A 56,781-nucleotide genomic window follows, 5' to 3' on the forward strand; every position below is an offset into this window, starting at 1 on the left:
GGTCTCCGGGTCGTCCTGCCGGGGGTGCGCGAGCCTGCGCAGCACCGCGAGGCGCCGGCCGACGGTGTCCGAGCGGGGTGAGAGCCGCTCGTGGGGCAGGGTCTCCCAGGAGGGGAACTCCGCCACGGTGTCCGGGGGCAGCAGGGTCCGCAGGGCGGCCGCCAGGTCCTCGGCCTCACGGCCGGTCGCGGTGACGGCGAGCACGGTACGCCCCGCGTCGCGGGCCAGTGCCGCCACGGCGAAGGGGCGGGCGGCGGGCGGGCCCACCAGGTCGACATGGGCCCGGTGGCCGTCGGAGGCGGCCTTCACCGCTTCGGAGAGCGCCGGGTCGGTGACGACGACGTCCAGCAGACCGTGCAGGCTCATGAAGGTTCCGTCCGGTGTGGCCAGGTGGCGTGTGTACAACGCGAAGGGCCCGACACGTGGAACGGGCCGGGGTCCCAAGCGTACGACGCCGGTGTGTCACCCGCGCGAGGGAACGCCGTTGTCCGGACAGCCGTACCGGAGCTAGCCTTAGTCCGATAGCTAGTCCGCCTTGGCCCTGTGAGGCAGTCATGGAAGCAGCCCGGCAGTACAACGTGCATGAGGCCAAGACCCACTTCTCGCGCATCCTGCAGCAGGTCGAGACGGGCGAGGAGGTCGTGATCAGCCGGGCGGGCGAACCCATCGCCAAGGTCGTGCCGCTGCACCCGAAGGTGCGACGGACTGGTCGCGGCTCGCTCCGTGGACAGATTCACATCGCCGACGACTTCGACGAGCTCCCGGACGACATCGCCGAAGCGTTCGGGATGCGCTGATGCGCCTTCTGCTCGATACGCATGTCGCCCTGTGGTGGCTCGACGACTCCCCCGAGCTTTCCGAGGAGGTGAAGGACCTGATCGACACGGAGCCCGCGGTGTTCCTCAGCGCCGCCACTCCCTGGGAAATCGCCATCAAGCAGTCTGCCGGAAAGCTCGCGGGGCCCGAGGACCTGGCCGAGCGGGTTCGCGACTGCCAGCTGACGAGCCTCGCGATCACCGCAGGACACAGCGTAAGGGCCGGCCGTCTCCCCCCGCTCCACCGTGACCCCTTCGACCGCGTGCTCGTCGCCCAGGCCCAGACCGAAGGGCTGACGATCGTCACCCGGGACAAGTGGATCCCCCAGTACGACGTGCCCGTCCTGTCCGTCTGAAGGCCGGCACAAGGCTCCGGCCCCGAGGTGCTTGGAGGAGCGCCTCGGGGCCGGATCCGTCATCCTACGTCCGCCACCATCACCCGTCCGTGGCGATCGCGTTGAGGACGTTCATCCTGCCCGCCCGGAAGGCCGGGATCAGAGCGGCGAACAGTCCGACGAAAGCCGAGGCGACGAACACGGTGAGGATCGTCGGCCACGGGATCTCCAGGACCTGGAGCCCCTCCAGGGCCAGCAGCTTCTGCGCGGAGGTGCCCCAGCCCATGCCCAGGCCGAGGCCGAGCAGGGCGCCGAACAGGGCGATGACCACGGACTCCAGCCGGATCATGCGCCGGAGCTGGCGGCGCGAGAGGCCGATGGCCCGCATCAGGCCGATCTCGCGGGTCCGCTCGACCACCGAGAGGGCCAGGGTGTTCACCACACCGAGCACCGCGACGATGATCGCCAGGGCGAGCAGGCCGTAGACGATGTTCAGCAGCTGGCCGATCTGGTCCTTCAGGTCCTGCTTGAAGTCGGCCTGGTTCTGCACCTTGTACTGCGGATACGCGGCGAGCGCGTCCTTGATCGCCGCGTAGGCGGCCTTCTCCTCGCCGTCCTTCGCCGAGGCGAACATCAGCATGTTCTGCGGCATGCGGTCCTCGGTGACGTACTTCCGCGCGGTCGCGGTGCTGAGGTAGAGCGCTCCCTGGTCGACGTTGGTGTCGTCGGAGGTGATCGCGGCGACCTTCAGCTTCGCGGTCCGCCCGGCCTTGAAGGCGACGGCGATCTCGTCGCCGACCTCAATGCCGTGCTTCGACGCGTAGTCCGTGCCGACCGACATGGCGTCTTCGCTGTACGCCTCACCGAGGTCCCCGGCGGTGGTCTCGCGCCTGAGGTCCTTCGGGTACGTCGGGTCGGCGGCGATGACGCGCTGGTCGGCGACCGAGCCGTCGGGGTTGGTGAGCTTCGCGGCCAGCATCCGGTAGTGGGTGACGTACTCGACGCCCGGGGTCTTCTCGATCGCCGCCGCGGCCTGCGGGACGATCAGCTGACCGCTCCCCGACTGGACGATGAAGTCGGTGCCCACCGACTTGTCCAGCTCCTCGGTGGCCGACGCGACCATCGACGACCCGACGACCGAGAGGCACGCCACCAGGGCGAGGCCGATCATCAGCGCGGCACCGGTCGCCCCGGTGCGACGGGGGTTGCGCAGCGCGTTGCGCTCCGCGAGCCGTCCGACGGGGCCGAACAGCCGCAGGACGACCGCTCCGAGGACGCGCACGACCACACCCGCGAGCAGCGGGCCGATCACGATGAAGCCGACGAGCGTGAGGACCACGCCCAGTCCGAGGTAGAGCGAGCCCTCGGTCGCCTCGTCCACCCGGGTCGTCGCCCAGAGACCCGCGGCGCCCGCACCGGTGAGGACCAGGCCGGCCACGCCCCTGAACCAGCCTGACCGGGTGTCCGCCGGGGTGCCCGAGTCGCGCAGGGCGGCCATCGGCGAGACCTTCCCGGCCCGCCGGGCCGGGACGTACGCGGCGAGGACGGTGACGACGATGCCGAGCGCCAGCCCGGTCACCGGGGTCGTCCAGGCGATCGTGAGGTCCCTGGTGGAGAGTTCCATCCCCATGGCACCCATGAGCTTCATGAGGCCCACGGCCAGCCCGATGCCGGCGCCCACACCCAGGACGGAGCCGACGATGCCGAGGAGCACCGCCTCGACGAGGACGGACCGGTTGACCTGCTTGCGGCTCGATCCGATGGCGCGCATCAGCCCGATCTCGCGGGTGCGCTGGGCGACCAGCATGGAGAAGGTGTTGACGATCAGGAAGATGCCGACGAGGAAGGCGATCCCGGCGAAGCCGAGCATCGCGTACTTCATGACGTCCAGGAAGGAGCCCATGGAGTCCTTGTTGGCGTCGGCGGACTCCTGCTGGGTCTGCAGCTTGTACGCGGCCGGGTCGCCGAGGGCGGCTGCGATGTCCTTCTTCAGCGCGCTGTCGCCGACGCCGGGTTCGGCGGTCACCGAGATGTGGCTGAAGACGTCGGGGGCGCCCAGCAGTTTGCTCTGCGCGGTGGCGGTGTCGAGATAGACGACGGCCGCACCGGGGTTGGTGACGGTGAACGTGGCGATGCCGGTGATCCGCGCCCTGATGTCACCGGTGACGGTGACGGTGCGCAGTTCGTCGCCGAGCTTCAGGTGGTGCTTCCGGGCGGTGTCGGCGTCGACCATGATCTCGGTCGGGCCGCGCGGGGCGTGTCCCGATGTGATCTCCATGGACCGCAGGTCGTTGTCGGTCCAGTTGCCGGCGATGGTCGGGGCGCCGGTCTCCGAGCCCATGTTGGTGTTGTGGCTGTCGACGACGGTGACGGACATGCTCATCACACCGCCCTCGGCCTTCTTCACCCCGTCCACGGCGACCACCCGCTCCACGACGGACGCGGGGAGCGCTTCGGGCCTGCCGTTCTCGGGCAGGTCGTCGGCCTCCTTCGCCGCCTTCGGGCTCACCGTGACATCGGCGGACGAGGCCGCGAACAGCTTGTCGAAGGTGGTGTTCATCGTGTCGGTGAAGACGAGCGTCCCGCAGACGAAGGCGACCGACAGCAGGACGGCGACGGCGGAGAGCGCCATCCGGCCCTTGTGCGCGAGGAAGTTGCGCCTCGAGGTCTTCCAGACGGTCATGACGTCCGCCCGCGTGCGTCGAAGTCCTTCATCCGGTCCAGGACCTGCTCGGCGGTCGGGTTCTTCATCTCGTCGACGATCGAGCCGTCGGCGAGGTAGAGGACGCGGTCCGCGTAGGAGGCCGCCACGGGGTCGTGGGTGACCATGACGATGGTCTGGCCGAGCTCGTCGACAGACCTGCGGAGGAAGGACAGCACCTCCGCCCCGGCGCGGGAGTCCAGGTTCCCGGTGGGCTCGTCACCGAAGATGATCTCGGGCTTGGCGGCGAGCGCACGGGCCACCGCGACGCGCTGCTGCTGACCTCCGGAGAGCTGCGTCGGCCGGTGCTTCAGCCGGTCGGCGAGGCCGACGGTCTCCACGACCTGCCGCAGCCAGTCGGCGTCGGGCCTGCGGCCCGCGATGTCCATCGGCAGGGTGATGTTCTCGATGGCGTTGAGCGTCGGGAGCAGGTTGAACGCCTGGAAGATGAAGCCGATGCGGTCCCGGCGAAGCTGGGTGAGCTTCTTGTCCTTGAGGCCGGTGATCTCGGTCTCGGCGAGGTGGATCCGCCCCGAGGTGACCGTGTCCAGGCCGGCCAGGCAGTGCATCAGGGTCGACTTGCCGGACCCGGAAGGGCCCATGATCGCCGTGAACTGCCCCCGGACGATGTCCACGTCGACGTGGTCGAGCGCCACGACCCGGGTCTCCCCCGACCCGTACGCCTTGACCACCTGCCGCGCCCGCGCAGCGACGGCCGTGTGCCCTCCGATGTCCCCGTGGGCGGGGGTGGTTACAGCCGTTGTCACGATTCTTCTCCTAGGTCGGTCGCTCTGTGGACGTCACTGCGCACGTTCCGAGTCTCGGGTGCGAAGGGGGTCCGGCGCGCTGGTGCACGGCACCGTTCCGACGGGGGGTTTTCCCCACCGCTCCCCCTGCGGTGGACCACATCGGCGCTGTAGGAACAAGGTAAGGACCGGGACCGCCGCCTCACGTCCTCCGGCGGGAGGAACGGCCCCTGGGCCGCAGTGGGGAGCGTCCCTTAGGGGCTGTCCGGCGGATCATGGCCGGGCCGCCGGCCGACGGCACTCCGCCGGTGAGCGTTTCGTGCGGCGCCCGGCCGCGGGGCGCCGGGCGGCGGCGTCGCGGAGTGGGGGCGTCCGGCGGCAACACCGCAGACGGGCGCCACGGAACGCTCCCGTGACACGGGCCGCGCCACCGGCCGCGAGGGGTGGCCCCAGGGGATGAGACCCGGGAACGGCGTCTCATCCCTCGGCTCGATGCTGCCCTCGGGGCAGGGCCGGTGAGACAGTGTCACCCCGTAGATAGATGCATAGGGAAGGAACCCACTGTGGGTGGCGCGGGCGGCACGGAGAGGGTCGGCGGTACGGACAGTCCGAAAGCGGAGCGCGGTCCACTCCCGCCGGAGACGGCGAAGGACACCGCCCGGGCCCGGCGGCCCGTCGCGGCGGCGCTGATGCTCGGCATGGGGCTCGCCGCCATCGACGGCACCATCGTCGCGACCGCCGTCCCTCAGATCGTGGGCGACCTCGGAGGCTTCTCCGTCTTCTCCTGGCTGTTCTCCGGCTACCTGCTCGCCGTGACCGTCACCCTGCCGGTGTACGGGAAGCTCTCCGACACCTTCGGCCGCAAGCCCGTACTCGTCGCCGGGATCATCCTCTTCCTGGCCGGCTCGGTGCTCTGCGCCGCCGCCTGGAACATGGCGGCCCTGATCGCCTTCCGCGTCGTCCAGGGCCTCGGCGGCGGCGCCCTCCAGGGCACGGTGCAGACCATCGCCGCCGACCTGTACCCGCTCAAGGAACGCCCCAAGATCCAGGCGAAGCTGTCCACGGTCTGGGCCACCTCGTCCGTGGCCGGCCCCGCGCTCGGCGGACTGCTCGCGGCGTACGCCGACTGGCGCTGGATCTTCCTGGTCAACCTGCCGATCGGCGCCGTGGCGCTCTGGCTGGTGGCCCGTCACCTCCACGAGCCCGTCCGGCCACGCCCCGCCGGGCGTCCCAGAACCGACTGGGCGGGCGCCCTCGCCGTCTTCGCGACCGGGGCGCTCCTGCTGACCGCACTCGTCCAGGGCGGTGTCGCCTGGCCGTGGTTCTCCGCCCCCTCGCTCGGGCTGCTCGCGGCGACCGCCGCGCTGGCCGCCCTCACCGTGGTCATCGAACGGCGGGCCGCCGAGCCGGTCATCCCGGGCTGGGTCTGGCGCCGCCGCACCATCGCCTCGGTCAACCTCGCCCTCGGCGCCATGGGACTCCTCATGGTCGCGCCGACCGTCTTCCTGCCGACGTACGCCCAGTCGGTCCTCGGACTCGGGCCGATCGCCGCCGGGTTCGTCCTGTCGGCGATGACGCTGAGCTGGCCCGTCGCCGCAGCCCTCTCCGACCGCGTCTACAACCGCATCGGCTTCCGCCGCACCGCCATGATCGGGATGTCGGGGGCGCTGCTGGTCCTGCTCTGCTTCCAGTTGCTCCCCTTCCCCGGCGCCGCCTGGCACCCCGCGCTGCTCATGCTGCTGCTCGGAGCGACGCTCGGCCTCTTCCAGCTCCCGCTGATCGTCGGCGTCCAGTCGACGGTCGGCTGGACCGAGCGGGGCACGACGACGGCGTCGGTCCTCTTCTGCCGCCAGGTCGGCCAGAGCCTGGGCGCGGCGCTCTTCGGCGCCGTCGCCAACGGCGCCCTCGCCTCCCGGCTGGCCGACGCACCCGTGTCCGGGCTGCCCGGCGACCTGGACGCGGTCTCGCACGCCCTTCAGGACACCGCAGCCCTCTCCGCCGCGGCCACGGACTATCTGCGGAGGTCCGTCGACAGCGCGGTGGACCATGTGTTCGCGGGCGCGGCAGGGGCCGCGGCACTCGCCCTGCTGGTGCTCGTCGTCCTGGCACCGCGACGGTTCCCGGTCCTGGAGGAGCACGAGAACACCCCCAGGACCGCACAGGATGCCGCAGGTCTGGACAACTGACGGGTTACCTGGGGTAGTTCACGCATAAGCCTCCCACTTCGCCATACCCGCTAGTAACGTACGCGCTCCCGACAGCGCACCCGCGCACCTGCTCTGCAGCCCCCTCCGGGCCCGAGCCACGCAGGGAGCACCGCCATGCCCCACGACGCTCAGCCACCCCGGCACCACCCCGGAACTGCCCGGCACCCCCACCGGCCCGCACCACCCCCGTACCCCCGCGACTACCTCATGCCCTGGCAGAGTTCGCCGCCCGCGCAACCCCGCCACCCCACCCCCGCACCGGCATACACCCCCACACCCGGGCACCACGGCGACCTGCGCAGGCTGCGCACCGCCTACCGCCTGCTGCGCCGCGTCTCGACCCTCACCGCCCTCGGCTACTTCGTCGCCTTCCTCCTGCTGTCCGGCTACGCCCCCACCCTGATGACCAGCCCCGTCGGGGACGGCGGACTGACGACAGGTCTCCTCCTAGGCCTGTGCCAACTCCCCGTCACCCTCGCGGCGGTCGCCGTGTACGAGTGGACCGCCCGCCGGACCGTCGACCCGCTCAGTGCCGGGCTCCGCGCACGCGCCGGCCACCCTCACACCGCGAGCACCGCACCGGCCGGCGACGGCGGGACGAGGACGGGCCGGTGAACGCCTTCGACGAGTCCGCCAACACCATGTCCCTCACCGCGTTCATCGCCGTCGCCAGCATCACCCTGCTGCTCTGCGTGATGACCGGACCCGACCGCGACGACCTCGACACCTTCTACACCGGCTACCGCGCGCTCTCCCCCTTGCGCAACGGACTCGCCGTCGCCGGCGACTACCTCTCCGCCGCCACCGTCCTCGGCACCACCGGAGTCATCGCCCTCACCGGCCACGACGGCCTCGTACTCGCCCTCAGCACGACCCTCTCCCTGGTCCTGCTGATGTTCCTGCTCGCCGAACCCCTGCGCAACGCAGGGCGGTTCACCATGGGCGACATGCTCACCCGCCGAGCCCCCGGCCGGGCCGCGCGGATCGCCTCCTGCGCCGTCACCCTCGCCGCCCTGCTGCCACTGATGGTCGTCCAGCTCGCCGGCAGCGGCAGCCTCCTCTCCTTCGTCCTCGGATTCGACGGCTCCGGCTTCCGCACCGGTGCCGTCATCACCCTCGGCGCCGTCATGACCGGCTACGCCGCCATCGGCGGGATGAAGGGCACCGCGCTCATCCAGATCATCAAGACCGTCGTACTGCTCGGCGCGGGACTCCTCATCTCCGTACGCGTCCTCGACCGCTTCGACTGGGACCCCGGCGCCCTCCTCCGGGCCGCCGAGGCCGGCAGCGGGGCGGGCGCCGCCTATCTGCACTCCGGACTCCAGTTCGGCGGCAGCGACCTCGACATGATCAGCTCGGAGCTGACCGTCGTGCTGGGCGCCGCCTGCCTTCCCCACATCACCATGCGGCTGACCGGAGCCCGCAGCGCCCGGGCCGTCCGCCGCTCGCTGTCCTGGGCCGTCGCCTGCGTCGTCTGCCTCTGCCTGTTCCTCGCCGTGATCGGCTTCGGAGCGGCCGCCCTCGTCGGACACGACCGCATCACCGCCGCCCAGGCCCAGGGCAACAGCGCGATCCTCCAGGTCACCGGCGCGGTCGCGGGGAGCGGCACGACCGGCGCACTCGTCGTCACCACCATGACCACCGCCATCTTCCTGACCCTGCTCGCCTCCGTCGCCGGAATGATCCTGGCCTGCGGGAACTCCCTGGCCCACGACCTCTTCGCCCACGGACTGCGCGGAGCCCGCCCGGTCGGCCCACGCACCGAGACCGCGACGGCGCGGGGCGCCGCCGTCGCCGTCGGCGCACTCGCCGTCACCCTCGCCGTCCTCGCCCGCCACTGGAACGTCCAGGCCCTGGTGACCCTGTCCTTCTGCATCGGCGCGTCCGCCATCGCACCGGCCCTCGTCTACAGCATGTTCTGGCGCCGCTACACCCCCACCGGGCTGCTCTGCACCCTCATCGGCGGCACCCTCTGCGTCCTCGTCCTCATCACCGGGACCACCCTCGTCTCCGGCTCCCCCGGATCCCTCTTCCCCCGGAACGACTTCACCTGGTTCCCCCTCACCACCACCGGCCTCGTCTCCGTCCCGTTCGGCTTCCTGGCCGGCTGGCTCGGCACCGTACGCGGCCCCGGGAACAACAGCCCACGGCAACGCAAGCGGTACGAGGCGGCCGAACCCTGGATCCTGGCCGGCGCACCGCCCGCCGGACGGCACTGACCCCGCCGTCAGTCGCCCACCGACCCCGCCACCGCACGCCCCGTCAGCGCCGCAAGCGAATTGCGCACATGCGTCATGTGCGCGTGCAGCTCCTCACGGCCCTCCTCGTGCTCCCGCAGGACCCGCTCCGTCTCACGCTCCACGCGTTCCTCGGCGGCCCTCGCCCCCGAGATCAGCTCCGCGGCCCTCTCCTCCGCGTCCGCCTGCTCACGCCGGGCGGCATCCTCCGCCTCCGCGAGATCCCGCCGCGCGGCCGCCAGCAGATCCTCACCACGCGACGCCAGCCCCGCCTCACGCTCCGCCGCCCCGGACTCCGCCGCCGCGAACTCCGCGTCCGCCGCCTTGCCCCGCTCGGCATGCTCCTGCTCCTGATGGGCCAGCACACCCGCCGTACGACGCCGCGTCTCCTCCATCTCCGACTCCGCGGCCCCCCGCGCCTCACCGGACTCCCGGCGCGCCAGCGCCACCAGAGCACCCGCCTCGTCCCGCGCCCCGGCCAGGATCTCCTCCGCGCGCGCGTCCGCGTCCGCCCGCACCGCACCGGCCCGCTCACGCGCCGCCTCACGCGCCTCGCGGCCCGCCGTGTCAGCCGCGTCCCTCAGCCCCTGCGACTCCTCCAGCGCCTCGCTCCCGACGGCCTCCGCCTCGGACTCCGCCAGCGCCAGGATCCGCTGCGCCCGCTCACCCAGCGAGCTGTACGTCTGCGGGGCGAGCGACGCCACCGCCTCACGCAGCCGCGCCGACTCCGCCTCCAGCTCCTCCGCCAGGGCCGTCAGCCGCGAGATCCGCTCCAGGGCCCCGTCCCGCTCCGCCTCCAGCGAGGACACCGCCCGGTCCACCTGCTCGGGGCGGTAACCACGCCCCCGTACGCCGACGAAACCGTGCGCGGACACCGGTCCACCACTCATCCCTGAAGCCCTCTTTCCCGCTCTCCGACTCCCCGACCATCCAGCAATACGTCAAGGATGCGGTAATTGGCCCAGAAGTCGGAATCGATCAGCTGCATTCAGGACGGAAGCGATCCGTGTCACAACGTGACACGCAAAAGGCGCCCGCCCCCACAAAGGGGACGAGCGCCACACCCATGACAGTTCAGAACCGGTCGAACCCGATCACAGCAGTCCGTCCCACATCTGCTCCAGCAGAACCGACCACCAGCTCTCCGGCGACGCCAGCGCCGCCGGATCGACCGCCGCCAACTGCGCCTGGAAGTCGACCGTCCAACGACCCGCCTGCTCCGGATTCAGCCCGTACCGCAGCCGCCACATCCGGCCCAGCAACGCCATCGACCGCACGAACTCGGGCAGCCCCGTGTTCACGAACTGCGGCGCCACCGGCTGACCACCCGGCCCGGCCTCCACCGGCACCGCCACGATGTTCGCCGTCCCGTACTGCACACAGATCGCACGGCCGAAGTCGGACCCCATCACCAGATACGAACCCGCGTCGGACGCGGGCTGGATCTGACGCTGCGCCGCGAGCTCCGCCAGTGTCGGCACCACCGGCTGCCCCGGCTGCGCCCAGAAGAACGGCCCGAAATCGGCGGGCAGCCCCGCCCACACCAGCGTCCGCGCGACCACGTCCGGAACACCCTGACGCGACACCGCACGCTGGTCGAAACGCAGCACACCCGGACCGAACGCCCCGTGCATCTCCTCCGCCAGCACCTCCGGAGGAACCTGCATGGCGGGCGGCACCTGCGGCAGCGGCGCACGCACCGGAGCGGGCCGCGCCGGACCGTCCGCCACCTGGTGGAGCTCACCCTGGTGCGTCAGCAGATGCTGCATGCCCTGCTGACGGCTCGCGTGATCCGTGCCGTAGGGCGCCACACTCGTGATCCGCACCTGCGGCCACGTCTCCCGGATCATCCGCGCGCAGTAACCGCCCGGCAGCTCACACGACTCCAGCTCCGTGTGCAGCTCGATGACCTGCTGCGGCGGCACGTTCATCGCACGCAGCTCGTGCAGCATCTGCCACTCCGGATGCGGCGTACCCGGCGCCGAACGCCGGATCAACTGCTGCTCGCTGCCGTCGGCCGCACGGAAACGCAGCACCGCCTGATACCCGGGACCGACCGTCGGCTGCCCGGCCGGCTGCTGCGGATACCCGTACGCACCGGGCGGGGGCGGCGGGGTGTGCGGCCCCGGCGCCCCGGGAGCCCCGGGAGGCCCCGGCGGCTGCGGCACGGACGGGCCGACCTGCCCCGGACCCGCCAGCATCGTCGCCGCGTGATGGACCCCGCCACCCGGAGGCGGCGTCGAACCGGGCGGAGGCCCGGGAGGACCGGGAGGACCCGGAGGCGGCGTGGAACCGGGAGGCGGCGGCGGAGTCGCACCCGGAGCACCCGGAGCACCAGGCGGACCGGGAGGGCCCGGAGGACGCGGCCCGCTCGTGCCGCCGCCCACGCTCGCGTCGGCGAACATCGTCGCCGCGTGGTGCACCCCGCCACCCGGAGGCGGCGTCGAACCAGGAGGTCCCGGAGGACCAGGAGGTCCCGGAGGGGCCGGCGGCTGCGGCGCACCCGGAGCACCGGGCGGGCCGAGCTGGGACACCATCTGCGTCGGAATGTAGCCACCGGCCGGCCCACCGGACGCCCCCGCACCGGCCGAAGGCGCACCGGCCCCCGCAGGACGCGCGCCCGGCGTACCCGGAGCACCAGGAGGCGGCGGAGTCACGGAACCCGTACCGCGCGCACCACGCGGCGGCACGACCGCCTTGCTCGTCGAGGCGTCGGAGATGTCCGCGGCACCCGGAGGCACGGGAGCGGACGGAGGCACGGAGGCACCCGGAGGCACAGAGGCCGACGGAGACACGGGGGAAGGAGCCGTCACCCCCGGAGGCGGCGGCGCCTGCGGATCCAGCCCCGGACCCACCGCCGTCGGCGGCAGCTGGCTGCCACCCGACATCAGCGCCGTGGGCGCCTCCGCCGAAACCACCGGCGGAGGAGTCCCGTCGTCGTCCGAACCCGAGAGCGGCGGCGCGAACACCGTCGCCGGCAGCGGAACACCGCCACCTTCACCCACCCCGTTCGTATCCGTACCCGCCCAGGGAGTCCCCCCGGCCGGCACCCCGTCGTTCGCCGTCGGCTCGTGATCCGGCTCCCCACCGGCAGCCGGCCACCCGGCACCACCGGCCGGCCCCGGAACAGAAGGAACGGAATCAGAAGGAGAAGAGGACTCCCCGGCATCCGAGGACGACTCCTCCGCCCCCGCGCGCCGGTCCGGAATCCCCAGCTTGTCCGCGGCCTCCTGGAGCCACTCGGGCGGAGTCAGCAGGAACGACGTCTGATTCAGATCGATACGCTGCGGCGGCTCCGGCGCCGCCGGCGCGGACGCCGACGCACCGTAGTCCTCCTCGTAACGCCGTATCACCTCACCCACCGGAAGCCCCGGCCACAACGTGGCCTCACCGCTGTCCCGGGCGATCACCAGCCGCTGACGGCCCCCGTCCGAGACAGGCCCCTCCGCCCGGTCCTCGGCCCACACCACGAAACCCAGCTCGAACTCACGGACCCGGACCTCACGGTGCTGATACGCGGGCACATCACCGTTGATCCACTCGTCAGCACGCTCCTGCGCCTGCGCGAACGTCACCACCGCGCTCACCCCTCCACCGGGACGGCCCGCGCGAAGCCACCGTCCACCATCAGGTTCGCCACCGTCTCCAGCTCCGGCGGATTCCCCGCGAGACGCTGGAGGAACGCATCGAAATCCTCACCGCACGGCAGCAGGAGCCGTTCCACCCGCTCCTGCACACCCCAGCCGTCCTGGTCCCGCGCGTCGTCGTACGCACAGAACCACACCGACCCGGTGTCCGAACCGCGCACCTTCACCGCCAGGATCCCGCCCTGAACGAAAGCCACGCCCAGAAAATCCTTCGTGAAGTGGTCCCGCAGACACTTGTTCACGTACACCAGGTCATTCATCGCCGCCTCCTCACGCACCGTGAAGAACGGCTGGTCCACCAGCAGACCCAGCTCCGCGTCCAGCGCCGCCCCCACCGGAGCCGACCCGCCGGCCGCCTTCAGGAACGACCGGTACGCACCCGGCAGCCGATACCCCAGATCCTCCTCGACACCCAGGATCTGCTGCTCACCCACCGCCACCGAACCCTTCGGCAGGCCGAAGTGCGCGGGCCTCGTCTCCTGCAGCGGCCGCGTCCCCCGGCGGTTCTGATCCACCGGAGTCGTCGCCAGACCACCGTGATGCCGCAGCAGCGCCTTCACCTCGACCGGAACCAGCTCCATACGCCGGCCCCCCGCCACGTGATGCCACGTCCAGCCGTGCGGGGTCGCCACCGCCGGAATCGTGTCCCACAGCTCATGCCCACTCGACGCCAGCGCCGCGTTCGCCGACACGTAGTCCGTCAACCGCAACTCGTCGATCCCGAATCCCGGAGGAGGATCCGCGATCTCCGCAGCCGCACGCGCATACGGCGAAAGCACCGGATAGCCGTCCCCGTCCACGCGCACACCCCTCGGGTGACGCGACGCCCGGACCGGATCCGGGAAGTGAACGACCTGCCCGGCATAGGCCGCGTTCGGTGGCGCGGCTTGCTGCCCGAGCCGACCTGTCGTCATGGCGGTAGCCCCCTGCTGCGTCTGGTGTTCCGCACAGCCTATGCGGTGGCGCAACAACGCCCCCCCGCCCCCGCACCCCACTCACCGAACGTCACCACCGGGTGACTCACACACGACATCCCGCCCACCCGGCCGCGACACGCAGACACGTTTCACCCACCCAGCTTCCCCACCACCCTGCATATTTGGCAGGCTGTCCCCCGCAACTCGGGGGATTGCAGGGAGGGACAACAGCGCCATGCACACAGCACAAACAGTCACACCCGGAGACCCGCGACTGAGTTGGAGCACCACCGAGCCCAACCACACGCCCCACCTCCACCACCGCCGCGACGGCATCCTGCCCGCCGTGGCCGCAGCCCTGTCCGTACGCGGAGAGACACTCACCTGCACCGCGGGCAAAGGAGACCAGCCACCGGTCCTCCACCCACTCGTCCAGGACTTCCTCGACACCCTCACCAGCAACCAGCGCGAACGCTTCACCGGACGCTGCCCCGAGGCCATACTCCTGTCGCGCCAGCTCACCGCCGCCGACGAAAGCCGCTCCAAACGCGCCCAGCGCAAACCCCTCACCAACGGCGAAGCCCGCCGCGCCCTCAAACACGCCCGCCTCACCGCCCGGCGCATCCGCGAGGACGGCGACCCCCTCCACGGCAGCTACGCACCCCCCTGCCGCTCCTGCACCGAGATGCTCGCCCACTTCGGCGTACGCCCCGTCGACCTCACCAACGGTGCGGCGACCACCGCCGAGAAGGGCTGAACCCACCACCATGCGCGACCGGACCGACCTCCCCGCCCAGCAGAACCGCACCACAGCCGCCCGCTTTCCCACCGCCGTCGACACGGCGCTCCGCGACGCCGGATGGCAGCCAGGACGCTGGGACATCCGCCAGGCCGAGGAATGGGCCGACGCCCTGCGCGCCCACACCTCCCCCGGCGGTCACCAGCACGCCGTCTTCCCCGCGGCCGTCGAAGCCTGGGCCGAATTCGGCGGACTACGCATCACCCCGAGCACCCCGGGCCGCCAGATCGCCACCAGCACCCTGCTCATCGACCCGCTCAGCGGGCTCCACCTCGCCCGCACCCTCGGCGACCTCGGACGCGCACTCGAGACCGACATCGCCCCCCTCGGCGAAGAAGCCGACGGACAAGCCGTCCTCGCCATCGACAGCGAAGGCCGCGTCTACTCCATCGACCACACCGGCGACTGGTACCTCGGCTCCGACATCGACCGCGCACTCGAAGCGCTGATGACTGGCGCCCAGCCCGCACGCCTCGTCTCCGGCTGACGCCCGGCACACGCCCAGCCCCCGTCCGACGCCCGGCCCACGGCCCTCCCGGGACCGGGACCGCCCCTACGCGACCCCGGCGTCCGGCAACACCGCCGACACCCGGAAACCCCCCGCGTCCGTCGGACCCGACACGAAGACACCACCGAGCCCCAGCACCCGCTCCCGCATCCCCACCAGCCCGTTGCCACCACTGGGCAGTCCCGCGTCCGCCACCGCGCCGTCCGCCGCACCGTTCTCCACCTGCATCGCCACCTCCGCACCCCGGTACGCCAACCGCACCCGGGTCCGCGCACCCGCCGCGTGCTTGTGCACGTTCGTCAACGCCTCCTGCACCACCCGGTACGCCGTCTGCTCCACCACCGGCGCATACGGCCGCCGCTCCCCCTCCACCGACAGCTCCACCACCATCCCGGCCTCCCGGGACTGCGCCACCAGCGCCTCCACCTCGTCCAGCCGAGGCCCGTCCTCCACCGCCACAGCCGCCGCCGCGGCAGCGGCCCGCCCCACCGCAGCGAGCGGCACCCGCCCGGCCGACGGCACCACCGCCGTCTCCCCGCTCCGCAGCACCCCGAGCATCTCCCGCAGCTCCGTCAGCGCCTGCCGGCCCATGTCCCCCACCAGCGCCGCGTTACGCACCGCCTTCGCCGGATCCTTCGGGGCCACCGCCTGCAACGCCGCCGCGTGCACCACCATCAGGCTCACCCGGTGGGCGACCACGTCGTGCATCTCCCGCGCGATCCGCGTCCGCTCCTCCGTACGCGCCCACTCGGCCCGCTCCTCAGCCCGGTCCGCCAGCAGCGACAGCTCCCGCTCCAGCGAATCCGCACGCTCCCGCAGGCTCTCCATCAGCCTCCGCCGCGCCCCCACGTAGAGGCCGAACAGCACCGGGGGCGCAGTCAGCCCCAGCGACATGAACAACGCCACCAACGGGACGTACCAGACACCGGGCCCGAAGTCCGCGTGCGCGTCCACGCTCTGCCGCAACCGCACGTACGACACGACCAGCGTGCCGACCAGCGTCATCCCCGTCAGCACGACCGTGATCCGCCGCGGCACCTCGGACGCCGCCAGCGTGTACAGACCCACGATCCCCATCAGGAAGCCCATCTCGGCCGGAGTCGTCGCGATCGACACCAGCACCACCGCGATCGGCCACCGCCTGCGCAGCACCAGAACCGACCCGGCCAGCAGCCCGAACAGCACCCCGAGCGGCACCGGCAACCCGGTGTCCCCGGCGAACTCCACCCCCTCCAGCGCACACTCCAGCGCCGAGACCAGCGCCAGCCCCACATCCAGGGCGACACCACGCCGCCGCTCCCACCACCAGTAGCCGCGGGTGGTCGTTCCCGCCGCCTCCTGGTCTGCCCCCGTTGCGGTCATGGCATCCAGCGTACGGGCGGGCGCATCTCTTTTTCCGGAGACTCCATCAGCACGGAAAACAGCTGATCAAGGTGTAAACGCGGGTAATCGCACGATCCGGCGAATCAGACGCCCTTTCGACCCGGACGTCCGCATTCCGGACGAAGGTGGCCTCATGACACATGCCAGCGGCAAGTACGCGGACTTCGAGGGGCTGCGCGAGAAGGCGATCGCGCTGCGGCGGGAGGGGCTCAGCGTCCGGCAGATCAGGGATCGGCTGAAGGTCTCCAACAACGACATCCTGAACCGCCTGCTCCAGGGCGAGCCCGCCCCGGAGTGGACGAAGCGCCCCCGGGCCAAGGGCGACCTGCGCGAGAGGGCCCGGGAGCTGCGGCTCCAGGGGATGACCTACGACCGGATCCAGATGGAGCTTGGGTGCTCGAAGAGCTCGATCTCGCTGTGGGTGCGGGATCTGCCGAAGCCGGAACGCAAGCGGACGAGCGAAGATGCCTCCGCCATCGCACGGCGCGGCTGGGAGGCCACCCTCAAGCGACGCGAGGCGGAGCGCCAGGAGACGAAGCGGGCCGCGGCCGCCGAGTTCGAGACGATGACCGATCGGGAGCTGTTCGCGGTCGGGGTGGCGCTCTACTGGGCGGAAGGCTCCAAGAGCAAGCCCCACCGGCCACAGGAGAGGGTCACGTTCATCAACAGCGACCCGGACATGATCTCGATGTACCTCGCATGGCTGCGCCTCCTCGGCGTGCCATCGGAACACCTTCGCTTCCACGTCCACATCCACGAGACCGCCGACGCCACGGCCGCGGAGCGCTACTGGGCCGATCTCACGGGCGCCGCACCCTCGGCATTCGGCAAGACCACGCTCAAGAAGCACTCCCCGAAGACGAACCGGAAGAACACCGGAGAGGGTTACCGGGGTTGCCTCGTGGTCCGAGTCCTGAAAAGCGCGGACCTGTACCGTCGCATCGAGGGCTGGTGGTACGGCATAGTGTTGGGTGCCGCCCCGGCAGATCGGCGTAGTGTCTGATTTAGCCGGTATGATCCCCCATGGTGTAATCAGGCAGCACTGCAAGTTTTGGTCTTGTATGTCCAGGTTCAAATCCTGGTGGGGGAGCCGCAGCCCACGGGCCCCGACCCAACCGGTCGGGGCCCGTACTCGTTTCGGGCCTAAACGCCCCCGGTATCCTGCGGGTGTCCACCACCCGAAGCCGAAGGGCACATCCGTGAGCGTCCACCACCCGGCCGCCGTCATCGTCCTCGCAGCGGGTGAGGGCACCCGCATGAAGTCGAAGACGCCCAAGGTCCTGCACGAGATCTCCGGGCGCTCGCTCGTCGGACATGTCGTCGCCGCCTCCCACGAGCTCTCCCCCCAGCACCTCGTCGTGGTCGTCGGCCACGCGGGCGAGCAGGTCACCGCGCACCTCTCCGCCGGCGACGTCCCCGTACGCACCGCCTTCCAGGCCGAGCAGAACGGCACCGGCCACGCGGTCCGGATGGCTCTGGAGGAGCTGGGCGGCACGGTGGACGGCACGGTGATCGTCGTCTGCGGCGACACCCCGCTGCTCTCCGGCGAGACCCTCTCCGCGCTGGCCGCCACCCACGGCGCCGACGCGAACGCCGTGACGGTGCTCAGCGCCGAGGTGCCGGACTCCACCGGCTACGGCCGGATCGTCCGGGACGCGGCCACCGGGGCGGTCACCGAGATCGTCGAGCACAAGGACGCCACCGAGTCCCAGCGCGCCATCCGGGAGATCAACTCCGGGGTCTTCGCGTTCGACGGCCGGCTGCTGGGCGAGGCCCTCGGCAAGGTGCGCACGGACAACAGCCAGGGCGAGGAGTACCTCACCGACGTGCTGTCCATCCTGCGCGAGGACGGCCACCGGGTGGGCGCCTGCGTGGCGCCCGACCACCGGGAGATCCTCGGCATCAACAACCGGCTCCAGCTCTCCGAGGCCCGCCGGCTGCTGAACGAGCGGCTCCTGGAGCGGGCGATGCTGGCGGGCGTGACGGTCGTGGACCCGGCGTCGACGCTGATCGACGCGACGGTGACGTACGAGCGTGACGCGGTCGTGCACCCCGGGACGCAGCTGCTGGGCGCGACCCACCTGGCGGAGGACGCCGAGGTCGGTCCGAACTCGCGGCTGAAGGACACGGTGGTGCACGCGGGCGCGCGGGTGGACAACACGGTGTCGGACGGTGCCGAGGTCGGCCCGGGCGCGACGGTGGGGCCTTTCGCCTATCTGCGGCCGGGTACGCGGCTGGGGGCGAAGGCCAAGGCGGGTACGTACGTCGAGATGAAGAACGCAACGATCGGTGAGGGCACGAAGGTGCCGCACCTGAGCTATGTCGGGGACGCGACGATCGGTGACCACACCAACATCGGCGCCGCGAGCGTGTTCGTGAACTACGACGGGGTGGCCAAGCACCACACGACGATCGGGTCACACTGCCGGACCGGATCGGACAATATGTTTGTGGCGCCCGTCACGGTCGGGGACGGTGTCTACACCGCCGCGGGCTCGGTCATCACCAAGGACGTACCGGCCGGTTCGCTGGCCGTGGCCCGGGGCCAGCAGCGGAATATCGAGGGTTGGGTCGCCCGGAAGCGTCCCGGAAGCGCGGCCGCTCAGGCCGCTCAGGCGGCCGCGTCGGAGTCCGACGGCGAAAGCTGACCGGAAACAGGTGCGCCGCAGTCGGCGTACCGTGATAGATGCTCACCCATTTCGGCTGGCTCGTCGCACATCGGGACACATGCGCGCGGTGCCAGATACACGTCTGAGGAGACTGTGCTGTGACCGGGATCAAGACGACCGGCGAGAAGAAACTGATGCTCTTCTCCGGCCGCGCCCACCCCGAGCTGGCCGAGGAGGTCGCGCATCAACTGGGTGTCGGTCTCGTGCCGACGAAGGCCTTCGATTTCGCCAACGGTGAGATCTACGTCCGTTTCCAGGAGTCCGCTCGTGGCGCGGACTGCTTCCTGATCCAGAGCCACACGGCTCCGATCAACAAGTGGATCATGGAGCAGCTGATCATGCTGGACGCGCTGAAGCGTGCGTCCGCGCGGTCGGTGACGGTGATCGTGCCGTTCTACGGGTATGCCCGTCAGGACAAGAAGCACCGTGGCCGTGAGCCGATCTCGGCACGTCTGGTCGCGGACCTGATGAAGACGGCGGGTGCGGACCGTGTTCTCACGGTGGATCTGCACACCGACCAGATCCAGGGCTTCTTCGACGGTCCGGTGGACCACCTGTTCGCGCTGCCGATCCTGGCGGACTACGTGGGTGCGAAGGTGGACCGTTCGAAGCTGACGATCGTGTCGCCGGACGCCGGTCGTGTGCGGGTCGCCGACCGCTGGTGCGACCGTCTGGACGCGCCGCTGGCGATCGTCCACAAGCGTCGTGACAAGGACGTCCCGAACCAGGTCAGCGTGCACGAGGTCGTGGGTAACGTCGAGGGCCGGGTGTGTGTCCTGGTCGACGACATGATCGACACGGGTGGCACGATCTGTGCCGCCGCCGACGCCCTGTTCGCGCACGGCGCGGAGGACGTCATAGTGACGGCCACGCACGGGGTGCTCTCGGGTCCGGCGGCCGACCGTCTGAAGAACTCGAAGGTGAGCGAGTTCGTCTTCACGGACACGCTGCCGACGCCGGGCGAGCTGGAGATCGACAAGATCACGGTGCTGTCGATCGCGCCGACGATCGCGCGTGCGGTGCGTGAGGTGTTCGAGGACGGTTCGGTGACGAGCCTCTTCGAGGAGCAGGAGTAGTCACGCCCGCGGGCGCTGCCCGCGGGTGATCGACTTTGGGAGCGGCCTCTCCGCCGGGTAGACTCAGTGAGTTGCTCGGCGAGGGAGGCCGTTCCCGTGCGTGGTCATGGGAATCGGTGGTCCGTTATCGACGCGCTCTTCGTAGCAGGCCTGTCGTGGGCCGGGTGACCATCGTCTTTCGTCACCTTTACGAGGAGTGCAGCATGGCTGAGATCAAGCTCGACGCAACGGCCCGTACGGAGTTCGGCAAGGGCGCTGCCCGTCGTACCCGTCGCGCCAACCTGGTTCCCGGTGTGGTCTACGGCCACGGTGCCGAGCCGGTCCACATCAACCTTCCGGGTCACGACCTGCTGCTGGCGCTGCGTACGCCGAACGTCCTGATCGGTCTGGAGATCGACGGCAAGGACGCCCTGGTGATCCCGAAGGCCGTGCAGCGCAACCCGCTCAAGGGCGACATCGAGCACGTCGACCTGCTGACCGTGAAGCGCGGCGAGAAGGTCAACGTCGAGATCGCGGTGCACGCCGAGGGTGACCTGGCGCCGGGCGCCAACCTGCTCGAGTACGTGCAGAACACGCTGCTGGTCGAGGCCGAGGCCACGCACATCCCCGAGTCGGTCACGGTTTCCGTGGCGGGCCTGGACGCCGGTGACTCGATCGTCGCCAAGGACATCGAGCTGCCCAAGGGTGCTGTGCTGGCGGGCGACGAGAACGCCATCGTGCTCCAGGTCGTCGCGGCGCAGGCCGAGGAGGCTCCGGCCGACGACGCCGAGGCCGAGGGCGCCGAGGCCTGAGCCTCGCCCCACCTGCTTGACTGACGGGGTGGTGGTTCCCTTCCGGGGGTTCCACCACCCCGTTTTCCTGTTCTGTCGTCGGCTGTGTGTGCCGGCGTGTTGACCGACGATCCGTGCGTACGCACTGCGAGGAGACCGAGCTCTGATGTCCGACGCCACCGACCCCTGGCTGATCGTGGGCCTCGGTAATCCCGGCCCCGAGTACGCGGCGAACCGGCACAACGTGGGTTTCATGGTCGCCGATCTGCTGGCGGAGCGGATCGGGGGGAAGTTCAAGCGGGCGCAGAAGGCGCAGGCGCAGGTGGTGGAGGGGCGGATCGGTCCGCCCGGTCCGCTGAGTCGTCGTGTGGTGCTGGCGAAGCCGATGTCGTACATGAATCTGTCGGGGGGGCCTGTGTCGGCTCTGCGGGACTTCTACAAGGTGCCGACAGATCATGTGGTGGCGGTGCATGACGAGTTGGACGTCGATTTCGGTGTGCTGCGGCTGAAGCTCGGTGGTGGTGACAACGGGCACAACGGGCTGAAGTCGATGACGAAGGCGATGGGGGCGGATTACCACCGGGTGCGGTTCGGTATCGGCCGGCCTCCGGGTCGTATGCAGGTGGCGGATTTCGTGCTGAAGGATTTCTCGTCGGCGGAGCGCAAGGAGCTGGCGTTCCTGGTGGACCGGTCGGCGGATGCGGTGGAGTGTCTGCTGGCGGAGGGGCTGGAGCGGGCTCAGTCGGCGTACAACTCCTGACATTCCTGCTGCTTCTCAGTCGTTTTTCGGCCACAGGTTGACCGGTGGCAGTGCTCTGCCCAAGGATCGGCCCCCATGAAGCGGAGTTCCTCCCGGCGGCTGGTGGCCCATGGCCGTACGTTCGCCGCGGGCTGTGTCGTGGTGTTGCTGCTGGTCGCGGGGGTGTGGTCGTCGTGGGAGACGGCTCACCACATAGTCCTGGCCAAGGGGCGGGAGCACGGCTCGATGGTGGTGACGTCGTGCGGTGAGGACACCTGCACGGGGTCCTTCTCGCCGGACGCGGATGCGGCCGACCGTTCCTCGGTGACGGTGGAGCGGTCGGTGGCGGCGAGGAAGGGGGATCGTTTCCCCGTCGTGGTGAAGCCCGGGTCCGGGGATGTGGTGCGTACCGGGACTCCGGGCTTTCTGCATGCGTGGGTGCCGCTGGGCGGTGCGTTGGTGCTGGCCGCGCTGGTGATCGGCGGCGGTATGCGGATGACGCGGACGGCGTGGGGCACGGGGGTCGCGGGTGCGGTCCTGCTGACGGCGACGTTCGTCGCCCTCTGACAGGGCCGCACCCGCGCGGCGTTCCCGTGCGGGGTGGGCCGGTGTTCGGGTCAGCCGGTGTTGCCGGTCAGCCGGTGTTGCGGAGACCCGCGGCGACGCCGTTGACGGTCAGCAGCAGGGCGCGGGCGAGCAGCGGGTCGGGCTCCTCCCCGGCGGCCGCGGCCTGGCGCTGGCGGGCGAGCAGGGATACCTGGAGGTAGGAGATCGGGTCCAGGTAGGCGTCGCGGATGGAGAAGGTCTGCTGGAGCACCGGGTTGGTGTCGAGCAGCTTCTCGCCGCCGGTGATGCGCAGGACTTCCTGCACGGTGAGGGCGTGCTCGGCCTCGATGAGGTCGAAGACGTGCTTCAGTTCGTCGGGGACGAGGGTGTCGACGTAGTGCCGGGCGATGCGCAGGTCGGTCTTGGCGAGCGTCATCTCCACGTTGGAGAGGAAGTTGCGGAAGAAGTGCCACTGCTCGTGCATCTCGTCGAGGACGGTGTCGAGGCCGGCTTCGCGCAGTGCCTTGAGGCCGGAGCCGACGCCGAACCAGCCGGGGACGATCTGCCGGGACTGGGTCCAGCCGAAGACCCACGGGATGGCGCGGAGGCCGTCGAGCGAGACGCCGGAGCCGGGGCGGCGGGAGGGCCGTGAGCCCAGGTGCAGGTCGGCGAGCTGGTCCACCGGGGTGGAGGCGAGGAAGTACGCCGGCAGGTCGGGGTCTTCGACGAGCTTGCGGTAGGCGCCGTGGGCGGCGTCGGAGACGGTGTCCATGGCCGCGTCCCAGCGGGCGAGGGCCTCGTCGGACTGGCGGGGTGCGGTGTGCAGTGCGGAGGCCTGGAGGGTGGCCGCGACGGTCAGTTCCAGGTTCTCGCGTGCGAGCGCGGGGATGAGGTACTTGTCGGAGATGACCTCGCCCTGCTCGGTGACCTTGATCTCGCCCTCGAGGGTGCCCCAGGGCTGGGCGAGGATCGCGTCGTGGGAGGGGCCGCCGCCGCGGCCGACGGTGCCGCCGCGGCCGTGGAAGAGGCGCAGGCGTACGCCGTAGCGGTGGGCGACGTCGCGGAGGCGTCGCTGGGCGCGGTGGATCTCCCACTGGGAGGTGGTGATGCCGCCGAACTTGCTGGAGTCGGAGTAGCCGAGCATGACCTCCTGGACGTCGCCGCGGAGTGATACGAGGCGGCGGTAGGAGGGGTCGGCGAGCATCTCGTCGAGGATGACGTCGGCGGCGCGGAGTTCCTCGGTGGTCTCCAGGAGCGGGACGATGCCGATCTTGGCCCATCCGCCGTGGAGGTCGAGGAGTCCGGCTTCGCGGGCGAGGACCGCGGCGGCGAAGACGTCGTCGGCGCCCTGGCACATGGAGATGATGTAGGACTCGATGACTTCGGGGCCGAAGCGTTCGAAGGCCTGCTTGATGGTGTGGAAGACGCCGAGGGTCTTCTCGCCGGCGGCGTCGAGCGGTGCCGGGGTGGGGGCCAGGGGGCGACGGGAGCGGAGTTCCTTGGCGAGGAGCTTCTGCCGGTAGTCGCGGGGCATGTCGGCGTAGCGCCAGGATTCTTCACCGAGGCGGTCGAAGAGCTGGCCGAGGGTGTGGTGGTGGGCGTCGGCGTGTTCGCGGACGTCCATGGTCGCGAGCTGGAGGCCGAAGGCCGAGAGCGTGCGGATGGTGCGGTCCATGCGGCCGTCGGCGAAGAGGCCGCCGCGGTGTTCGCGCAGGGAGGTCTGGATGAGTGCCAGGTCGGCGATGAGCTCGGTGGTGCCGAGGTAGTCGCAGCCGGGGCGGTGGGGGGTGCCCTTGGCGAGGCGCTCTCGGGTGTTGACGAGCTTCTGCCGGATGCAGGTGGCCTTGAGCCGGTAGGGCTCCTCGGCGTTCAGCCGCTTGTAGCGGGGGCTGATCTCGGGGAGGAGTTCCAGGTCGGTCTGGAGGGAGGTGAGGAGCTCGTCGGTGGCTCCGGCGTAGCGGATGGAGTTGGAGAGCAGTCCGCGCAGGTAGTCGACGAGTTCGAGGGCGTCGGTGATGCCGTGCTCGTGCTGGAGGATGAGCACGTCCCAGGTGACGGCGGGCGTCACGTTGGGGTTGCCGTCACGGTCGCCGCCGATCCAGGTGCCGAAGGTGAGGGGGCGGGTTCCGGCGGGGAGTTCGACGCCGACGCGTTCGAGTTCCGCGGCGAGGTCCTCGAGGACGTCGCCGACGGCGTTGGCGTGGAGTTCGTCGAGGTAGTAGATGGCGTTGCGGGCTTCGTCGGCGGGCTCGGGCCGTACGACGCGGAGCTCGTCGGTCTGCCAGATCAGGTCGATGTTCTCGGCGAGCCGGAGGTCGTGGCGGCGGCGGTCGGCCTCGATGACGGGGGTGTCCAGCAGCTCGGCGATGCGGCGGAGCTTGTTGAGGACGGAGCGGCGGGCGGCTTCGGTGGGGTGTGCGGTGAAGACGGGCCGGACGTTGAGGTTCTTGACCGTCTCGCGCAGGTGCTCGGGGTCGGCGTCCTTGAGGCGGTCGGCGGTGCGGGCCAGGAGGCCGCCTTCCGCGGACCGGCGGTCGCGCATCTCGTGGGCGCGGTGGACCTGCTCGGTGACGTTGGCGAGGTGGAAGTAGGTGGAGAAGGCGCGCACGAGCTGTGCGGCGGTCTCCAGGTCGGTGTCGCCGAGGAGCTGGGCTGCTGCCTCGCCGTCCTCGCGGGTGAGGGCGCGTACTCGCTCGACGAGGTCGAGGAGGTCCTGTCCCTCCTGGCGTACGAGGGTCTCGCCCAGCAGGTCGCCGAGGCGGCGGATGTCGGCCCGCAGTTCGTGGTTTCCGGCGGGGTTCTGGTCGGCACTGCTCACAGTGTGCGGCTCCTTGCAGTGGTTGAGCACGTCTGTCAGGGGGGCCGGGGCGCTCGCGGTGCTGACGGGTCACCCCGGATATGCAGAGTGCGGACCGCGCTGTCCGACGCCCCCAGGATAGGTGTCGCGGTGGCGGGCGTGCTCGCTGCCCTGCGGGGGTGGGGCCGATCCGGGGTAGAGGAGTGGGTGGAGGCCGGGTCGCACAGGGGTGCCCTGGCGGTGTTCTCGTGTCGCGGGCCTCCTCGCTGCCATACTTACGTTGCCGTAGGTTACGGCACCGTAGCCCACGCATTCCGTCATATTTCCTCACCTCACGGGGGACTCCCCATGCCCACCAGCCCTGATGTGATCGACGACGGCCTGCCGCCGGCAGGCGGCTCGGCGCTTCCCTCCGGCACGCTCGGCGGCGACAAGAAGCGTTCGGTGGAGCAGGTCGCGCTGCTGCTGTTCATCGTGGTGCCGTTCGCGGCCCTGGTCGCGGCGGTGCCGCTGGCCTGGGGGCGCGGTGTGAGCTGGCTCGACCTGGCTCTTCTGGTGGTCATGTACTACTGGGGCTGCCACGGTGTGACGATCGGTTTCCACCGGTACTTCACGCACGGTTCCTTCAAGGCGAAGCGTCCGTTGCGCATCGTGCTGGCGGTGGCGGGTTCGATGGCGGTGGAGGGTCCCCTGGTGCGCTGGGTGGCGGATCACCGCAAGCACCACCGGTTCTCGGACGCTGAGGGTGATCCGCATTCGCCGTGGCGGTTCGGTGAGAGCGTGCCGGCTCTGATGAAGGGCCTGTGGTGGGCGCACATCGGGTGGATGTTCAACGAGGAGCAGACTCCGCAGCAGAAGTACGCGCCCGATCTGGTGCGGGATCCGGCGATGCGTGCGATCTCTCGTCACTTCCTGAGCTTCACGATCCTGTCGCTGGCGATTCCCCCGCTGGTGGGAGGGCTGGTGACGTGGTCGTGGTGGGGTGCGTTCACGGGGTTCTTCTGGGGGTCGCTGGTGCGGGTGGCCCTGCTGCACCACGTGACGTGGTCGATCAACTCGATCTGTCACGCGGTCGGGAAGCGGCCGTTCAAGTCGCGTGACCGCTCGGGCAACGTGTGGTGGCTGGCGGTTCTCTCGTGCGGTGAGTCGTGGCACAACCTGCACCACGCGGATCCGACGAGTGCGCGGCACGGTGTGATGCGGGGCCAGATCGATTCGAGTGCCCGGCTGATCCGGTGGTTCGAGAAGTTCGGCTGGGCGCATGACGTGCGGTGGCCGGACGAGTCGCGTATCGCCTCCCGGCGCAAGTCCGTGGCCGCCGACGCGGCATGATTGACGACGTGGCGACCGACGGAAGCACCAGCGGTGACAAGAGCATGCCCACCCCGACGCGAAGGGCCCGGCGGGTCCGGATGACGGGCAAGGAGCGGCGTGAGCAGCTCCTCGACATCGGGCGCACCCTGTTCGCCGACAAGGGTTTCGAGGGGACGTCGGTGGAGGAGATCGCGGCGCGTGCCGGGGTCTCCAAGCCGGTGGTCTACGAGCACTTCGGTGGCAAGGAGGGGCTGTACGCCGTCGTGGTCGACCGGGAGATGCGGCAGTTGCTGGACCTGGTGACGGGGGCGCTGACGGCGGGGCATCCGAGGGAGTTGCTGGAGCAGGCGGCGTTCGCGCTGCTGGACTACATCGAGACGTACACGGACGGTTTCCGGATCCTGGTGCGTGATTCCCCGGTGGCGCAGTCCACGGGCACGTTCGCGTCGTTGATCAGTGACATCGCGACGCAGGTCGAGGACATTCTGGGTCTGGAGTTCAAGGCCCGGGGCTTCGACGCGAAGCTGGCCCCGCTGTACGCGCAGGCGCTGGTGGGGATGGTGGCGCTGACGGGGCAGTGGTGGCTGGACGTGCGGAAGCCGAAGAAGGCGGAGGTGGCCGCGCATCTGGTGAATCTGGCGTGGCACGGGCTGGAGAACCTGGAGTCGAAGCCGCGGCTGATAGGGCACCGGAAGAGCTGAGGCCCGGCGCCGTCACCCGTTGTGATGACGCTTGTCGTTTCCCGGCCGTAGTGTGGTGGGCAGGGCACAGGATCCCGTCCATGGGAGGAACCATGACCGCCGAGCCGACCACCGGGCACAGCAGCCGCTGGCCGGTGCCCCCGCAGGACGGATACACCGTGGACGACCTGTTCACGCTGCCCGATCTCCCGCCGCACACGGAATTGCTTGACGGGAGCCTGGTTTTCGTGAGTCCGCAGCGCCTCTTCCACAGCCTCATGATCGACCTGCTGACTTACGGGCTGCGCGGCAGCGCTCCTCGTGAGCTGAAGGTCATGCGGGAAATGACCGTGGTCCTCGACCGGCGCAACGCCCCGGAGCCGGACCTCTGCGTCGTCCGGGCGGAGTCGGTCACGAGCCGGGAGCAGACCCGTTTCGAGGCGGGGGACGTGCTTCTCGCCGTCGAGGTGGTCTCCCCTGACTCGGAGGCACGGGACCGTGACACCAAGCCGCAGAAGTACGCGGCGGCCGGCATTCCGAATTTCTGGCTGGTCGAGATGGCCGGCAGCGACAAGCACCCGGTCGTACGGGTCTACGAGCTGGACCCGGTGAACAAGGCGTACGCCCTGACCGGCATTCATCACGACCGGCTCAAGACCGGCGTGCCCTTCCCCGTCGACGTCGACATCTCGCTGGAGGCCCTGGACCGGCTCTGAGCGGTCATCCGGCCATGCGGGCCACCGCGAAGATCCGGCGGAACGGGAAGACCGTGCCGTGCGGGCCGGGCGGGTAGGCGGCGCGCAGCAGGTCGCGGTACTCGGTGAGGAATGCCTCGCGGGCCGGGGGGTCGTCGTCGAGGGCGGTGATCAGAGGGCGGAGGCCGGTTCCCTTGACCCAGTCGAGGACGGGGTCCTCCCCCTTCAGCAGGTGCAGGTAGCTGGTCTCCCAGACGTCGACGGTCCGTCCGGGGGCGACGAGGTGTGCCAGGTAGTCGCCGGGGGTGTGGACGGCGTCGCTGTGGCGCAGGAGTCCGCCCAGGCGGCCGGCCCAGCGGGGTGATCCGGCGAGTTCGCGCATGAGGGTGTGGCTGGGTGCGTCGAAGTTGCCGGGGACCTGGAAGGCGAGGGTGCCGCCGGGGGTGAGTGCGTCCAGCCATCGGGGGAGGAGGGCGATGTGGCCGGGGACCCACTGGAGCAGGGCGTTGGAGACGATGAGGTCGTAGGTCTCGGCGGGCTGCCAGGTGGCTGCGTCGGCCTCGGCGAAGTCGAGGTGGGGCCGGGTGTGGGTCCGGGCCTTCTCCAGCATCTGTGGTGAGTTGTCGTAGCCGGTGATGTGTGCGGCGGGCCAGCGGTCGGCGAGGAGGGTGGTGACGTTGCCGGCGCCGCAGCCGAGGTCGGCGATCCGGGGTTCCGGTTCGTTCGGGAGGGGGGTGATCCGTGCCAGGAGGTCGTGGAAGGGGCGGGTGCGGTGGTCGGCGTGGCGCAGGTATTGGCGGGGGTCCCAGACGGGTGCTGTCATGGGTCCAGGATCGATCCGAGTTTATCTTGATGTCAAGACACTTGAATTCAAGAGACTTCATGTCGAGGCACCCTCTACACTGATCGTCATGGAGGACGAGGTCGACCGACTGGTCGCTGCATGGCGCCGCGAGCGCCCCGACCTCGACGTGGAACCACTCGAGGTCCTGAGCCGCGTCTCCCGGCTGGCCCGGCACCTGGACCGCGCCCGGAGGATCGCCTTCGCGGAGCACGAGCTGGAGCCCTGGGAGTTCGACGTCCTCACCTCGCTGCGGCGCGCGGGCGCGCCGTACCAGCTCTCCCCCGGTCAGCTCCTCACCCAGACGCTGGTCACCTCGGGCACGATGACCAATCGCATCGACCGGCTGACCAAGAAGAACCTGGTGGAGCGACTGCCCGATCCGAGCGACCGGCGCGGTGTCCTCGTACGGCTGACCGAACTGGGCCGCGACAAGGCGGACCAGTCGCTGGCCGGCCTGCTCGACCAGGAGCGGGCCATCCTCGGCGAGCTGTCGCGTCAGCAGCGGCTCGAACTGGCCGGTCTGCTACGCGAGTTGACCGCCCCGTTCGACAACATCCCCGGCTAGCGGGGCAGGCCCCACTCCGGCCCGGCGGGCCAGGGCCACCGCGGCGAGCGTCGAGTGGACCCCCAGCTTGCCCAGCACGTTCTGCATATGGGTGCGCACGGTGTGCGGGGACAGGAAGAGCCTCTCCGCCACGGCCTTGCGGCCCAGCCCGGCCACCATGCAGCGCAGCACCTCACGCTCGCGGGGTGTCAACGACTCCACGAGCTCCTCGCTCTCGGTGCGGTGCTTGCGCGCCGCCGTGAGTTCCCGCAGCACACCCGTCAGGAGCGCGGCCGGCAGATGCGTCTCGTCACGCAGTACGCCCCGGATCACCGCCAGCAGGCGTTGCAGGGAGCACTCCTTGGCAACCCAGCCCGAGGCGCCGGCCTGCAGGGCGGCGGCCGCCCGGCGCGGGTCGTCCCTCTCGGCGAGCACCACCGTGCGGATGTGCGGCTGCCCCGAACGCACACCTGCCACCAGTGAGATGCCGTCGACGGGCCCTCCGCCGCCCTCCGCGGCCGGTACGCCGCGCGGGGCGGGCACGGATCCCGCACCGCCTGTGGGCAGGATGCCCAGGTCGGCGTCGACGAGCATCACGTCGTACCGGCGCCCCTCCGACGCCGCGCGCTCCATGCAGCGCAGTGCGGCCGGGCCGCTGCCCGCCGCGGACACTTCGACGTCCGGTTCGGCGGCGAGGGCCGCCGCGAGGGACTCGGCAAAGATGCGGTGGTCGTCGACCACCAGAACCCGGATACGCGCCACAGACACCCCCATGCTGTGTGAACTCCAGGGACGCCCCGTCATGGCCGACCCCCCGGTGGACGGACCCTGCGGACACGGCACCCGGAGCATCGGGGTGGCTTCCCGCGCACGGCCGCCGCCGTGCCGGCCGCCACCCTCTCCGGGTGCCGCATCCGACCGTCTCATCCCCTGAAACGACACCGGCCCCCACCGGTGCTGAGCATCAGAGTACGGGGGCCGCCGGTCGGTGGAAGGGGATTCGCGGAACTGACCACCCCGGATGTCTAGGGTGTTGTCCATGTTCCGCCTTGAGACAGAAGTGGACAAGGAACGTCGTGTTCTGCTCGGCCGGCGGCTGCAGGACGCCAACTGGGACGGATCACCGCAGCTGCGGGCCCTGCGTTCCACCGCGGCCGAGCACGACACCCCGCTGGAGGTCTGGCTCCTGGACGACCGGGGCGCGCTGGCCGGCGGGCTGAGCGGCCGGACCTGGGCCTACTGGCTCCACGTGGACCTGCTCTGGGTCGACGCACGGCACCGGGGCAACGGCCACGGCGCCCGGCTGCTCGCCGAGGCGGAGCGCCTCGCCCGCGACGACCGGTCCTGCACCCGCTCCCGGCTGGAGACCTGGGGATTCCAGGCTCCGGAGTTCTACCGGAAGCAGGGGTACGAGGTGGTCGGCACGGTCGAGGACTACCCGCCCGGTGTCGCCGAGTTCATCCTGGTCAAACAGCTGGGGAGAGCCGGCGGGCCCCCGCCGACGGCACCGCGGGGAAGATTCCCGGGGTGGCGTGGCCGGCGGCGGTGAAGGCCTCCGTCACCGCCTTGGCGACGGTGTCGGCCATGGACTCCTCCACCAGCACGATCGCCGATCCGCCGAAGCCGCCTCCGGTCATCCTGGCGCCGAGCGCCCCGGCGGCGTTCGCCGTCGAGACCACGAGGTCCAGCTCCGGGCAGGACACCCGGAGGTCGTCGCGGAGCGAGCGGTGGCCGTCGTCGAGGACCGGGCCCGCGGCACGGACGTCACCGGCGTCGAGGAGCGCGATGACCTGCTCGACCCGGTGGTTGTCGCTCACCACGTGGCGGACGTAGCGCACGACCGACTCGTCCTCGCCGGCCTTCGCGAGCGTCTCCAGCGCGGCGTCCAGGCCTTCGTACGGAAGGTCGCGCAGGGACGCGATGCCGAGGGCGCGGGCCCCGGCCTCGCAGCCGGCCCGGCGTTCCGCGTAGGCGCCGTCGCCGAGGGCGTGCTTGACCCGGGTGTCGACGACGAGGAGCCGCAGCCCGTGCGCGGCCAGGTCGAAGGGGACCTGGCGCGGGGTGAGGTCGCGGGTGTCGAGGTGGAGCGCGTGGCCCTCCGTGCAGCAGGCCGAGGCCATCTGGTCCATGACCCCGCAGGGCACACCGACGAACGCGTTCTCCGCCCGCTGGCCGATGACGGCCAGCTCGGGGGCGGTGAGGCCGAGCTCGAAGAGGTCGTTCAGGGCGAACGCGGTGACGACCTCCAGGGCGGCCGAGGAGGAGAGCCCGGCGCCGACCGGCACCGTCGAGGTCAGCTGGATGTCCGCGCCGGTGACCGGATGCCCTGCCTCGCGCAGCGCCCAGACGACCCCGGCCGGGTAGGCGGCCCAGCCGTCCCCGGAGCGCGGGGTGAGTTCGTCGACGCGCAGCGAGACGACGCCGCCCGGTACGTCGGTGGAGTGCAGCCGCAGCTGCCCGTCGGTGCGGCGGGAGACCGCGGCGCGCGCGTGGTGCGGGAGGGCGAGCGGCATGACGAAGCCGCCGTTGAAGTCGGTGTACTCACCGATCAGGTTCACCCGTCCGGGTGCTGCCCAGATCCCCTCGGGCACGGTCCCGTACAGCTCGGTGAAGGAGGCGGCGAGCTCGGCGTTGTCGGTCATGGTGCGGTGGGCTCCTCTCGGCGGGCGAACGTCCACGCGTCGGCGACGATGGCGGCCAGGTCGGCACGTGAGGGCTGCCAGCCGAGCCTCTTGCGGGCGGTGTCGGCGGAGGCGACGAGGACTGCCGGATCGCCCGCGCGCCGGGGTGCGGCGGTTTCGGGGACCGGGTGACCGGTCACCTGCCGGACGGTCTCGATGACCTCGCGTACGGAGAATCCGTTGCCGTTGCCGAGGTTGCAGATGAGGTGTTCACCCGTGGTGGCGGCGTCGAGGGCCAGCAGGTGGGCCTCGGCGAGGTCGGCGACGTGGATGTAGTCGCGGACGCAGGTCCCGTCGGGGGTCGGGTAGTCGTCGCCGTAGACGGAGATCGACTCGCGCTGCCCCAGGGCGACCTGGAGGACCAGCGGGATGAGGTGGGACTCGGGGTCGTGGCGCTCGCCACAGCTTCCGTAGGCGCCCGCGACGTTGAAGTAGCGCAGGGAGACGGCCGCCAGGCCGTGTGCGGTCGCCTCGCCGCTGATCATGTGGTCGACGGCGAGCTTGGAGGCACCGTAGGGGTTGGTGGGCGCGGTGGGGTCGGTCTCCGTGATGGGGGTGGTGACCGGTTCCCCGTAGGTTGCCGCGGTGGAGGAGAAGACGAGGGTGCGTACGCCGGCGTCGCGCATGGCCGCGAGGAGGGCCGTGGTGCCGCCGACGTTGTTGACCCAGTACTTCTCGGGGTCGACGACGGACTCGCCGACCTGCGAGTACGCCGCGAAGTGCAGCACCCCGTCGTAGGAGGCGTCCAGCCACTTGGCCGCGTCCTGGATGCGGCCCTCGATGAACTCGGCGCCCGCCGGGACGCCCTCCCGGAAGCCGGTCGACAGGTCGTCCAGGACGGTCACGGTGTGACCGGCCTCCAGCAGATGCGCGGCGACGACGCTGCCGACGTATCCCGCGCCACCCGTCACCAGGTACTTCTTGGTGCTGCTCACTCGCTCGCTACCTCTCGCAGTCGCTGGGCCGCGGCCTCCGGCGGCACATCGTTGATGAAGACGGACATGCCAGACTCGGATCCCGCGAGGAACTTCAGCTTGCCGGTGGTCCGCCTGATGGTGAACAGCTCGAGGTGAAGTCCGAACTCCTCCCGGCCCGGGACCCGGAAAGGTGCCTGGTGCCATGCCGAGATGTACGGGGTGGGCGGCTCGCCGGGGCCGAAGATCCGGTCGAATCGCCTCAAGAGTTCCAGATAGATCTGTGGAAACTCTGTCCGCGCGGCCGCGTCCAGCTCGCGGAGGTCGGGGACGCGCCGACGGGGGTACAGGTGGACCTCGTAGGGCCAGTGCGCGGCGTACGGCACGAAGGCGACCCAGTGCTCGGTCTCCAGGACCACGCGGTCCCCGTCGGCCAGCTCCCGGGCGAGGACGTCGTCGAAGAGGTTGCGGCCGGTCCCGGAGCGGTGGGACTCCATGGAGCGGAGCATCTGTTCGGTGCGCGGGGTGACGAACGGGTAGCCGTAGATCTGGCCGTGCGGGTGCCCCAGGGTCACGCCGATCTCGGCGCCCCGGTTCTCGAAGCAGAAGACCTGGGTGACCTGCGGGAGCTCGGCGAGGCCGGCGGTCCGGTCCGTCCATGCCTCCAGGACGAGAGCTGCCTGGGCCTCGGTGAGCCCGGCGAAGGAGGTGTCGTGGTCGGAGGTGAAGCAGACGACCTCGCAGCGTCCGGAGTCGCCGGCGAGGGAGGGGAAGCGGTTCTCGAAGACCACGACGTCGTAGTCGGTGTCGGGGATCTCGCTGTGCCGGCCGTCGCCCGAGGGACAGAGGGGGCACTCGTCGGCCGGCGGGTGGTAGGTGCGGCCCTGGCGGTGGGACGCGATGGCCACCGAGTCGCCGAGCAGCGGGTCGCGGCGGATCTCCGAGGACGTCGAGACGGCGTCGAGGGGCCGGGGGTCGACGGCTTCGCGGACGGTGTCGTCGGCGGAGTCGTAGTAGATCAGCTCACGGCCGTCGGCGAGGGTCGTAACCGTCTTCTTCACCAGGGTCCTCCATCAGACGCCCTCCAAACATAACCGCACATAACAAACCACAACTCAACAGGCCCGTCAATGGCGCAGATTCCTGTGACCCATCTGAGCGCAAGACGGGGACACAAGGGGACATTCCAACCCTTCCGATCACGATCAAACAAAGAACGCCATGAGAACTGTTCATTTTCTGAACACAAAGGCGTAGGTTCCGACGGGTTCAGTTCGCGCAACGAAGCGAGTACCCCCCATGCAATATCTGGCTGAAGGGCTCCGGCTCCCCACGAACGGGCTCGATTACACAATCCTGGCGATCTACTTCGTCGTGGTGCTCGGCATCGGCTTCGCCGCCCGGGCCAGTGTGAGGACGAGTCTCGACTTCTTCCTGTCCGGTCGTTCGCTGCCCGCGTGGGTGACGGGTCTGGCCTTCGTCGCGGCGAATCTCGGTGCGACCGAGATCCTCGGCATGGCGGCCACCGGCGCGCAGTACGGCGTCGCGGTCGTGCACTGGTACTGGATCGGCGCCATCCCCGCCATGGTCTTCCTCGGCCTGGTGATGATGCCCTTCTACTACCGGTCCAAGGTCCGCTCGGTGCCGGAGTTCCTGCTGCACCGGTTCGACAAGTCGGCGCACCTGCTGAGCTCCATACTCTTCGCCTTCTCGGCGATCCTGATCGCGGGCGTGAACCTCTACGCCCTGTCGATCGTCGTGGAGGCGCTCCTGGGCTGGCCGCAGTGGGTCGCGATCGTCGTCGCGGGCCTCTTCGTCCTCGTCTACATCACCATCGGCGGCCTCTCCTCGGCGATCTACAACGAGGTGCTGCAGTTCTTCGTCATCCTGGCGGCGCTGATCCCGCTGACCCTGCTGGGTCTCAAGCGGGTCGGCGGCTGGGACGGGCTCAGCGGCTCCCTGACGAAGCAGCACGGCGCGGACTTCATGACCGCCTGGGGCGGCACCGGTATCGGTGACGCCAACCCGCTCGGCGCCAACTGGCTGACGATCATCCTCGGCCTGGGCTTCGTGCTGTCCTTCGGCTACTGGACCACCAACTTCGCCGAGGTGCAGCGCGCCCTGTCCGCGAAGAACCTGTCGGCCGCCCAGCGCACCCCGCTGATCGCCGCCTTCCCGAAGATCTTCATCGTCTTCGCCGTGATGATCCCCGGCCTGGTCGCCGCCGTACTCGTGCCCAAGATCGGCACGCCCGGTTCGGACCTCACGTACAACGACGCGATCCCGCTGCTGATGCAGGAACTGCTGCCCAACGGTGTGCTCGGCATCGCCGTGACCGGTCTGCTGGCGGCCTTCATGGCCGGTATGGCCGCCAACGTTTCGTCGTTCAACACCGTGTTCACCACGGACATCTGGCAGCGGTACGTGAAGAAGGACCAGTCCGACGCGTACTACCTGCGCTTCGGACGGCTGATCACCGCCGTGGGTGTGCTGGCCTCGATCGGCACCGCGTTCATCGCGGCCAGCTTCTCCAACATCATGACGTACCTGCAGACGCTGTTCTCGTTCTTCAACGTCCCGCTGTTCGTGGTCTTCATCATCGGCATGTTCTGGAAGCGTGCCTCGATGAAGTCCGGCGTCTGGGGCCTGCTGGCCGGTACGACGGCCGCGATGGTGAACTACTTCGTGATCTACAAGCAGGGCATCATCGACATCCCGTCCGACCAGGGCGCCAACTTCGTCTCCGCCATCGTCGGATTCGTCGCCGGCGCGGTCGTCATGGTCGCCGTCACGCTCTTCACCGCGCCCAAGCCGGTGGAGGAGCTCGCCGGTCTGGTCTACGGCACCGAGGCCCCGGACTCCGACGAGGTGCCCGAGGAGGGCGACAGCGCCTGGTACCGCAAGCCCGCCCTGCTCGGCTGGGGCGCCATCGTCCTCGCCACCCTCTGCTACCTGCCCTACTCGCTCTGATCGGAGGCACCCACCATGTCCGACGCACAAGAAGCCCACAACGCGGTCTCCGAGCTGGAGCGCAAGTCCGCGACCGCGGCCCGGCTCTTCGACATCCGGCGGATCATCGGCGGTCTCTTCGTGGTCTACGGAGTGATCGTCACCATCGCCGGCATCAGCCCGTCCGACGCCGACCTGAAGAAGGCCGAAGGCGTCCACATCAATCTCTGGACCGGCCTGGCCATGCTGGCCCTCGGGCTGTTCTTCCTGATCTGGATGAAGCTGCGGCCGGCCCAGGCGCCGGCGGAGGTCCCCGGTACACCGGAGAGCTGACCGGCACCCCGCGGGGGCCGGACGATCACGCGTTCACGCGAGGCCGTCCGGCCCCCGCGGCGTTCCCGCCGCCGCCCGGTCCAGCAGCCCGGTCCGGGCGGCGAGTGCGGCGGCCTCCAGCCGGGAGCCGACGCCGAGTTTCATCAGCACCCGCTGCACATGGGTGCGGGCGGTGCTCGGGGCGATCCCCATGCCGGCCGCGATCAGCCGGGTGTCCTCGCCTTCGGCGACCCGTACGAGCACCTCGACCTCGCGAGGGGTCAGCATCCGCAGCAGCCGCTGGCCCTCGTCGTCGGGCTGGGCCACCGGATGCAGCAGTTCTGCGAACGCGCCCCTCAGCAGCTGCGGGGCGATCGCGGTCTCCCCCGCGCGGGCTTTGACCATCGCCCGCTCGACGCCCTCTATGCGCTCGTCGTGGCGTACGTATCCGGCCGCGCCGGCCGCGAAGGCCGCCGCGATACCGCGCGGGCTCGGCACCGGTCCGAGTACCACCACGGCCACCTGCGGACGTTCCCGTCCGATCCGCACGATCGGGTCGAACGCGCCGGGTTCGGCGGGTGAGGCCGTACCGAAGAGGCATACCTCGGGTGCTCTGCTGACGACCAGTTCGGCGGCCCCGGACGTCGGCGCGGCCGCCGCGAGCACGCGGTGCCCGCGCAGTTTCAGCGCCGAGGCGAGTGCCTCGGCGAGCAGTCTGTGGTCATCGACCACCATGAGCCGCACGCCCATCGGTTAAGCCCCCATGTGTGCGGCGCCGGGCACCGCGTAACACCGAACAGGCCCCCCGGCCTCTCTGACCCGGCAAGTTACACGCTTGTTCGACGTGACGCGCCCCTTACGGGACAGAAGCCCCCCGGAATGCCGAATACGTGTCTTTCGGGGCCGCGCGCCGTCGGAAAAGGACCGGCCCTGCCGGTCGGATGATCAACCGGCAGGGCCGTCAGCGCTGTTCGGGCACGGGGCCCGGTCGGGGTCAGCTCGTGCTGAAGGAGACGACGAGGTACTGCTTGTCGTCCAGGCCCGACTTGCTGGGTTCGCTGACCATCTTCTCGGAGATGAACAGCCGGCCCTTCTCGTAGCGGAACTCGGCGTAGTTGATCGAGAAGCTGGTCTCCGCGTCGTGTACCGCCTCGTCGTCCGGGTTCACCATCAGCACGGTCTGCTCGAAGGTGTCGCCGTTGATGGAGACGATCTGGCCGCCCTTGTCGTACGGGGGGTTCTTGTACGCGATGACGTTGGTGCCGTCCATGCGCAGCGGGGTCAGCGAGTAGCGGTCGCCCGCGTCGGCCCTGCCGCCGACGAGCTTGCCGGTGGTGAGGTCGAAGGCGACGATCTCGTTGGTGTCGCCGTACTCGCCGCCGCCCTCGTGGTCCTCGGTCGGCACGTAGAGCCTGTTGTTGCCGACGGCCAGGGAGGTGCACTGCTCGACCTCGGTGGCCTGGCAGTCCGCGGCGTACTTGTCCGCGTCGGCGGAGATCCGGACGATGAGCTTCCCGGTCGCGGCGTCGATGGAGAAGAAGTCGGAGATGCTGCTGCCGTCCCCGGCGGTGTCGCCGACGTCGGCCGCGACGACGAGCGGCTTGGTCGAGACGATGCTCGCGTACTCGACACCGGCGGGCATGTCGTACGAGGAGAGCGGTGCACCGGTGGTCGGGTTCAGTGCCTGGATGCTGAGCTGGGGCTCGTCGTAGCTGCCGCACTTGCGGACCACCGCGAGGGCGTCGCCGCCGCCGTACCCCATGTCGTAGCAGTTGTTGGCGTCCGTCTTCGGCTTCCAGAGTTCGGCGCCGTTGGCGAGGTTGAAGGCCGCGCCGCCGCTGGTCCCGCCCGCGGCGACCGTGGAGCCGCTGAGCGTGACCTCGCTGAACCGGACGGGCCTGTCACCGCTGGACGCCGAGGTGACGGACTTGCTCCAGATCAGCTTGCCGGTGGCCAGGTCGATGGCGCCGACCTGGCTGCAGGACGGGTACTTGTTCTCCGCGCTCGGCTTGCCGTCCTCGAAGGCGATCGCCGTCTTGTAGTCCTTGCTCATGTGCCGGGACGCGGCGCAGAGCTGGCCCTCGAGCGGGATCGACCAGAGCTTGGTGCCCTTGGCGATGTCGTAGCCGACGATCTCGTAGACGCCGGTCTTCACGTACGCCTTGTCGGTGACCCAGGAGCCGTCGACGGTGGTGACGTCGGTGACCTTGGGGTGGGGAATCTGGAAGCCGACCTTGGACTTGGTGTTCGCGGGCGCCTTCTCGGTGCCGCCGGCCAGGCCGCCGCCCTTGCCCTCGCCGCCCTTGCCCTCGCCGCCGGTGGTTCCCGCCGAGGACACCTCGTCCTTCTTGCCGCCGTCGTCACCGCCGCCGAAGGCGTAGAGGACACCGCCGCCGACGATCAGGACGATGGCGACCACCGCGGCCACGATGATCTTCATCTGGGTGTTGAACTTCTTGCCGCCGCCCGGCGGGGTGCCGTACTGCGGCTGCATCGGCGCGGTCGGGTAGCCGTACCCCTGCGGGGGCATGCCGGGCTGTCCGGGCGCGCCCTGCGGGAAGCCGTATCCGGGCTGCGTCGGGGGCTGGCCGGGGGGCGGTCCCTGCGGGAAGCCGTATGCGGGCTGCGTCGGAGGCTGGCCGGGGGGCGGCCCCTGCGGGAAGCCGTACGCGGGCTGCGTCGGAGGCTGGCCGGGGGGCGGCTGCGGGGTTCCGTACCCGCCGGGGGGCGGGGGCGGCGGACTGCCGTGGCCGCCGGCCGGCGGGGTGGGCGGGGTGGCCGGGGGCTGCTGCGTGGCGAGCGGGTCGGACGGCGGCGGGGTGGGCGCGCCGAACCCTCCGGGCGGCGGGTCCTGGGGCGCGCCGAACCCGCCCTGGGGCGGCTCGTTCGGTGGTTCGCTCGGCGGCTGGGGCGGCTGGGTCATGGCGTACGTACCTCTGCGGTGTCTGTGGGGAGGGGGATGCGGTTGCCGTCGTCGGGCGTCACTTGCCGAAGGCCATCATGGTCGTCTGCTCCTTCTCCTCCTCGTCGTTGCTCGCGCTGACGCGGCTGCTGACGATGAAGGAGCGGCCTCCGGAGTAGACGACCCTGGACGAGAAGAAGTTCTCGATGCGGGTCGTCGAGTCCGGGTGCTGCAGCACGACCTTGGGTGCGCCGCCGGTGGGGGCGATCGTCGCGATGGCCCCGCCCTTGTCGTACGAGGGCTCCAGGTAGACCAGGACGTTGCCGCCCTCCATGCCCAGGGGCTTCATGGTGCGCTCGGCCGGGGCGTCCGACTTCCACTTGGTCTTGCCGGTGTTCAGGTTGAACGCCAGGACCTTGTTGGTGCGGGCGCTGCCGCTGGTGTCGTCCTTGGTCATCATGTAGAAGGTGTTGGCGTCGGCGGCGACGCCGGTGCACCCTTCGAGGTTCTCGCCGAAGATGGCGAAGTCGCTGCCGCAGTCGACGGTCGGGCTGTCGCCCTTGTCACTGATCAGCTGGGACCGGAGCGTGCCGTTCTCCTTGAGCGCGAGGATGCCCCACTTCTTCTCCTCGCGCTGGGTCAGCGAGACGACGAGCGGGCTGACCGAGTAGACCTTGTCGACCTCCCAGCCGCGCTTGGGCTGGTAGGTCCACTTGGCCTTGCCGGTGGTCGGGTCGATCTCCTGGATCTGGTGCTGCGGGTTGTCCAGGTCGTCGGTGCGGCAGCTGGTCGCCGCGATGAGCTTGGGGCCGCCGGCGAAGGCGAACGGCTTGCAGTTGCCGGACGGGTTCGCGAAGAGCTCGGAGCCGTCGCTGACCTTGTAGGCGTTGGAGTTGCTCGTACGGCCGACGGTCACGGTGTCGCCGCTGATCGCCAGTCCGATGTCGGACAGCAGGTCCCAGGTGCCGTTCTTCTTGACCGACTTCTTCCATCCGGCCTTGCCGGTGTTGAGGTCGATCTGCTGCAGGACGGAGCAGTCGGCCTTGTCGGTGGTCCCGCTCTTCACCCCGATGACGATCTTGCCGTCGGTGGTGGGGTTCCCGGGCGCCGCGCACATGTCGGCGGGCAGCGGCAGGGTCCACTTCTGCTTGCCGTCGGTCACGGAGTAGCCGTTGACCGAGCGGTACATGCCCTTGACGAGGGTGTCGCCGACGATCCACGGGCCGTACACGTCCGCGCCGTTGCGCGGCAGGTCGATGTCGTTGGTCGTCAGCCAGAGGACCTTGGCCTCGCCCGGCTTGCGCCCGGCGTTGAGGTCGTCGTTCGTCTCGCGGCCGTCGCCCTTGCCGTCGCCCTGGTCGACACTGGCCGAGGGGCTCGGCGCAGAGGGTGCGGCCGTGGGCTTCGCGACGGGGTCCTTCTCGTCCTCACCGCTCGTCAGGAGGAAGACCCCGCCGCCGATGACCAGCAGCGCGGCGAGCGCCGCGCCGATGATGACGGCGGGCTTGCCCTTGAAGGGACCGCCGCCGGAGCCGCCGGGCGCCGGGGCGCCGGGGTACTGCTGCTGCGGGTAGCCGTACCCGGGCTGCTGACCGTACGGGCCGGGCTGCTGACCGTAGGGGCCGGCCGGTGTGCCGTAGGGGCCGGGCTGCTGGGCGTACGGGCCGGGGGCCGTCTGCCCGGGGCCCTGTCCGGGTGCCTGCGGGTAGCCGTAACCGGGCTGCGCGCCGGGGGCCTGCGGGTAGCCGTAGCCCGGCTGCGTGGGGGGCGGCGTCTGCGGCGCGCCGGCCGGGGGCGGCGGCGTGGCCGGCATCTGCGGCGGTGCTGCCGGAGGTGACTGCGGCTGGGGCGGCTGAGGCGGCGTGCCCTGCGGTTCCTGCGGAGCCCCGAAACCCCCCTGGGGCGGTTCCTGGCTGGGCGGCTGGGTCATCAGCACGTCCCCCTTCGTGCGGTCCGGTGCCTGGTCCGGTCTCCCCCGCGATTCCGTTCGGCTCAGAGGATCATTTGAAGGCGATTCTCTGAATTCCCCCCGGAAAGGAGCGAATCGGGCATGGCTTCCGCGGCGTTACGACAGTCGAGCGGGGCTTCTTTGTACCACCCGCGCCACACCCGGACGGGATCGGTCCATCCCCTGTTCCCAAGGGAGGACCGGGCCGTGATACCGCCGTTATGCGTCTGCGAGGCCGTCGCGCGGACGGGATCTCCCGATGCCGCGTCAACTCGTCCCGTGAGGTGTCCATTTCACCGCGGAGTCTCTCTCCACCGCCTCATGGACCGAAGACGAGTACCGCCGTGGCGGCCATCTCCGCCTCGTCCTCGTCCTCGCTGATCCGGTACGGGAGCAGGTAGGACCGGCCTCCGTGCCAGGCCGCCCTGGGCTGGAAGAGGATGCCTTCGGTCTTGACCGCCGACGCCGGGTGCTTCAGGAGCGGGGTGTAGGCGCCCGTGGAGGGTGTGAGGGCACCGATCTCGCCGCCCCTGCTGTAGGAGGCCTGGACGTGGACGAGGACCTTTCCGCCCTCGGTGCGCAGCGGCAGGATGAGCCGGCCGCCCGGTGCGGGGGTCTTCCAGACGGCCCTGCCGGTGGCGATGTCGAAGGCGACCACCTTGTTGGTCTCCGCGGAGTCGCCGCCGACGCTCTCGTCCACCTTGGGCTGGGTGGAGAAGTAGAAGCGGGTGTCGTCCGCCGCCACCCCGGCGCAGCCGTCGAGGTTGCCGCCCGCCTGCACGGTCTCCTCACCGCACCGGACGCCGTAGTCCTCGTCCCCGGGAACGAGTTGGGAGCGGAAGGTGCCGTTCTCGTCCAGGAAGACGACCGCCCAGTCGGCGTCCTTCCCGATGGAGAGGACCGGCGGGCTCGTGGAGTAGACGTGGGTGACCCTCCAGCCCGGCTTGACGTCGTACGTCCACTTCGGCGCCCCGGTGACGGGGTCGACCTGCTGGAGCTGTTCGCGTACGGGGGAGGCGGGCTCCTTCTGGCAGTTCACGGCGGCCAGCATCCGGGCTCCGCCGGTGAACGCGTACGGCTGGCAGACGCCTTCACGCCTGCTGAAGAGCTCCTTGCCGTCGCTGACCCGGAAGGCGTCGGTGGCGCTGTCGCGTCCGAAGGTGACGGTGTCGCCGCTGACGGCCATGGCGACGTGGGACAGCCCGTCCCGCATGTCGGACCGGTCGACGGTCTTCTTCCACCCGGCCTTGCCGGTGCGCAGGTCGATCATCTGGAGCACCGAGCAGGTCGCCTCGTCCTCCGAGACGTTGTCCTCGATGCCGACGACGACCTTGCCGCCGGCCGTGGGGGCGGTGGGTGAGGCGCACAGGTCGGTGGGCAGGTCGAGGCTCCACCGCTCGGTCCCGTCGGCCGCGTCGTAGCCGGTGACCTTGCGGTACATGCCCTTGGCGACGATGTCCCCGGCGAACCAGGGTCCGTGCGTCGCCTCGCCGTACTGCGGGAGGTCGACCCCGTTCTCCTTGATCCACGCGACCTTCGCCTCGCCCGGCTTGCGCCCGGCGTTGAGCTCGGCGGCCGTCGGACCGGCGACGTCCTCCTCGTCCTTGCCGCCCTTGGTGGGTCCGGGCTTCGCGGTGCCGGTGGGTCCCGCGACGGGCTTCTTCCGCCCGCCGTCGTCGTCGCCCGCGGCCAGCCAGATCCCGCCGCCGGCCAGCAGGAGCACGGCGAGCGCCGCGCCGATCACGGTGCCGGTCCTGCCCCGGAAGCGGCCGCCGCCCCCGGGTCCCGTGGGTCCGCCGGGCGCCGTGGCCGTCGGCGGCTGGGGCGGCATGCCGTACCCGGGCTGCTGGGCGTACGGGCCGGGGGCCTGTCCGTAGGGTCCGGGCTGCGGGTTGTACGGTCCGGGCTGCTGCCCGTACGGGCCGGATGCGGGCGGGTAGCCGTATCCGGGTGACGGCTGAGGCATGCCCTGCGGGGGGTCGTACGGTGCCCCGAAGCTCCCCTGCGGCGGTTGCTGGCCGGGAGGCTGGGTCATCAGCACGTCCCCCTTCGTGCGGTCCGACGCCCGGTCCGTCCACATGATCGGGCGGTCCTTTTCTACCACCCGTGCCCGAAGGTCCCTCGCGAACGGTCCCCGGGGGACGATGCCTTGGGGCCGGTCCTCACGAACGGGCCCCGGGGGAGCGAACCTTGGGGCACGCCCCGCCGGCCCGCTCCTCCGGAGGGCCGGCGGTCAGGCGTCCTCGGCAAGTTCCAGCCAGCGCATCTCCAGCTCGTCGCGCTCCGCGACCAGTTCGCGCAGTTCGGCGTCGAGCTTCGCGACCTTCTCGAAGTCGGTGGCGTTCTCGGCGATCTGGGCGTGCAGCGATGTCTCCTTCGTCGACATCTTCTCGAGCTGCCGCTCGACCTTCTGCAGTTCCTTCTTCGCGGCACGCGCCGCCTGCGGCGAGACCGCCTCGGCCGGCGCGGCCTTGGGCGCCGTGGAGCCGGCGGACGCGGGGGCGGCCGCCTCCTCCATGCGCTGCCTGCGCTCGATGTACTCGTCGATGCCGCGCGGCAGCATCCGCAGGGCGCGGTCGCCGAGAAGCGCCATCACCTTGTCGGTGGTCCGCTCGATGAAGAAGCGGTCGTGGGAGATGACGATCATCGATCCGGGCCAGCCGTCGAGGAGGTCCTCCAGCTGGGTCAGGGTCTCGATGTCCAGGTCGTTGGTGGGCTCGTCGAGGAAGAGGACGTTCGGCTCGTCCATCAGCAGACGCAGGATCTGCAGCCTGCGCCGCTCGCCACCGGACAGGTCACCGACCGGGGTCCACTGCTTCTCCTTGGCGAAGCCGAACTGCTCGCAGAGCTGCCCGGCCGTCATCTCACGGCCCTTGCCGAGATCGACCCGGTCGCGCACCTGCTGGACGGCCTCCAGGACCCGCAGGTTCTTGTCGAGCTCCGCGACCTCCTGGGAGAGGTAGGCGAGCTTGACCGTCTTGCCGACGACGATCTTCCCCTCGGCGGGCTGGGCGTCGCCCTGGCTGCGGGACGCCTCGGCGAGCGCGCGCAGCAGCGAGGTCTTGCCCGCGCCGTTGACGCCGACCAGGCCGATGCGGTCGCCGGGGCCGAGCTGCCAGGTGAGGTGGGTGAGCAGGGTCTTGGGCCCGGCCTGGACGGTGACGTCCTCCAGGTCGAAGACGGTCTTGCCGAGGCGGGCGTTGGCGAACCGCATCAGCTCGCTGGTGTCGCGGGGCGGCGGCACATCGGCGATCAGCTCGTTGGCGGCCTCGATGCGGTAGCGCGGCTTCGACGTACGGGCGGGGGCTCCGCGCCGCAGCCAGGCCAGCTCCTTGCGCATCAGGTTCTGCCGCTTGGACTCCTCGGTGGCGGCGATGCGCTCCCGCTCGGCCCGCGCGAAGACGTAGTCGCTGTAGCCGCCCTCGTACTCGTGGACGGTGCCGCGCTGGACGTCCCACATGCGGGTGCAGACCTGGTCGAGGAACCAGCGGTCGTGGGTGACGCAGACGAGCGCGGAACGCCGGGCCCGCAGATGCCCGGCCAGCCAGGAGATGCCCTCGACGTCGAGGTGGTTGGTGGGCTCGTCGAGGACGATGAGGTCCTGCTCGGCGATGAGCAGCTTGGCCAGCGCGATCCTGCGCCGCTCACCACCGGAGAGCGGGGCGATGACGGTGTCCAGGCCGTGCTCGAAGCCGGGGAGCGCGAGCCCTCCGAAGAGCCCGGTCAGCACGTCGCGGATCTTGGCGCTGCCCGCCCACTCGTGGTCGGCGAGATCGCCGATGACCTCGTGCCGGATGGTGGCCTTCGGGTCGAGCGAGTCGTGCTGGGTGAGGACACCGAGGCGGAGCCCGCCGTTGTGGGTGACCCGGCCGCTGTCGGCCTCCTCCAGCTTGGCCAGCATCCGGATGAGCGTCGTCTTGCCGTCGCCGTTGCGGCCGACGACGCCGATCCGGTCGCCCTCGGACACCCCGAGGGATACACCGTCGAGCAGGGCACGGGTGCCGTACACCTTGCTGACCTGCTCGACATTGACCAGATTGACGGCCATTTCACTCCTGCCTCGGGGATCCCCGCTGCGGGGAACGCTCGACGTCCCAGAGTAGTCGCCGCGCGGGGTGCGGTAGCGTGCGGCGATCGATCATGGGGCGTAACCCCTGGTCGGAGCGGGTCGGAACATCTCTGGGGTGGGGACTTCATGATGCGTGGCGCGATACGGGCCCTGGTCCCGGTGGTCCTGACGACGGCGGCGCTGGCCGGCTGCTCGTCCACCGGCGACGGTACGGAGACGGGCAAGAACGGGGACACCGCCCCGCCGAGGGCGGCGGAGACCACCGGGGCCGGGAAGGGCCGCACGCTCGGCAGCCCCGGATCGGGCTGCGAGCTCCCGGTGACCTTCGGTCTGGCGGCGGACTGGAAGCCGCAGGCGGTCACGGTGGAGCCGGGGTCCGATCTCGCGGAGCTGGCCGAGCAGGGCCCCGTCACGATGGTCTGCGAGATCGACGCCAAGCCCGCGGGGAACATCGGCTACATCCGGGTGTGGCAGGGCAAGGAGTCCGGTGACGACCCGGCCGTGACGCTGAAGGCGTTCGTCGCGGACGAACCGGGCGCGGGCAAGGCGGTCTACACCCAGGTGAAGGCGGGTGCGCTGGCCGCGACCGAGGTCGCCTACACGGTGGACGGCGAACTGCTGGACGAGCCCAAGAAGGAGCGGGCCTTCGCCGTCGCCACGCCTGACGGGCCCCTCGTGGTGCACCTGGGCGGACTGGACTCCGACGAGCACGAGGCGATGCTCCCGGCGTACGAGCTGGCGAGGCGGACCCTGAAACTGGGCTGAGGCCGGGGCGTGCGGGGCGGGATTCCGCCCTGCTCCGGCCGTGACGCCCGGAATCGCGGGCCGGGTACCTACGGGCGCCGGCCTGACCGGCCGGCGCCCGCGGCGGCGGTCAGACGACGGTGGCGCCCGGCGCGGGCGACACCGCGACCCGGGCGCTGCGGCAGGTGCCGGACGCCAGCAGTGCGTCGGCGACCTTGTGCGCCGATTCCGCGTCGGCCACCAGGAACGCCGTGGTCGGCCCCGATCCGGAGACCAGCGCGGCCAGGGCACCGGCGGCGGTCCCCGCCTCCAGGGTGTCGTTCAGGGAGGGGCGCAGGGAGAGCGCGGCGGCCTGGAGGTCGTTGGAGAGGGCGTCCGCGAGGGCGGTGCTGTCGCCCTTGTTCAGGGCGGTGAGCAGCGCGGGCGAGGCGGCGGGCCCGGGGACGTCGGTGCCGGCGGTGAGGCGGTCGAACTCGCCGTAGACGGCGGGCGTGGAGAGGCCGCCGTCGGCGACCGCGAAGACCCAGTGGAAGGTGGAGCCGACCTCGACGGGCGTGAGCAGCTCTCCGCGCCCGGTGCCCAGTGCCGCGCCTCCGACCAGGCTGAACGGCACGTCGCTGCCGAGTTCGGCGCAGATCTCCAGGAGTTCCTCCCGGCTCGCGCCGGTGGCCCACAGGGTGTCGCAGGCCAGCAGGGCCGCGGCGCCGTCGGCGCTGCCGCCCGCCATCCCGCCGGCCACGGGGATGTCCTTGGCGATGTGGATGTGCACGTCCGGGGTGAGCCCGTGCCGCTCGGCCAGGGCGGCCGCGGCGCGGGCGGCGAGGTTGGTGGCGTCCAGCGGGACCTGGTCGGCGTCGGGCCCGGAGCAGGTGACGCGGAGCGCCTCGGCGGGGGTGACGGTGACCTCGTCGTACAGGCCGACCGCGAGGAAGACGTTGGCGAGGTCGTGGAAGCCGTCGGGGCGGGGGGCACCCACCGCGAGCTGCGCGTTGACCTTGGCGGGGACGCGGACGGTGACGCTCTGGGTCATGCGGAGGGCTCCGGCTTGTTCTCGGCGATGGCGGCGAACTCCTCGACGGTGAGGGCCTCGCCGCGGGTCTGCGGCGCGATGCCCGCGGCGGTGAGGGCGGCCTCGGCGGCCGGCGCGGAGCCCGCCCAGCCGGCGAGGGCGGCGCGCAGGGTCTTGCGGCGCTGGGCGAACGCGGCGTCGACGACGGCGAAGACCTCGGCCCTGCTCGCGGTGGTGCGGATCGGCTCGGCGCGGCGCACGAGGGAGACCAGCCCCGAGTCGACGTTGGGGGCTGGCCAGAACACGGTGCGGCCGATCGATCCGGCGCGCTTGACGTCGGCGTACCAGTTGGCCTTGACCGAGGGCACGCCGTAGACCTTGTTGCCGGGCCGGGCGGCCAGCCGGTCGGCGACCTCGGCCTGGACCATGACGAGCGTCCGCTCGATGGTGGGGAAGCGCTCCAGCATGGTGAGCAGGACCGGAACGGCGACGTTGTACGGCAGGTTGGCGACGAGCGCGGTCGGTGCCGGGCCGGGCAGCTCGGTGACGAGCATCGCGTCCGAGTGGACCAGCGCGAAGCGGTCCGCGCGCTCCGGGAGCCGTGCGGCGACGGTGGCGGGCAGGGCGCCCGCGAGTACGTCGTCGATCTCCACCGCGACGACCCGGTCTGCGGACTCCAGCAGGGCCAGGGTGAGGGAGCCGAGGCCGGGGCCCACCTCGACCACCACGTCGTCGGGCCGCACCTCGGCGGTCCGTACGATCCTGCGGACCGTGTTGGCGTCGATGACGAAGTTCTGGCCGCGCTGCTTGGTGGGGCGTACGCCCAGCGCTGCGGCCAGCTCGCGGATGTCTGCGGGGCCCAGGAGGGCGTCGGGCTCTGTGGTGCTCACCCGTTAAGCCTACGGCCGCCGGAGGGCCGGGAACCCTCCGCCCGGCCCGCGTGCCTCGCGGCGTACGACGACCTCGTCCCCGTCGTCGAGTCCGGTGCCGCGGGCGGGCGCGACATGGTCGAGCACGCCGACGGGGACGCCTTCGGTGTCGAGGAGCTCCCCGACGTCGTCCGCGAAGGTGTGCAGGGTGCGCGAGGTCCCGTCCACGCTGACGCGGACCGCCTTGTCCTGCGCGAGGAAGGCGGCGGTGCCGCCGGCCAGGACGACGAGGACCAGGGCGCGGGGTACGAGGCTCCGCAGCGGAGCGGGAGCGCCGCGGTGGCGCCGCCGTACGGCCCGGTGCCCGGCGTGGCGGCCGGGCGCCCTCGCCGGGGTCCCGGGGGCCGGGCGAGGGGGCGGGGCCAGCGGGGTGTCCAGCATGGTCGGGTCGTGGACCTGGACGTGCGTGGGCAGGATGCCTGCGACGAGGGTGCGTTCCTCGTGGAGGGAGCGCGGCGGTGGGGCGGGGACACCCCGTGCCGGCGCCTGCCCCGTACGCCCACTGCCGCGCGGTGCGCGGTGACTGCCCTGCGAATGGCCCACGACGCTCCAGGAACTCCCGCTACCGACCTGATGCGCGGGCACGATAGCGGACGTTCCGTCACCACCCATAGTCGTCCGATTACCCTACGTGTCGCCCGTGCGGTGCGGGCCGGAGCGGGCGGCCGCCCGGCGGGTCAGAAGTCGAACGCCCGTGCCGTGTTGTCGTAGACCGCGGCGGCCAGGGTGTCCTCGTCGGTCCCCCGCACCTCGGCCATCGCCCGGAGCGTGACCGGGATGAGGTAGGGCGCGTTGGGCCGGCCGCGGTAGGGCGCGGGCGTGAGGAAGGGGGCGTCCGTCTCGACGAGCACCAGTTCGGCGGGGGCGACGGCCAGCGCGTCGCGCAGCGGCTGCGCGTTCTTGAAGGTGACGTTGCCGGCGAACGACATGAAGTACCCGGCCTCCGCGCAGATCCGGGCCATGTCGGCGTCCCCGGAGTAGCAGTGGAAGACGGTCCGCTCGGGCGCGCCCGCGTCCGCGAGGATGCGCAGCACATCGGCGTGGGCCTCGCGGTCGTGGATGACCAGCGCCTTGCCGTGCCGCTTGGCGATCTCGATGTGCGCCCGGAAGGACTCCTCCTGGGCGGCCATGCCCTCGGGGCCGGTCCGGAAGTAGTCGAGCCCCGTCTCGCCGACGGCGCGTACGTGGGTGAGGGCGGCGAGGGCGTCGATCTCGGCGAGCGCCTCGTCGAGGGCGGCCCGCCCGCCCGGTTCGCGGGCCCCCTGGCGGGACGTGCCCTCGGGGTCGCCGTGCACGATGCGGGGCGCCTCGTTGGGGTGCAGGGCGACGGAGGCGTGGACGGAGGGGTGCGCCGCGGCGGTCTCGGCGGCCCAGTGCGAGCCCTTCACGTCGCAGCCCACCTGCACGACGGCGGTCACGTTGACCGCCGCGGCGCGGGCCAGCCCCTCCTCGACGGTTCCGTCCTGCATGTCGAGGTGGGTGTGGGAATCGGCGACCGGAACCCTGAGGGGTTCGGGGAGCGGCGGGGCGTCGGTACGGCTCATGCCCACGACTCTACGAGGGCATGAGCCCTCGCTCACCGCCGGTGGAAGGGGTGGAGCAGATCGGACAGCTGCCAGTGGCGCGTCTCCTGGCCGGAGGGCGTGACCGCGGTGGCCGCGATCCGCTCCCCCTCGGGCCCGCCCGGGCGCGAGGCGTACTGGCGCTGGAGCAGCTGCTGGACGGTGGACACCCGGCCGGCGCGCATGATCCTGACCAGATGGCCGCCGCAGTTGGCGCAGGTCGGTGTGGACAGCGGTGAGGGAACCCGCTCCCCGTCCGCCTTGTACACGACGAAGGCGTTGCCGGTGCCGTCGACGTGGTGCTCTATCTCGTAGGCCTGTTCCCAGCCGTGTCCGCACCGCATGCAGGCGAAGGCGTACGCCTCGTGCGCGGTGGTCGCTGCGGTCTCACTCATGCCTGCTCCTCTTGTCCTGTGGACAAGCACTCCGGACAAGCACTCCGGATGGTGCGTTCCACCCTCAAGTGGACGCCTCATCCGGTGGCCGACGCACCAGGTCTGCCGAGTATTGGAACGCTTTTGGCCGATCCGTGGGCAAAGGGCCCGTTACGCGGCTCGCGCTTTACATTTCAGGCTAGTCCTTTGCCCTTGTCCTGGCCGGTCCGAGCCGCGTTCTTTGCCGCGACCACCGCATCGAAGACCTCGCGCTTGGGCAGCCCCGCCTCGGCGGCCACGGCCGCGATGGCCTCCTTGCGCCTCTCGCCCGCCTCCTCGCGCACCTGGACCCTGCGCACCAGCTCCTCGGCGTCCAGATCCTCGTCGCCGGAGTCCGTGGCGCCCTCGACCACGACGGTGATCTCGCCGCGTACGCCCTCGGCGGCCCATACGGCGAGGTCGCCCAGCGGTCCGCGCTTGACCTCCTCGTAGGTCTTGGTCAGTTCGCGGCAGACGGCGGCCCTCCGGTCGGCGCCGAATACCTCGGCCATCGCCGCGAGGGTGTCGTCCAGCCGGTGCGGGGCCTCGAAGAAGACCATGGTGCGGCGCTCGGCGGCGACCTCGCGCAGCTTGCCGAGCCGCTCACCGGCCTTGCGCGGCAGGAAGCCCTCGAAGCAGAAGCGGTCCACGGGCAGGGCGGACAGCGCGAGGGCGGTCAGCACGGCGGACGGGCCCGGTACGGCGGTGACCTTGATGTCCTGCTCCACGGCGGCGGCGACAAGCCGGTAGCCGGGGTCGGACACGGAGGGCATCCCCGCGTCGGTGACCAGCAGGACCCTGGCGCCGCCGGCCAGCGCCTCGACGAGCTCGGGCGTGCGCGCCGACTCGTTGCCCTCGAAGTACGACACGACACGCCCCGTCGTGTGGATGCCGAGCGCCTGGGTGAGCCGGCGCAGCCGCCGGGTGTCCTCGGCGGCCACGACATCGGCCGTCTCCAGCTCGGCGGCGAGCCGTGGAGGGGCGTCCGCCACATCGCCGATGGGGGTCCCTGCGAGTACGAGCGTTCCAGTCGTTCCAGTCACATCGGCCATCCTCCCAGCACGGGCGGCACCCCTCGCACAGCCGCGTTCCCTACGATGGCGCGGTGACGAGTACCGCACCCGAGGCCCGGCAAGGCGACGACGCCGGGGAACACGCCGCTGACCAGCCGCATTCCTGGCAGCGGCGGCTGCGCCGCTTCGGCCACGCGCCGAGGCCGGAGACGGGGCTGCGCGAGCGCCTCGTACCGCCCTACAACCGCCCCGGCCGGCAGTTCTGGGACGTGCTCTCGGTGCCGCCGGTTCTCGCGGAGCGCCTGGTGCGCTGGTCCGCCTGGGGCGGGCCGCTCCTGGTCGCGCTGGTCGCCGGGGTGCTGCGGTTCTGGAACCTCGGCAGTCCGAAGGCGGTGATATTCGACGAGACGTACTACGCCAAGGACGCCTGGGCGCTGGTGAACCAGGGGTACGAGGGTTCCTGGCCCAAGGACGTCGACAAGCTGATCCTCAGGGACCCGTCCTCGGTGGACGTCCCGGTCGACCCGGGCTACGTCGTCCATCCGCCGGTCGGCAAGTGGATCATCGGGATCGGCGAGCAGATCTTCGGGTTCACGCCGTTCGGCTGGCGGTTCATGGTGGCGCTGCTCGGCACCCTCTCGGTGCTGATGCTCTGCCGTATCGGGCGCAGGCTGTTCCGTTCGACGTTCCTGGGCTGCCTGGCCGGCACCCTGCTGGCCGTGGACGGGCTGCACTTCGTGATGAGCCGTACCGCGCTGCTCGACCTGGTGCTGATGTTCTTCGTGCTCGCGGCGTTCGGGTGTCTGCTCGTCGACCGCGACTGGTCCCGCCGCAAGCTGGCCGCCGCCCTCCCGGTGGACGAGGACGGGCTGCTGCGCCCGGACGCCCATGTCGCGGAAACGCTCCGCCTGGGGTGGCGCCCCTGGCGGATCGCGGCCGGTCTGGTGCTCGGCCTCGCCTTCGCCACGAAGTGGAACGGGCTCTACATCCTGGCGGCCTTCGGCGTGATGGCGGTGCTCTGGGACGTGGGCGCCCGGCGCACGGCGGGCGCGGTGCAGCCCTACCGCGCGGTGGTCCTGCGCGACCTGCTTCCGGCGTTCGTCTCCACGGTGCCCGTCGCGATCGGCACGTACGTCCTGTCCTGGACCGGCTGGATCGTCACGGACAAGGGCTACTACCGCAACTGGGCCGCCACCGACGGCAAGGGCGGCAGCTGGACCTGGCTGCCGGACTGGCTGCGCAGCCTGTGGCACTACGAGTACCAGGTCTACGAGTTCCACATCGGCCTGACGTCCGGCCACACCTACCAGTCCAACCCGTGGAGCTGGATCGTCCTCGGGCGCCCGGTCTCGTACTTCTACGAGGAGCAGACGGGCTGCCTCACCTCGGAGACCGGCAAGTGCGCCCGCGAGGTTCTGGCGCTCGGCACCCCGCTGCTCTGGTGGGCGTCGTGCGTCGCCCTGCTGTACGTCCTGTGGCGCTGGTTCTTCCGCCGCGACTGGCGCGCCGGCGCCATCGCGTGCGGGGTCGCGGCCGGCTGGGTGCCCTGGTTCTTCTACCAGGAGCGGACGATCTTCCTCTTCTACGCGGTGGTCTTCGTCCCGTTCCTCTGCCTCGCGGTCACCATGATGATCGGCGCGCTGCTGGGCCCGGCGGCGGGCGCGGGCACCAAGGACCGCCTCGGCATGAAGTCCACCGACCCGACGGGGGAGCGCAGACGCACCCTGGGTGCGATCGCGGCGGGTGTGCTGGTGCTGCTGATCGTCTGGAACTTCATCTATTTCTGGCCCATCTACACGGGCAGCCCGATCCCGGACACGTCCTGGCGCGACCGGATGTGGCTGGATACGTGGGTCTAGCAGGGAAACGAACCAGGAGGGCCCGGCTATCCGCCGGGCCCTCCTGCCGGTGGCTTGCCCGGCGCAGCCCCGGACTTGGCGGAAAGCGCTCTCTCGCCGGGCATCGCGGTCCGGTAACAACCTCCTCAGAAGGCACCCAGGTCCCGTAAAGTGCCTCAGGGAAGGCCTTGTTGAACGTGTTCAACAAGGTTTCACGGGGACAATGGGGGAGCGCGGATGCGCGGTGGAGCGAAGGTCGCGATAGTCGGCGGAGTGTTCGTACTGGTGGCCGGGGGGCTCGGCTACGGCGCGTACGAGGTGCTGCTCGGGGGTGACGCGGGCCCGGGGATCGAGACGGCCTCCGAGTCCTCCGAGGTGAGGACCGGACCGCCGGACAAGAAGGAGATCGAGGAAACCGCCAAGGGGTTCCTCAAGGCGTGGGCGTCCGGCGACGCGTCGGCCGCCTCGCTGCTCACCAACAACGAGGCGGGGGCCGAGCCGCTGCTGGCCGGGTACGCCGAGGACGCCCATGTCACCAAGGCCGTGATCACTCCCGGTCCCGCCGTCGGCACCAAGGTGCCGTACACGGTGAAGGCGACGGTGTCCTTCGAGGGGAAGACCAAGCCCTGGTCGTACTCCTCCGAACTGACCGTGGTGCGCGGCCTGACGACCGGGAAGGCGCTGGTCGACTGGCAGCCCACGGTCATCCACCCGCAGTTGACCGAGGGCGCCACGCTGAAGACCGGTGAGTCGTCGACCGCGGCGATCGAGGCCGTCGACCACAACGGCAAGGTGCTGGACAAGGAGAGCTACCCGTCCCTCGGGCCGATCCTGGACACCCTGCGCGAGAAGTACGGGGACACCACCGGCGGTTCACCGGGCATCGAGACCTGGATCGAGCCGGCGGACGCACAGTTGCCGAACACGACGCTGCTCACGCTCGCCAAGGGCAAGCCCGGCAAGCTGCAGACCACGCTCGACGCGGACGCGCAGGCGGCCGCGGAGAAGGCGGTCAAGCAGTTCAGCTCGGCGTCCGTGGTCGCCATCAGGCCGTCGACCGGGTCGATACGGGCCGTCGCCAACAACCCGGCGACCGGCTTCAACGCGGCGATGCTGGGCAAGCAGGCACCCGGGTCGACCCTGAAGATAGCGACGGCGGCGATGCTGCTGGAGAAGGGCCTGGTCACAGCCAACAGCCCGGTGGAATGCCCACAGGAAGCGACCTGGCAAAGCACCACGTTCCACAACCTCGCCCACTTCTCACTCCCCCCCTCCAGCAACTTCACCACCAGCTTCGCTCGTTCCTGCAACACCGCCTTCATCAAGCTGATCGACGACACCCACGACGAATCGGCGCTCCCCAAGATCGCCCGCGACGTGTTCGGGATCGGTCTCGACTGGAAGACCGGGATCAGCTCATTCGACGGCAGCGTGCCTGAGGAGACCGGCGGCGTGGCGGCGGCCCAGTACATCGGTCAGGGCACCGTCCAGATGAACGCGCTGAACATCGCGTCCATCACCGCGACCGCGCACAACGGGACGTTTCGCCAGCCCGTGATCGTCCCGCAGTCCCTGGACGACCGTCAGCTCGCCACCGCGTCCCGCTCGCTGTCGCCGGGTGTGACCCAGCAGCTGAACGCCATGATGCGGGCCACCGCCTCCTGGGGCACCGGCAAGGCGGCGATGGCCTCGGTGGGCGGCGACAAGGGCGCCAAGACAGGCTCGGCCGAGGTCGACGGGCAGGCCACCTCCAACAGCTGGTTCACCGGCTTCAGCAACGACCTCGCGGCTGCCGCGGTCGTCCAGTCCGGCGGCCACGGCGGTGACGCGGCGGGCCCGGTGGTGGCCGCGGTGCTGCGCGCGGGGTCGTAGGCGCGCGGGACCGAGGTAGGACTCACCGGCCGGGCCGGAGGCGGATCACGCCTCCGGCCCGGTCCGCTTTCCCGGGTCCGCCCGCCCCCGCCGGCGTCGTCCGGCGATCACCTCGGGGTCGATGTCCGGGTGGGACCACTGCTCCGCGAGGGCGAGGCTGGTGGCGCGGCCGTCCGCCACGTGCTCGTGCGCGAGACGCGCCGCGAGGTCGGCGTCCCGGGCGGCGATGGCCTCGTACATCCGCTCGTGCTCGGCGCACTGCCGGTCAGGGTCGCGCTGGGCCGTCAGACGGAAGAGCCAGTGCATGCGCGCCTCCAGAGGGCGCATCACACCACTGAGCAAGGCGTTGTCCGCGAGTTCGACGATGTCGGTGTGGAAGGCGGCGTTGGCGGCCGCTATCGCCGCGCGGTCGTGCGCGCGGGTCGCGGTACGGGCCTCCTCCAGCCCGGCCGCCAGACGCGCCAGCCCCTCCTCGTCCGCCCGCTCGGCCGCCAGCCGGGCGGCCAGGGACTCCAGCGATTCGCGTACGTCGAAGAGGTCCCGCACGTCGCCCGGGGTGAAGGGCGCGACCAGGGCGCCCCGGTGGGGCACCAGCACCACGAGCCCGTCGGCCGCCAGCAGCCTGAGCGCCTCGCGCAGCGGGATGCGTGAGACCTCCAGTTCGTCGGCCAGGTCGCGTTCCACCAGGCGCTCACCGGGCTGGAGTTCGACCTCGATGATGCGCCGCCGCAGGGTCTCGTACGCGAGATCGCGCAGCGAGGGACGTCCCGCGTCGGACGGTCGGGCTGCTGTCACCAAGGGTTTCCTCCGGGTTCGGAACGGTCCCACCGTATGCGGACCGCGCGCCGGGTCCATCACTGCTAACCGCTCGCTAACACGGTGGCAACAATCGACCCGGAAACTTGGGCGCCATAGCGGTATACCACTAACCGGCTCACGGGCCCCGTCCCCTGGAGGCATCCCAGTGGCTTCTTCCCGACCCCACCCGATCTCCGTCGCCGTATCCGCGTCCGTCCTGTCGGGGATGCTCCTGCTGACCGCCTGCGGCGGCTCTCCCTCGGGCGACGGAGGGGGCGACGGAGGGAAGGGCGGCGGGACCCTCAAGGTCGGCGTCCTCTTCCCCGGTTCGCTGTCCGACGACGGCTTCATGGGATCGGCCCACCTCGGTTACCAGCGGGCGGAGAAGAAGCACGCCGGCGCCGTGGAGTTCAGCAAGGTGGAGCAGGTCGCGACGGCCGACTACGAGAAGGCGCTGGTCCGCTTCGCCACCACCTCGGACCTGGTGATCTCCCTCGGCGGCCAGACCGATGCCGACGTGCGCAACGTCGCGGCCCGCTTCCCGAAGGTGAAGTTCGCCGAGATCGGCGGTCCGGCGGACGGGAAGCCCCTCGCGAACCTCTCGCTCTACGACCCCCAGCAGGCCGAGGCGGCCTTCCTCTCCGGCGCCGCCTCCGCACTGCTCTCGAAGAGCGGGACCGTCGGCTTCATCGGCGGGGCGGAACTCCCGGCGATCGTGAACGCCGCGAAGGAGTACGCCAACGGCGCCGAGGCCGCCTCCCCCGGCGTGAAGGTCCTCCCTCCGCAGTACGTCGGTGACTTCAACGACGTGGCCAAGGCCAAGCAGTCCGCCCTCGCCGACTTCGGCGCCGGTGCGGACGTCCTGGGGCAGGTCCTCAACCTCGGCCACAAGGGCGTCGCCCAGGCGGCCGGCCAGCGCGGTGGGGCGCTCATCGGCGGCCCGATCGCCCACGAGTGCGGCAGCGACCCGGCGTACGCCGGGTATGTGGAGACGGACATCGGCGCGGAGATCGAGTACGCCGTGGACCACCTGGTCGCCGGTGACTGGAAGGCCGAGGCGGTCCACTTCGGGCTGACCTTCGAGGAGCCCCACAACGACATCGTGCTCTGCGACACCACCGACCCGAAGGTGGGCGAGAGGCTCGACGAGCTGAAGCGGAAGATCACCGAGGGCGAGATCACCACCCGATGAACGCCCTCGCTCCCGCCCTGGAGATCTCCGGGCTCACCAGGTCGTTCGGGCCGATGCGGGCGCTGGACTCGGTGGACCTCGTCGTCGAGGCCGGCACCGTGCACTGCGTGCTCGGCGAGAACGGCGCCGGCAAGTCGACCCTCTGCCACGTCGTCGGCGGCTCACTCACCCCCGACGAGGGCGCCCTGCGGCTTTACGGCGAGCCGTACGCCCCCCGGCGGCCCGCCGACGCGCTCGCCGCCGGAATCGCCATGGTCCACCAGCACTTCAGCCTCGTACCGACCCTGACGGTCGGCGAGAACCTGCGCCTGCTGCGGCTGCGGGACCTGCCGCGCCGGGTGGCACGGGTGCGCGAGGAGTACGGGCTCGACGTGGACCTGGACGCGCGGGTGGGCGAACTGCCCGTCGGCGTGCGCCAGCGCGTCGAGATCGTCAAGGCGCTGCTGCGCGAGCCCCGCCTCCTCGTCCTGGACGAACCCACCGGCGTCCTGGGACCGGCCGAGACGGACGCTTTGCTGGCGACCTGCCGCCGGATCGTCGGGGCCGGGCACGCGGTCGTGCTGGTGACGCACAAGCTCGGCGAGGTCGCGCGCGCCGGGGACGCGGCCACCGTTCTGCGCGGCGGACGGGTGTCAGGGGGCGGGCCGCTCGCCGAACTGCCGCCCGA

General features: G+C 70.9%; 49 protein-coding genes and 1 pseudogene (2 of these 50 only partly in view). 25 read left to right on the forward strand and 25 right to left on the reverse strand.

Going from position 1 to position 56,781, the window contains the following annotated elements; genetic code table 11:
• Window positions 1-366 carry the start of a transcription-repair coupling factor gene (gene mfd, locus ACGFNN_RS27255; protein WP_393559751.1) on the reverse strand. It extends 3,174 nt beyond the left edge of the window, so 366 of the gene's 3,540 nt are visible here — the first part of the coding sequence; the start codon lies at window positions 364-366; its stop codon lies beyond the left edge, outside the window.
• Between the two features lie 188 nt (window positions 367-554).
• Between mfd and ACGFNN_RS27260 the strand changes: the two genes are divergently transcribed.
• The gene (locus tag ACGFNN_RS27260; RefSeq protein ID WP_365522366.1) at window positions 555-797 is read left to right on the forward strand and encodes a type II toxin-antitoxin system prevent-host-death family antitoxin; all 243 of its coding nucleotides are present in this window, start codon (window positions 555-557) and stop codon (window positions 795-797) included.
• Window positions 797-1,171 carry a type II toxin-antitoxin system VapC family toxin gene (locus ACGFNN_RS27265; protein WP_393559753.1) on the forward strand — a complete coding sequence of 125 codons (375 nt, stop codon included), beginning with the start codon at window positions 797-799 and terminating at the stop codon, window positions 1,169-1,171. Before ACGFNN_RS27260 ends, ACGFNN_RS27265 begins: the two co-directional genes overlap by 1 nt.
• Window positions 1,172-1,250: 79 nt before the next feature.
• On the opposite strand, the gene ACGFNN_RS27270 is transcribed toward ACGFNN_RS27265, so the two are convergent.
• Both ACGFNN_RS27270 and ACGFNN_RS27275 read right to left on the reverse strand, forming a co-directional pair.
• Window positions 1,251-3,833 carry an ABC transporter permease gene (locus ACGFNN_RS27270; RefSeq protein WP_393559755.1) on the reverse strand — a complete coding sequence of 861 codons (2,583 nt, stop codon included), beginning with the start codon at window positions 3,831-3,833 and terminating at the stop codon, window positions 1,251-1,253.
• Complete coding sequence (locus ACGFNN_RS27275; protein WP_362540541.1) at window positions 3,830-4,618, reverse strand: ABC transporter ATP-binding protein; 789 nt, start codon at window positions 4,616-4,618, stop codon at window positions 3,830-3,832. The genes ACGFNN_RS27270 and ACGFNN_RS27275 overlap by 4 nt, the downstream gene beginning before the upstream one ends.
• A gap of 542 nt (window positions 4,619-5,160) precedes the next feature.
• Here ACGFNN_RS27275 and ACGFNN_RS27280 point away from each other — a divergent pair.
• The 3 genes from ACGFNN_RS27280 (at window position 5,161) to ACGFNN_RS27290 (ending at window position 9,023) form a co-directional block, all read left to right on the forward strand.
• A complete protein-coding gene (locus tag ACGFNN_RS27280) occupies window positions 5,161-6,783 on the forward strand; it encodes an MFS transporter (RefSeq protein ID WP_393559757.1) in 1,623 nt (540 codons plus the stop codon).
• Window positions 6,784-6,918: 135 nt separating this feature from the next.
• On the forward strand, window positions 6,919-7,419 hold the full coding sequence (locus ACGFNN_RS27285) for a DUF485 domain-containing protein (protein WP_393559759.1): 501 nt from the start codon (window positions 6,919-6,921) through the stop codon (window positions 7,417-7,419).
• Between the two features lie 26 nt (window positions 7,420-7,445).
• Window positions 7,446-9,023 carry a cation acetate symporter gene (locus ACGFNN_RS27290; protein ID WP_393560118.1) on the forward strand — a complete coding sequence of 526 codons (1,578 nt, stop codon included), beginning with the start codon at window positions 7,446-7,448 and terminating at the stop codon, window positions 9,021-9,023.
• Between the two features lie 8 nt (window positions 9,024-9,031).
• Here ACGFNN_RS27290 and ACGFNN_RS27295 read toward each other — a convergent pair whose 3' ends face one another.
• The 3 genes from ACGFNN_RS27295 to ACGFNN_RS27305 form a co-directional block, all read right to left on the reverse strand.
• A complete protein-coding gene (locus tag ACGFNN_RS27295) occupies window positions 9,032-9,931 on the reverse strand; it encodes a cellulose-binding protein (protein ID WP_393559761.1) in 900 nt (299 codons plus the stop codon).
• Window positions 9,932-10,135: 204 nt separating this feature from the next.
• Entirely contained in the window at window positions 10,136-12,619 is a 2,484-nt protein-coding gene (locus ACGFNN_RS27300) for an SUKH-4 family immunity protein (RefSeq protein WP_393559763.1), read from the reverse strand.
• A gap of 5 nt (window positions 12,620-12,624) precedes the next feature.
• Window positions 12,625-13,602 (reverse strand): SMI1/KNR4 family protein, encoded by a 978-nt coding sequence (locus ACGFNN_RS27305; protein ID WP_362666842.1) that lies wholly within the window; start codon window positions 13,600-13,602, stop codon window positions 12,625-12,627.
• Between the two features lie 238 nt (window positions 13,603-13,840).
• Between ACGFNN_RS27305 and ACGFNN_RS27310 the strand changes: the two genes are divergently transcribed.
• The gene (locus ACGFNN_RS27310; RefSeq protein WP_393559765.1) at window positions 13,841-14,362 is read left to right on the forward strand and encodes a YwqJ-related putative deaminase; all 522 of its coding nucleotides are present in this window, start codon (window positions 13,841-13,843) and stop codon (window positions 14,360-14,362) included.
• 10 nt (window positions 14,363-14,372) lie between these two features.
• The gene (locus tag ACGFNN_RS27315) at window positions 14,373-14,891 is read left to right on the forward strand and encodes an SUKH-3 domain-containing protein (protein WP_393559767.1); all 519 of its coding nucleotides are present in this window, start codon (window positions 14,373-14,375) and stop codon (window positions 14,889-14,891) included.
• Between the two features lie 66 nt (window positions 14,892-14,957).
• On the opposite strand, the gene ACGFNN_RS27320 is transcribed toward ACGFNN_RS27315, so the two are convergent.
• Entirely contained in the window at window positions 14,958-16,274 is a 1,317-nt protein-coding gene (locus ACGFNN_RS27320; RefSeq protein ID WP_393559769.1) for a sensor histidine kinase, read from the reverse strand.
• A gap of 154 nt (window positions 16,275-16,428) precedes the next feature.
• On the opposite strand from ACGFNN_RS27320, the gene ACGFNN_RS27325 reads away from it, so the two are divergent.
• From ACGFNN_RS27325 to ACGFNN_RS27350, 6 genes are all read left to right on the forward strand, one after another.
• Window positions 16,429-17,298 (forward strand): hypothetical protein, encoded by an 870-nt coding sequence (locus ACGFNN_RS27325; protein WP_393559771.1) that lies wholly within the window; start codon window positions 16,429-16,431, stop codon window positions 17,296-17,298.
• A 196-nt stretch (window positions 17,299-17,494) separates the two neighbouring features.
• The gene (gene glmU, locus ACGFNN_RS27330; RefSeq protein WP_393559773.1) at window positions 17,495-18,943 is read left to right on the forward strand and encodes a bifunctional UDP-N-acetylglucosamine diphosphorylase/glucosamine-1-phosphate N-acetyltransferase GlmU; all 1,449 of its coding nucleotides are present in this window, start codon (window positions 17,495-17,497) and stop codon (window positions 18,941-18,943) included.
• 119 nt (window positions 18,944-19,062) lie between these two features.
• Window positions 19,063-20,040, forward strand: coding sequence for a ribose-phosphate diphosphokinase (locus ACGFNN_RS27335; RefSeq protein WP_393559775.1), 978 nt, complete (start codon window positions 19,063-19,065; stop codon window positions 20,038-20,040).
• 203 nt (window positions 20,041-20,243) lie between these two features.
• Window positions 20,244-20,831, forward strand: a complete 588-nt coding sequence (locus ACGFNN_RS27340) for a 50S ribosomal protein L25/general stress protein Ctc (protein ID WP_393559777.1) — start codon at window positions 20,244-20,246, stop codon at window positions 20,829-20,831.
• Window positions 20,832-20,976: 145 nt separating this feature from the next.
• On the forward strand, window positions 20,977-21,570 hold the full coding sequence (gene pth, locus ACGFNN_RS27345) for an aminoacyl-tRNA hydrolase (protein ID WP_393559779.1): 594 nt from the start codon (window positions 20,977-20,979) through the stop codon (window positions 21,568-21,570).
• Window positions 21,571-21,645: 75 nt separating this feature from the next.
• Window positions 21,646-22,116 (forward strand): hypothetical protein, encoded by a 471-nt coding sequence (locus tag ACGFNN_RS27350; RefSeq protein WP_393559781.1) that lies wholly within the window; start codon window positions 21,646-21,648, stop codon window positions 22,114-22,116.
• A gap of 67 nt (window positions 22,117-22,183) precedes the next feature.
• On the opposite strand, the gene ppc is transcribed toward ACGFNN_RS27350, so the two are convergent.
• Window positions 22,184-24,913, reverse strand: coding sequence for a phosphoenolpyruvate carboxylase (ppc, locus tag ACGFNN_RS27355; RefSeq protein ID WP_393559783.1), 2,730 nt, complete (start codon window positions 24,911-24,913; stop codon window positions 22,184-22,186).
• Window positions 24,914-25,240: 327 nt separating this feature from the next.
• Between ppc and ACGFNN_RS27360 the strand changes: the two genes are divergently transcribed.
• The 3 genes from ACGFNN_RS27360 (at window position 25,241) to ACGFNN_RS27370 (ending at window position 27,602) form a co-directional block, all read left to right on the forward strand.
• Window positions 25,241-26,224 carry an acyl-CoA desaturase gene (locus tag ACGFNN_RS27360; protein ID WP_393559784.1) on the forward strand — a complete coding sequence of 328 codons (984 nt, stop codon included), beginning with the start codon at window positions 25,241-25,243 and terminating at the stop codon, window positions 26,222-26,224.
• The gene (locus tag ACGFNN_RS27365; RefSeq protein ID WP_393559786.1) at window positions 26,221-26,907 is read left to right on the forward strand and encodes a TetR family transcriptional regulator; all 687 of its coding nucleotides are present in this window, start codon (window positions 26,221-26,223) and stop codon (window positions 26,905-26,907) included. The genes ACGFNN_RS27360 and ACGFNN_RS27365 overlap by 4 nt, the downstream gene beginning before the upstream one ends.
• 92 nt (window positions 26,908-26,999) lie before the next feature.
• On the forward strand, window positions 27,000-27,602 hold the full coding sequence (locus tag ACGFNN_RS27370; protein ID WP_393559788.1) for a Uma2 family endonuclease: 603 nt from the start codon (window positions 27,000-27,002) through the stop codon (window positions 27,600-27,602).
• A 4-nt stretch (window positions 27,603-27,606) separates the two neighbouring features.
• Here the strand turns inward: ACGFNN_RS27370 and ACGFNN_RS27375 are convergent, their stop codons facing one another.
• Window positions 27,607-28,404, reverse strand: a complete 798-nt coding sequence (locus ACGFNN_RS27375; RefSeq protein ID WP_393559789.1) for a trans-aconitate 2-methyltransferase — start codon at window positions 28,402-28,404, stop codon at window positions 27,607-27,609.
• Window positions 28,405-28,492: 88 nt separating this feature from the next.
• Between ACGFNN_RS27375 and ACGFNN_RS27380 the strand changes: the two genes are divergently transcribed.
• A complete protein-coding gene (locus ACGFNN_RS27380) occupies window positions 28,493-28,990 on the forward strand; it encodes a MarR family transcriptional regulator (RefSeq protein ID WP_362540485.1) in 498 nt (165 codons plus the stop codon).
• Here ACGFNN_RS27380 and ACGFNN_RS27385 read toward each other — a convergent pair.
• Window positions 28,949-29,743, reverse strand: a complete 795-nt coding sequence (locus tag ACGFNN_RS27385; RefSeq protein ID WP_393559790.1) for a LuxR C-terminal-related transcriptional regulator — start codon at window positions 29,741-29,743, stop codon at window positions 28,949-28,951. The genes ACGFNN_RS27380 and ACGFNN_RS27385 overlap by 42 nt on opposite strands.
• A 265-nt stretch (window positions 29,744-30,008) precedes the next feature.
• Between ACGFNN_RS27385 and ACGFNN_RS27390 the strand changes: the two are divergent.
• Window positions 30,009-30,446, forward strand: a pseudogene (locus ACGFNN_RS27390) (GNAT family N-acetyltransferase); the annotation flags it as partial.
• Here the strand turns inward: ACGFNN_RS27390 and galK are convergent.
• The 3 genes from galK to galT are packed head-to-tail and all read right to left on the reverse strand — an operon-like array spanning window position 30,436 to window position 33,625.
• A complete protein-coding gene (gene galK, locus ACGFNN_RS27395) occupies window positions 30,436-31,611 on the reverse strand; it encodes a galactokinase (protein ID WP_393559791.1) in 1,176 nt (391 codons plus the stop codon). The pseudogene ACGFNN_RS27390 and the gene galK overlap by 11 nt on opposite strands.
• Complete coding sequence (gene galE / locus ACGFNN_RS27400; RefSeq protein WP_365090834.1) at window positions 31,608-32,585, reverse strand: UDP-glucose 4-epimerase GalE; 978 nt, start codon at window positions 32,583-32,585, stop codon at window positions 31,608-31,610. Before galE ends, galK begins: the two co-directional genes overlap by 4 nt.
• Window positions 32,582-33,625 carry a galactose-1-phosphate uridylyltransferase gene (gene galT / locus ACGFNN_RS27405; RefSeq protein ID WP_393559792.1) on the reverse strand — a complete coding sequence of 348 codons (1,044 nt, stop codon included), beginning with the start codon at window positions 33,623-33,625 and terminating at the stop codon, window positions 32,582-32,584. Before galT ends, galE begins: the two co-directional genes overlap by 4 nt.
• A gap of 238 nt (window positions 33,626-33,863) precedes the next feature.
• Here galT and ACGFNN_RS27410 point away from each other — a divergent pair, with 238 nt between their 5' ends.
• Both ACGFNN_RS27410 and ACGFNN_RS27415 read left to right on the forward strand, forming a co-directional pair.
• Window positions 33,864-35,534: a sodium:solute symporter family protein gene (locus ACGFNN_RS27410; protein ID WP_393559793.1), complete on the forward strand. Its 1,671-nt coding sequence runs from the start codon at window positions 33,864-33,866 to the stop codon at window positions 35,532-35,534.
• A gap of 15 nt (window positions 35,535-35,549) precedes the next feature.
• Window positions 35,550-35,846, forward strand: coding sequence for a hypothetical protein (locus tag ACGFNN_RS27415; protein WP_393559795.1), 297 nt, complete (start codon window positions 35,550-35,552; stop codon window positions 35,844-35,846).
• Window positions 35,847-35,879: 33 nt separating this feature from the next.
• On the opposite strand, the gene ACGFNN_RS27420 is transcribed toward ACGFNN_RS27415, so the two are convergent.
• From ACGFNN_RS27420 to ACGFNN_RS27440, 5 genes are all read right to left on the reverse strand, one after another.
• Window positions 35,880-36,575, reverse strand: coding sequence for a LuxR C-terminal-related transcriptional regulator (locus ACGFNN_RS27420; protein ID WP_362540463.1), 696 nt, complete (start codon window positions 36,573-36,575; stop codon window positions 35,880-35,882).
• 244 nt (window positions 36,576-36,819) lie between these two features.
• Complete coding sequence (locus tag ACGFNN_RS27425) at window positions 36,820-38,748, reverse strand: PQQ-binding-like beta-propeller repeat protein (RefSeq protein WP_393559797.1); 1,929 nt, start codon at window positions 38,746-38,748, stop codon at window positions 36,820-36,822.
• Window positions 38,749-38,806: 58 nt separating this feature from the next.
• Window positions 38,807-40,657, reverse strand: coding sequence for a PQQ-binding-like beta-propeller repeat protein (locus ACGFNN_RS27430; protein WP_393559799.1), 1,851 nt, complete (start codon window positions 40,655-40,657; stop codon window positions 38,807-38,809).
• A gap of 337 nt (window positions 40,658-40,994) precedes the next feature.
• A complete protein-coding gene (locus tag ACGFNN_RS27435; RefSeq protein ID WP_393559801.1) occupies window positions 40,995-42,710 on the reverse strand; it encodes a PQQ-binding-like beta-propeller repeat protein in 1,716 nt (571 codons plus the stop codon).
• 198 nt (window positions 42,711-42,908) lie between these two features.
• Window positions 42,909-44,723, reverse strand: coding sequence for an ABC-F family ATP-binding cassette domain-containing protein (locus ACGFNN_RS27440; RefSeq protein ID WP_393559803.1), 1,815 nt, complete (start codon window positions 44,721-44,723; stop codon window positions 42,909-42,911).
• A gap of 147 nt (window positions 44,724-44,870) precedes the next feature.
• Between ACGFNN_RS27440 and ACGFNN_RS27445 the strand changes: the two genes are divergently transcribed.
• On the forward strand, window positions 44,871-45,509 hold the full coding sequence (locus ACGFNN_RS27445; protein WP_393559804.1) for a lipoprotein: 639 nt from the start codon (window positions 44,871-44,873) through the stop codon (window positions 45,507-45,509).
• Window positions 45,510-45,618: 109 nt separating this feature from the next.
• On the opposite strand, the gene ACGFNN_RS27450 is transcribed toward ACGFNN_RS27445, so the two are convergent.
• From ACGFNN_RS27450 to rsmI, 6 genes are all read right to left on the reverse strand, one after another.
• Window positions 45,619-46,518 carry a 4-(cytidine 5'-diphospho)-2-C-methyl-D-erythritol kinase gene (locus ACGFNN_RS27450; protein ID WP_393559806.1) on the reverse strand — a complete coding sequence of 300 codons (900 nt, stop codon included), beginning with the start codon at window positions 46,516-46,518 and terminating at the stop codon, window positions 45,619-45,621.
• Window positions 46,515-47,387, reverse strand: a complete 873-nt coding sequence (gene rsmA / locus ACGFNN_RS27455) for a 16S rRNA (adenine(1518)-N(6)/adenine(1519)-N(6))-dimethyltransferase RsmA (RefSeq protein ID WP_362540441.1) — start codon at window positions 47,385-47,387, stop codon at window positions 46,515-46,517. Before rsmA ends, ACGFNN_RS27450 begins: the two co-directional genes overlap by 4 nt.
• Before the next feature lie 9 nt (window positions 47,388-47,396).
• Window positions 47,397-47,969, reverse strand: a complete 573-nt coding sequence (locus ACGFNN_RS27460) for a ubiquitin-like domain-containing protein (protein ID WP_393559808.1) — start codon at window positions 47,967-47,969, stop codon at window positions 47,397-47,399.
• 134 nt (window positions 47,970-48,103) lie between these two features.
• On the reverse strand, window positions 48,104-48,970 hold the full coding sequence (locus ACGFNN_RS27465; protein WP_393559810.1) for a TatD family hydrolase: 867 nt from the start codon (window positions 48,968-48,970) through the stop codon (window positions 48,104-48,106).
• Window positions 48,971-49,002: 32 nt separating this feature from the next.
• Window positions 49,003-49,383: a hypothetical protein gene (locus ACGFNN_RS27470; protein ID WP_362540435.1), complete on the reverse strand. Its 381-nt coding sequence runs from the start codon at window positions 49,381-49,383 to the stop codon at window positions 49,003-49,005.
• 173 nt (window positions 49,384-49,556) lie between these two features.
• Window positions 49,557-50,453, reverse strand: a complete 897-nt coding sequence (gene rsmI, locus ACGFNN_RS27475) for a 16S rRNA (cytidine(1402)-2'-O)-methyltransferase (protein ID WP_362540432.1) — start codon at window positions 50,451-50,453, stop codon at window positions 49,557-49,559.
• A 53-nt stretch (window positions 50,454-50,506) separates the two neighbouring features.
• Here rsmI and ACGFNN_RS27480 point away from each other — a divergent pair, with 53 nt between their 5' ends.
• Complete coding sequence (locus tag ACGFNN_RS27480; RefSeq protein WP_393559813.1) at window positions 50,507-52,273, forward strand: dolichyl-phosphate-mannose--protein mannosyltransferase; 1,767 nt, start codon at window positions 50,507-50,509, stop codon at window positions 52,271-52,273.
• 216 nt (window positions 52,274-52,489) lie between these two features.
• On the forward strand, window positions 52,490-54,124 hold the full coding sequence (locus tag ACGFNN_RS27485) for a penicillin-binding transpeptidase domain-containing protein (RefSeq protein WP_393559815.1): 1,635 nt from the start codon (window positions 52,490-52,492) through the stop codon (window positions 54,122-54,124).
• 45 nt (window positions 54,125-54,169) lie between these two features.
• Here the strand turns inward: ACGFNN_RS27485 and ACGFNN_RS27490 are convergent, their stop codons facing one another.
• The gene (locus tag ACGFNN_RS27490) at window positions 54,170-54,919 is read right to left on the reverse strand and encodes a GntR family transcriptional regulator (protein ID WP_393559817.1); all 750 of its coding nucleotides are present in this window, start codon (window positions 54,917-54,919) and stop codon (window positions 54,170-54,172) included.
• 169 nt (window positions 54,920-55,088) lie between these two features.
• Here ACGFNN_RS27490 and ACGFNN_RS27495 point away from each other — a divergent pair, with 169 nt between their 5' ends.
• Window positions 55,089-56,114 carry a BMP family protein gene (locus ACGFNN_RS27495; protein WP_393559819.1) on the forward strand — a complete coding sequence of 342 codons (1,026 nt, stop codon included), beginning with the start codon at window positions 55,089-55,091 and terminating at the stop codon, window positions 56,112-56,114.
• On the forward strand, window positions 56,111-56,781 hold the 5' portion of the coding sequence (locus ACGFNN_RS27500) for an ABC transporter ATP-binding protein (protein WP_393559821.1). The gene runs 952 nt beyond the window's last position; 671 of the gene's 1,623 nt are visible here — the first part of the coding sequence; it begins with the start codon at window positions 56,111-56,113; its stop codon lies off the right edge, out of view. Before ACGFNN_RS27495 ends, ACGFNN_RS27500 begins: the two co-directional genes overlap by 4 nt.

The sequence above is a fragment of the Streptomyces sp. NPDC048590 genome (assembly GCF_043199535.1).
GTDB lineage: Bacteria > Actinomycetota > Actinomycetes > Streptomycetales > Streptomycetaceae > Streptomyces.

Bases quoted from the DNA above. Each gene is read 5' to 3' on its own strand.
- ACGFNN_RS27385 (WP_393559790.1), bottom strand. From the start codon at position 29,743: ATGGGGGTGTCTGTGGCGCGTATCCGGGTTCTGGTGGTCGACGACCAC.
- ACGFNN_RS27470 (WP_362540435.1), bottom strand. From the start codon at position 49,383: ATGAGTGAGACCGCAGCGACCACCGCGCACGAGGCGTACGCCTTCGCC.
- ACGFNN_RS27295 (WP_393559761.1), bottom strand. From the start codon at position 9,931: ATGAGTGGTGGACCGGTGTCCGCGCACGGTTTCGTCGGCGTACGGGGG.
- ACGFNN_RS27375 (WP_393559789.1), bottom strand. From the start codon at position 28,404: ATGACAGCACCCGTCTGGGACCCCCGCCAATACCTGCGCCACGCCGAC.
- ACGFNN_RS27290 (WP_393560118.1), top strand. From the start codon at position 7,446: ATGTCCCTCACCGCGTTCATCGCCGTCGCCAGCATCACCCTGCTGCTC.
- ACGFNN_RS27380 (WP_362540485.1), top strand. From the start codon at position 28,493: ATGGAGGACGAGGTCGACCGACTGGTCGCTGCATGGCGCCGCGAGCGC.
- ACGFNN_RS27430 (WP_393559799.1), bottom strand. From the start codon at position 40,657: ATGACCCAGCCGCCCAGCCAGGAACCGCCCCAGGGGGGTTTCGGGGCT.
- ACGFNN_RS27310 (WP_393559765.1), top strand. From the start codon at position 13,841: ATGCACACAGCACAAACAGTCACACCCGGAGACCCGCGACTGAGTTGG.
- galK (WP_393559791.1), bottom strand. From the start codon at position 31,611: ATGACCGACAACGCCGAGCTCGCCGCCTCCTTCACCGAGCTGTACGGG.
- ACGFNN_RS27425 (WP_393559797.1), bottom strand. From the start codon at position 38,748: ATGACCCAGCCGCCCCAGCCGCCGAGCGAACCACCGAACGAGCCGCCC.
- ACGFNN_RS27285 (WP_393559759.1), top strand. From the start codon at position 6,919: ATGCCCCACGACGCTCAGCCACCCCGGCACCACCCCGGAACTGCCCGG.
- pth (WP_393559779.1), top strand. From the start codon at position 20,977: ATGTCCGACGCCACCGACCCCTGGCTGATCGTGGGCCTCGGTAATCCC.
- rsmI (WP_362540432.1), bottom strand. From the start codon at position 50,453: ATGGCCGATGTGACTGGAACGACTGGAACGCTCGTACTCGCAGGGACC.
- ACGFNN_RS27270 (WP_393559755.1), bottom strand. From the start codon at position 3,833: ATGACCGTCTGGAAGACCTCGAGGCGCAACTTCCTCGCGCACAAGGGC.
- ACGFNN_RS27410 (WP_393559793.1), top strand. From the start codon at position 33,864: ATGCAATATCTGGCTGAAGGGCTCCGGCTCCCCACGAACGGGCTCGAT.
- ACGFNN_RS27260 (WP_365522366.1), top strand. From the start codon at position 555: ATGGAAGCAGCCCGGCAGTACAACGTGCATGAGGCCAAGACCCACTTC.
- ACGFNN_RS27485 (WP_393559815.1), top strand. From the start codon at position 52,490: ATGCGCGGTGGAGCGAAGGTCGCGATAGTCGGCGGAGTGTTCGTACTG.
- ACGFNN_RS27265 (WP_393559753.1), top strand. From the start codon at position 797: ATGCGCCTTCTGCTCGATACGCATGTCGCCCTGTGGTGGCTCGACGAC.
- ACGFNN_RS27445 (WP_393559804.1), top strand. From the start codon at position 44,871: ATGATGCGTGGCGCGATACGGGCCCTGGTCCCGGTGGTCCTGACGACG.
- ACGFNN_RS27305 (WP_362666842.1), bottom strand. From the start codon at position 13,602: ATGACGACAGGTCGGCTCGGGCAGCAAGCCGCGCCACCGAACGCGGCC.
- ACGFNN_RS27415 (WP_393559795.1), top strand. From the start codon at position 35,550: ATGTCCGACGCACAAGAAGCCCACAACGCGGTCTCCGAGCTGGAGCGC.
- ACGFNN_RS27435 (WP_393559801.1), bottom strand. From the start codon at position 42,710: ATGACCCAGCCTCCCGGCCAGCAACCGCCGCAGGGGAGCTTCGGGGCA.
- ACGFNN_RS27340 (WP_393559777.1), top strand. From the start codon at position 20,244: ATGGCTGAGATCAAGCTCGACGCAACGGCCCGTACGGAGTTCGGCAAG.
- ACGFNN_RS27365 (WP_393559786.1), top strand. From the start codon at position 26,221: ATGATTGACGACGTGGCGACCGACGGAAGCACCAGCGGTGACAAGAGC.
- ACGFNN_RS27450 (WP_393559806.1), bottom strand. From the start codon at position 46,518: ATGACCCAGAGCGTCACCGTCCGCGTCCCCGCCAAGGTCAACGCGCAG.
- ACGFNN_RS27465 (WP_393559810.1), bottom strand. From the start codon at position 48,970: ATGAGCCGTACCGACGCCCCGCCGCTCCCCGAACCCCTCAGGGTTCCG.
- ACGFNN_RS27325 (WP_393559771.1), top strand. From the start codon at position 16,429: ATGACACATGCCAGCGGCAAGTACGCGGACTTCGAGGGGCTGCGCGAG.
- ACGFNN_RS27320 (WP_393559769.1), bottom strand. From the start codon at position 16,274: ATGACCGCAACGGGGGCAGACCAGGAGGCGGCGGGAACGACCACCCGC.
- ACGFNN_RS27350 (WP_393559781.1), top strand. From the start codon at position 21,646: ATGAAGCGGAGTTCCTCCCGGCGGCTGGTGGCCCATGGCCGTACGTTC.
- ACGFNN_RS27370 (WP_393559788.1), top strand. From the start codon at position 27,000: ATGACCGCCGAGCCGACCACCGGGCACAGCAGCCGCTGGCCGGTGCCC.
- ACGFNN_RS27360 (WP_393559784.1), top strand. From the start codon at position 25,241: ATGCCCACCAGCCCTGATGTGATCGACGACGGCCTGCCGCCGGCAGGC.
- ACGFNN_RS27315 (WP_393559767.1), top strand. From the start codon at position 14,373: ATGCGCGACCGGACCGACCTCCCCGCCCAGCAGAACCGCACCACAGCC.
- ACGFNN_RS27440 (WP_393559803.1), bottom strand. From the start codon at position 44,723: ATGGCCGTCAATCTGGTCAATGTCGAGCAGGTCAGCAAGGTGTACGGC.
- ACGFNN_RS27420 (WP_362540463.1), bottom strand. From the start codon at position 36,575: ATGGGCGTGCGGCTCATGGTGGTCGATGACCACAGACTGCTCGCCGAG.